At 37.3% G+C, this 57,671-nt stretch carries 55 protein-coding genes, 1 pseudogene and 1 other annotated feature (1 of these 57 running past the window's edge); of the genes and pseudogenes, 7 read left to right on the forward strand and 49 right to left on the reverse strand.

Going from position 1 to position 57,671, the window contains the following annotated elements:
• The 9 genes and pseudogenes from EHV10_RS06900 to gdhA all read right to left on the reverse strand — a co-directional run.
• Positions 1-263, reverse strand: a 263-nt coding sequence (locus EHV10_RS06900) for a transposase (RefSeq protein WP_148092614.1), incomplete at its 3' end; no start/stop codon positions are given.
• A gap of 122 nt (positions 264-385) precedes the next feature.
• The gene (locus EHV10_RS06905; protein ID WP_128673293.1) at positions 386-2,101 is read right to left on the reverse strand and encodes an IS1634 family transposase; all 1,716 of its coding nucleotides are present in this window, start codon (positions 2,099-2,101) and stop codon (positions 386-388) included.
• 154 nt (positions 2,102-2,255) lie between these two features.
• Positions 2,256-2,549 (reverse strand): annotated as a pseudogene (locus EHV10_RS15610) (transposase); the annotation flags it as partial.
• A 145-nt stretch (positions 2,550-2,694) separates the two neighbouring features.
• A complete protein-coding gene (gene sufU, locus EHV10_RS06915) occupies positions 2,695-3,120 on the reverse strand; it encodes a Fe-S cluster assembly sulfur transfer protein SufU (RefSeq protein ID WP_128674017.1) in 426 nt (141 codons plus the stop codon).
• Positions 3,113-4,330: an aminotransferase class V-fold PLP-dependent enzyme gene (locus tag EHV10_RS06920; RefSeq protein ID WP_128674018.1), complete on the reverse strand. Its 1,218-nt coding sequence runs from the start codon at positions 4,328-4,330 to the stop codon at positions 3,113-3,115. Before EHV10_RS06920 ends, sufU begins: the two co-directional genes overlap by 8 nt.
• Positions 4,323-5,378, reverse strand: coding sequence for a SufB/SufD family protein (locus EHV10_RS06925; RefSeq protein ID WP_128674019.1), 1,056 nt, complete (start codon positions 5,376-5,378; stop codon positions 4,323-4,325). Before EHV10_RS06925 ends, EHV10_RS06920 begins: the two co-directional genes overlap by 8 nt.
• Positions 5,378-6,784: a Fe-S cluster assembly protein SufB gene (gene sufB, locus EHV10_RS06930; protein WP_128674020.1), complete on the reverse strand. Its 1,407-nt coding sequence runs from the start codon at positions 6,782-6,784 to the stop codon at positions 5,378-5,380. Before sufB ends, EHV10_RS06925 begins: the two co-directional genes overlap by 1 nt.
• The gene (gene sufC, locus EHV10_RS06935) at positions 6,784-7,542 is read right to left on the reverse strand and encodes a Fe-S cluster assembly ATPase SufC (RefSeq protein WP_007593681.1); all 759 of its coding nucleotides are present in this window, start codon (positions 7,540-7,542) and stop codon (positions 6,784-6,786) included. The genes sufB and sufC overlap by 1 nt, the downstream gene beginning before the upstream one ends.
• A 175-nt stretch (positions 7,543-7,717) precedes the next feature.
• Positions 7,718-9,052, reverse strand: a complete 1,335-nt coding sequence (gene gdhA, locus EHV10_RS06940) for an NADP-specific glutamate dehydrogenase (RefSeq protein ID WP_007593683.1) — start codon at positions 9,050-9,052, stop codon at positions 7,718-7,720.
• A 317-nt stretch (positions 9,053-9,369) separates the two neighbouring features.
• Here gdhA and EHV10_RS06945 point away from each other — a divergent pair, with 317 nt between their 5' ends.
• The gene (locus EHV10_RS06945; protein WP_128673369.1) at positions 9,370-10,758 is read left to right on the forward strand and encodes an ISNCY family transposase; all 1,389 of its coding nucleotides are present in this window, start codon (positions 9,370-9,372) and stop codon (positions 10,756-10,758) included.
• A 70-nt stretch (positions 10,759-10,828) separates the two neighbouring features.
• Here the strand turns inward: EHV10_RS06945 and recO are convergent, their stop codons facing one another.
• The 12 genes from recO to EHV10_RS07005 form a co-directional block, all read right to left on the reverse strand.
• Positions 10,829-11,473, reverse strand: coding sequence for a DNA repair protein RecO (recO, locus tag EHV10_RS06950; protein ID WP_007593684.1), 645 nt, complete (start codon positions 11,471-11,473; stop codon positions 10,829-10,831).
• A 1-nt stretch (position 11,474) separates the two neighbouring features.
• The gene (gene era / locus EHV10_RS06955) at positions 11,475-12,371 is read right to left on the reverse strand and encodes a GTPase Era (RefSeq protein WP_128674021.1); all 897 of its coding nucleotides are present in this window, start codon (positions 12,369-12,371) and stop codon (positions 11,475-11,477) included.
• Positions 12,372-12,382: 11 nt separating this feature from the next.
• Complete coding sequence (locus EHV10_RS06960; protein ID WP_128674022.1) at positions 12,383-15,355, reverse strand: insulinase family protein; 2,973 nt, start codon at positions 15,353-15,355, stop codon at positions 12,383-12,385.
• Positions 15,356-15,376: 21 nt separating this feature from the next.
• Positions 15,377-16,183: a YdcF family protein gene (locus tag EHV10_RS06965; protein WP_128674023.1), complete on the reverse strand. Its 807-nt coding sequence runs from the start codon at positions 16,181-16,183 to the stop codon at positions 15,377-15,379.
• Positions 16,184-16,197: 14 nt separating this feature from the next.
• Positions 16,198-17,433, reverse strand: a complete 1,236-nt coding sequence (locus tag EHV10_RS06970) for a peptidase U32 family protein (RefSeq protein WP_128674024.1) — start codon at positions 17,431-17,433, stop codon at positions 16,198-16,200.
• A gap of 1 nt (position 17,434) precedes the next feature.
• A complete protein-coding gene (locus tag EHV10_RS06975; protein ID WP_128674025.1) occupies positions 17,435-18,082 on the reverse strand; it encodes an O-methyltransferase in 648 nt (215 codons plus the stop codon).
• Complete coding sequence (locus tag EHV10_RS06980; RefSeq protein WP_009662996.1) at positions 18,066-18,467, reverse strand: endolytic transglycosylase MltG; 402 nt, start codon at positions 18,465-18,467, stop codon at positions 18,066-18,068. The genes EHV10_RS06975 and EHV10_RS06980 overlap by 17 nt, the downstream gene beginning before the upstream one ends.
• A 3-nt stretch (positions 18,468-18,470) precedes the next feature.
• On the reverse strand, positions 18,471-20,600 hold the full coding sequence (locus EHV10_RS06985) for a ribonuclease J (RefSeq protein WP_279221814.1): 2,130 nt from the start codon (positions 20,598-20,600) through the stop codon (positions 18,471-18,473).
• A 61-nt stretch (positions 20,601-20,661) separates the two neighbouring features.
• Positions 20,662-20,931, reverse strand: a complete 270-nt coding sequence (locus EHV10_RS06990) for a DUF1292 domain-containing protein (RefSeq protein ID WP_128674026.1) — start codon at positions 20,929-20,931, stop codon at positions 20,662-20,664.
• Positions 20,921-21,337 carry a Holliday junction resolvase RuvX gene (gene ruvX / locus EHV10_RS06995; protein WP_207667144.1) on the reverse strand — a complete coding sequence of 139 codons (417 nt, stop codon included), beginning with the start codon at positions 21,335-21,337 and terminating at the stop codon, positions 20,921-20,923. The genes EHV10_RS06990 and ruvX overlap by 11 nt, the downstream gene beginning before the upstream one ends.
• Before the next feature lie 169 nt (positions 21,338-21,506).
• Positions 21,507-21,764, reverse strand: a complete 258-nt coding sequence (locus EHV10_RS07000; protein ID WP_128674028.1) for an IreB family regulatory phosphoprotein — start codon at positions 21,762-21,764, stop codon at positions 21,507-21,509.
• Between the two features lie 96 nt (positions 21,765-21,860).
• Complete coding sequence (locus EHV10_RS07005; protein WP_128674029.1) at positions 21,861-23,234, reverse strand: MiaB/RimO family radical SAM methylthiotransferase; 1,374 nt, start codon at positions 23,232-23,234, stop codon at positions 21,861-21,863.
• 134 nt (positions 23,235-23,368) lie between these two features.
• On the opposite strand from EHV10_RS07005, the gene EHV10_RS07010 reads away from it, so the two are divergent.
• A complete protein-coding gene (locus EHV10_RS07010) occupies positions 23,369-23,602 on the forward strand; it encodes an HPr family phosphocarrier protein (RefSeq protein WP_007593716.1) in 234 nt (77 codons plus the stop codon).
• Positions 23,603-23,647: 45 nt separating this feature from the next.
• Here the strand turns inward: EHV10_RS07010 and thiI are convergent, their stop codons facing one another.
• The 8 genes from thiI to EHV10_RS07050 all read right to left on the reverse strand — a co-directional run bounded on the left by thiI (position 23,648) and on the right by EHV10_RS07050 (position 31,330).
• Complete coding sequence (thiI, locus tag EHV10_RS07015) at positions 23,648-24,832, reverse strand: tRNA uracil 4-sulfurtransferase ThiI (RefSeq protein ID WP_128674030.1); 1,185 nt, start codon at positions 24,830-24,832, stop codon at positions 23,648-23,650.
• Positions 24,832-25,986, reverse strand: coding sequence for a cysteine desulfurase family protein (locus EHV10_RS07020; protein WP_128674031.1), 1,155 nt, complete (start codon positions 25,984-25,986; stop codon positions 24,832-24,834). The genes thiI and EHV10_RS07020 overlap by 1 nt, the downstream gene beginning before the upstream one ends.
• The gene (locus EHV10_RS07025; protein WP_128674032.1) at positions 25,987-26,724 is read right to left on the reverse strand and encodes a 16S rRNA (uracil(1498)-N(3))-methyltransferase; all 738 of its coding nucleotides are present in this window, start codon (positions 26,722-26,724) and stop codon (positions 25,987-25,989) included.
• Positions 26,725-27,690 carry a 50S ribosomal protein L11 methyltransferase gene (prmA, locus tag EHV10_RS07030; RefSeq protein WP_128674033.1) on the reverse strand — a complete coding sequence of 322 codons (966 nt, stop codon included), beginning with the start codon at positions 27,688-27,690 and terminating at the stop codon, positions 26,725-26,727.
• Positions 27,691-28,021: 331 nt separating this feature from the next.
• The gene (gene rpmF / locus EHV10_RS07035; protein ID WP_007593730.1) at positions 28,022-28,201 is read right to left on the reverse strand and encodes a 50S ribosomal protein L32; all 180 of its coding nucleotides are present in this window, start codon (positions 28,199-28,201) and stop codon (positions 28,022-28,024) included.
• Between the two features lie 69 nt (positions 28,202-28,270).
• Positions 28,271-29,473: an acetate/propionate family kinase gene (locus EHV10_RS07040; protein ID WP_128674034.1), complete on the reverse strand. Its 1,203-nt coding sequence runs from the start codon at positions 29,471-29,473 to the stop codon at positions 28,271-28,273.
• A gap of 22 nt (positions 29,474-29,495) precedes the next feature.
• Positions 29,496-30,497 carry a phosphate acetyltransferase gene (pta, locus tag EHV10_RS07045; RefSeq protein WP_128674035.1) on the reverse strand — a complete coding sequence of 334 codons (1,002 nt, stop codon included), beginning with the start codon at positions 30,495-30,497 and terminating at the stop codon, positions 29,496-29,498.
• Positions 30,498-30,679: 182 nt separating this feature from the next.
• A complete protein-coding gene (locus EHV10_RS07050; protein ID WP_128674036.1) occupies positions 30,680-31,330 on the reverse strand; it encodes a YesL family protein in 651 nt (216 codons plus the stop codon).
• Positions 31,331-31,575: 245 nt separating this feature from the next.
• Here EHV10_RS07050 and EHV10_RS07055 point away from each other — a divergent pair, with 245 nt between their 5' ends.
• The 3 genes from EHV10_RS07055 to EHV10_RS07065 are packed head-to-tail and all read left to right on the forward strand — an operon-like array spanning position 31,576 to position 33,852.
• Entirely contained in the window at positions 31,576-32,196 is a 621-nt protein-coding gene (locus tag EHV10_RS07055; RefSeq protein ID WP_243116094.1) for a GntR family transcriptional regulator, read from the forward strand.
• A 10-nt stretch (positions 32,197-32,206) separates the two neighbouring features.
• Positions 32,207-33,049: a 5-dehydro-4-deoxy-D-glucuronate isomerase gene (gene kduI / locus EHV10_RS07060; protein WP_128674038.1), complete on the forward strand. Its 843-nt coding sequence runs from the start codon at positions 32,207-32,209 to the stop codon at positions 33,047-33,049.
• A complete protein-coding gene (locus EHV10_RS07065) occupies positions 33,049-33,852 on the forward strand; it encodes a gluconate 5-dehydrogenase (protein WP_128674039.1) in 804 nt (267 codons plus the stop codon). The genes kduI and EHV10_RS07065 overlap by 1 nt, the downstream gene beginning before the upstream one ends.
• A gap of 648 nt (positions 33,853-34,500) precedes the next feature.
• On the opposite strand, the gene EHV10_RS07075 is transcribed toward EHV10_RS07065, so the two are convergent.
• From EHV10_RS07075 to EHV10_RS07100, 7 genes are all read right to left on the reverse strand, one after another.
• Complete coding sequence (locus EHV10_RS07075) at positions 34,501-36,693, reverse strand: DUF6449 domain-containing protein (RefSeq protein WP_330508495.1); 2,193 nt, start codon at positions 36,691-36,693, stop codon at positions 34,501-34,503.
• Positions 36,662-37,561: an ABC transporter ATP-binding protein gene (locus tag EHV10_RS07080; protein ID WP_128674041.1), complete on the reverse strand. Its 900-nt coding sequence runs from the start codon at positions 37,559-37,561 to the stop codon at positions 36,662-36,664. The genes EHV10_RS07075 and EHV10_RS07080 overlap by 32 nt, the downstream gene beginning before the upstream one ends.
• Complete coding sequence (locus tag EHV10_RS07085; protein WP_007593748.1) at positions 37,558-37,938, reverse strand: GntR family transcriptional regulator; 381 nt, start codon at positions 37,936-37,938, stop codon at positions 37,558-37,560. The genes EHV10_RS07080 and EHV10_RS07085 overlap by 4 nt, the downstream gene beginning before the upstream one ends.
• Before the next feature lie 79 nt (positions 37,939-38,017).
• Positions 38,018-38,158, reverse strand: coding sequence for a hypothetical protein (locus tag EHV10_RS14625; RefSeq protein WP_167456728.1), 141 nt, complete (start codon positions 38,156-38,158; stop codon positions 38,018-38,020).
• A gap of 93 nt (positions 38,159-38,251) precedes the next feature.
• Positions 38,252-38,455: a hypothetical protein gene (locus EHV10_RS07090; protein ID WP_128674042.1), complete on the reverse strand. Its 204-nt coding sequence runs from the start codon at positions 38,453-38,455 to the stop codon at positions 38,252-38,254.
• Positions 38,456-38,505: 50 nt separating this feature from the next.
• Positions 38,506-38,940, reverse strand: a complete 435-nt coding sequence (locus EHV10_RS07095; protein WP_128674043.1) for a hypothetical protein — start codon at positions 38,938-38,940, stop codon at positions 38,506-38,508.
• Positions 38,927-39,133, reverse strand: a complete 207-nt coding sequence (locus tag EHV10_RS07100) for a hypothetical protein (protein ID WP_128674044.1) — start codon at positions 39,131-39,133, stop codon at positions 38,927-38,929. The genes EHV10_RS07095 and EHV10_RS07100 overlap by 14 nt, the downstream gene beginning before the upstream one ends.
• 251 nt (positions 39,134-39,384) lie before the next feature.
• Between EHV10_RS07100 and typA the strand changes: the two genes are divergently transcribed.
• Entirely contained in the window at positions 39,385-41,220 is a 1,836-nt protein-coding gene (typA, locus tag EHV10_RS07105) for a translational GTPase TypA (protein ID WP_128674045.1), read from the forward strand.
• Positions 41,221-41,387: 167 nt separating this feature from the next.
• Positions 41,388-44,381, forward strand: a complete 2,994-nt coding sequence (locus EHV10_RS07110) for a transglycosylase domain-containing protein (protein ID WP_128674046.1) — start codon at positions 41,388-41,390, stop codon at positions 44,379-44,381.
• Positions 44,382-44,426: 45 nt separating this feature from the next.
• Here EHV10_RS07110 and EHV10_RS07115 read toward each other — a convergent pair whose 3' ends face one another.
• The 13 genes from EHV10_RS07115 to rfbG form a co-directional block, all read right to left on the reverse strand.
• A complete protein-coding gene (locus tag EHV10_RS07115) occupies positions 44,427-45,218 on the reverse strand; it encodes an ABC transporter ATP-binding protein (RefSeq protein WP_128674047.1) in 792 nt (263 codons plus the stop codon).
• Complete coding sequence (locus EHV10_RS07120) at positions 45,205-46,104, reverse strand: ABC transporter permease (protein ID WP_128674048.1); 900 nt, start codon at positions 46,102-46,104, stop codon at positions 45,205-45,207. Before EHV10_RS07120 ends, EHV10_RS07115 begins: the two co-directional genes overlap by 14 nt.
• Before the next feature lie 8 nt (positions 46,105-46,112).
• A complete protein-coding gene (locus tag EHV10_RS07125; protein ID WP_128674049.1) occupies positions 46,113-47,180 on the reverse strand; it encodes an ABC transporter substrate-binding protein in 1,068 nt (355 codons plus the stop codon).
• 79 nt (positions 47,181-47,259) lie between these two features.
• Positions 47,260-47,486, reverse strand: a binding site (T-box leader).
• 48 nt (positions 47,487-47,534) lie between these two features.
• Complete coding sequence (locus EHV10_RS07130) at positions 47,535-48,884, reverse strand: MATE family efflux transporter (protein ID WP_128674050.1); 1,350 nt, start codon at positions 48,882-48,884, stop codon at positions 47,535-47,537.
• A gap of 3 nt (positions 48,885-48,887) precedes the next feature.
• Positions 48,888-50,165: an O-antigen polymerase gene (locus EHV10_RS07135; protein ID WP_128674051.1), complete on the reverse strand. Its 1,278-nt coding sequence runs from the start codon at positions 50,163-50,165 to the stop codon at positions 48,888-48,890.
• Entirely contained in the window at positions 50,159-51,883 is a 1,725-nt protein-coding gene (gene ptsP / locus EHV10_RS07140; protein ID WP_128674052.1) for a phosphoenolpyruvate--protein phosphotransferase, read from the reverse strand. Before ptsP ends, EHV10_RS07135 begins: the two co-directional genes overlap by 7 nt.
• A gap of 18 nt (positions 51,884-51,901) precedes the next feature.
• Positions 51,902-52,171 (reverse strand): HPr family phosphocarrier protein, encoded by a 270-nt coding sequence (locus EHV10_RS07145; protein WP_128674053.1) that lies wholly within the window; start codon positions 52,169-52,171, stop codon positions 51,902-51,904.
• A gap of 15 nt (positions 52,172-52,186) precedes the next feature.
• Positions 52,187-53,488, reverse strand: a complete 1,302-nt coding sequence (locus EHV10_RS07150) for a CdaR family protein (RefSeq protein WP_128674054.1) — start codon at positions 53,486-53,488, stop codon at positions 52,187-52,189.
• Positions 53,472-54,344 (reverse strand): diadenylate cyclase CdaA, encoded by an 873-nt coding sequence (gene cdaA / locus EHV10_RS07155; protein ID WP_128674055.1) that lies wholly within the window; start codon positions 54,342-54,344, stop codon positions 53,472-53,474. Before cdaA ends, EHV10_RS07150 begins: the two co-directional genes overlap by 17 nt.
• Entirely contained in the window at positions 54,341-55,306 is a 966-nt protein-coding gene (locus tag EHV10_RS07160) for an ABC transporter permease (RefSeq protein ID WP_128674056.1), read from the reverse strand. Before EHV10_RS07160 ends, cdaA begins: the two co-directional genes overlap by 4 nt.
• A gap of 1 nt (position 55,307) precedes the next feature.
• Positions 55,308-55,715 (reverse strand): hypothetical protein, encoded by a 408-nt coding sequence (locus EHV10_RS07165; RefSeq protein WP_128674057.1) that lies wholly within the window; start codon positions 55,713-55,715, stop codon positions 55,308-55,310.
• Between the two features lie 154 nt (positions 55,716-55,869).
• Positions 55,870-57,207, reverse strand: a complete 1,338-nt coding sequence (gene rfbH / locus EHV10_RS07170; RefSeq protein ID WP_128674058.1) for a lipopolysaccharide biosynthesis protein RfbH — start codon at positions 57,205-57,207, stop codon at positions 55,870-55,872.
• A 26-nt stretch (positions 57,208-57,233) separates the two neighbouring features.
• A protein-coding gene (gene rfbG / locus EHV10_RS07175; RefSeq protein WP_128674059.1) for a CDP-glucose 4,6-dehydratase crosses the window boundary here: on the reverse strand, positions 57,234-57,671 show its 3' portion. 621 nt of this gene lie beyond the right edge of the window; 438 of the gene's 1,059 nt are visible here — the last part of the coding sequence; the start codon falls outside the window, past its right edge; its stop codon occupies positions 57,234-57,236.

Below are 57,671 nucleotides of genomic sequence, written 5' to 3' on the forward strand. Positions count from 1 at the left end.
AAGACCCGAGTAAGCCAGATAAAAGCAATATCTCTTTCACATAAATCCACAATACGATTAATAGAGCGTATTCCTCGCATATTTGCATAAGTAATAACTGCATACATCATGATCGGGTTGTACCCTGTTCTTCCCTTGTCCGAACAATTGGCTAACAGTCCGGAAAAATCTAAATCCTCCATAACTTTTTTTAGGGTATAGACTGGATCGTCATTGGGCAAACTCAATTCATATAAGCTAAAGTTGATTTTCTGTTGACCTATTTCAAAAAAGTCGTTATAATCCTGTCTTTGACAGTTTTAAAAGTTAAAGTGCCCTTGAAACCCAGTGTTTTACCGGCTTTCAGGGTATTTTTATTTCGTTTTGAAACTGAAAAAATAGTATTTTATTTTCCTTTACTTTGTTTTTGTATTGTCCTCATTTGACTTTTTGTTATAAATTCAAAATCTGTATTAAAATGACAAATCTCATGTAGTTTATCTGTGAGCTCTGTTCGTTTATATAGAGGTATGAAACCTTGCTCTTTTATATATGCAAAATTAAAATCTTTTAAGGTCTTTAGAATCTCTTCGCATGTATACTTGTGTTCTAAAAATTTTTCAAGATATCTGTAAATAATCAAGGCTAAAAAGCAGGTTAAGAAGTGAGAAGTAATTCTATCAGTTCTTTGTAAAAATATCGGCCGTGCTTCAAACTCAGTTTTCATAATTCTAAAGCATTCTTCTATTTGCCAACGCTTTTCACTTATACTTAGTATTTCACTTACATTATCGTCAAGTAGGTCTGTTGAGATGGCATACATACCATCATACTTTGCCTCCTCATCTATTTTTTCTGTATTAAGAAAGTTATGTACATTTGCTTTTTCACCATCATCAGTTACCGAAATACTACCAAGAAATCTGGCTGGATCATTAGGATTTCTTCTTTCTTTTTTGATACTGCCTTTTTCAAGCATTAACTTAGCTCTTTCAACTTGTTTCTCTCTAATAGCTTTTTGGTATTTGGCATATTTTGGTGAGTATGTGATTATAAGTCTTTGAGATAAATCTTTCGGTGTATAGGGAGCATCTTTGTAATATATAGTCTCATCATCCTTTGAGATTTCAGCCAGATCTACCACTTTATCATCAGATAAACGTTTAAATCCTTTAGTATCTAAAGCCCATTCCCTATCCTGTGCATTAAGCTTTTTTATTGATTGAGTAACTACAAAAGCTCTTTCACCCATATGATTGTACTTTCTTATTTTTTCCGAACCAAGTCCGGCATCACTACAGTAAATAAACTTTTGACAATCAAACTCTTTTAAAATTTTTTCTTCAAGTGGTTTAATAGAGGTTTGTTCATTTGCATTTCCCGGAAATAGAGAAAAAGCAAGTGGAATGCCGTCACCATCCATAAACATACCCATTTGTATTATAGGGTTTGGTCTGTGTTCCTTGCTTTTGCCATATCTCTTAATGCCATCTTCATCCTCAATCTCAAAATAATAGTTAGTACAATCATAAAAAAGAAGCTTATCATTGCGTTTTCCGACTAAATGACTATTTCTATAAGTTTCAGATTGTATAAGGTCACATTCTTTACCGAGTACATTTAAAGAGCGATATACATCATGTAATTGGTAAGATGGTGGCTCTAAAAAATCCATAGAACAAGAGTAACTTGAGCGTTTACTGGAAGGTTCGAGTATTCTGGAGTAAATCAAATCGGATAATATCGAGTTGATATCAAACTTGAAGTTATACTTATCCCTTATCTTTCTACAAACTTTATGTAAGCCAAGTTTATAATAAAAGTACTGCAAAAACAGGTAACCTCCACGATAGAAGACTTGTTGCTGTGGCTGTAGTCGTTTGCTTGAGTTAAAAGAAAAATTTACTATTTTATCTTCTTTGTACTTCTGTGTTTCAAGTTTTGCCTCGGCACGAGCCCATTTCATGACGTCATCTCTAGTGGGTCCATGCTCTTTTAATAAATCAGCGAGAGTACCAAGTTTGCGTACATTTACAGAGGTGCTAACCCCTTTGTCATTTATAAAGCTTTTGGAAATATAGAAGGACTCTGCATTTTTTGATTTTGATGTAGTAACTTTCATAGATAACCTCCACACCTTATTATAGCATAAAATACTAGAAAATACTATATATTAAAACGAACATTTTGACAAAAATTTCAAGCGAGAAGTGTAGGCTATATGCGGGTTACAGGACTTTTTTTATGCCTATTTAGGTAAACAAACTGTCAAAGACCCGAGTAAGCCAGATAAAAGCAATATCTCTTTCACATAAATCCACAATACGATTAATAGAGCGTATTCCTCGCATATTTGCATAAGTAATAACTGCATACATCATGATCGGGTTGTACCCTGTTCTTCCCTTGTCCGAACAATTGGCTAACAGTCCGGAAAAATCTAAATCCTCCATAACTTTTTTTAGGGTATAGACTGGATCGTCATTGGGCAAACTCAATTCATATAAGCTAAAGTTGATTTTCTGTTGACCTATTTCAAAAAAGTCGTTATAATAATTAACTGTGAGCATAGTTACATTATAACATGTAACGGAGAAAGATGGTTGTCGTTAGCCATCTTTTTTTATGTAAAACTTAGGGAGGAGTGACTCATTTTGAGTTACTCCTCCCTATTTTATGACTGCCATTTCCCGACAGCCCCTTTTTGTATATTTATTATTTCAACAACTCTTCCATTGTATGCCAGCCAAGTACTGCACATTTTACTCTTGCGGGCATATGTGAAATATCTCTGAGGGCTCCGGCCTCATCAAGTTCCTCTATCTCTTCTTCAGTTGCCTCTCCCTTTATCATACGGAAGAACATATCTGAAAGTCTGATAGCTTCATCCTTTTCAAGACCTATTACCATATCAAGCATTATATCTGCTGAAGCCTGTGATATGGCACATCCGTCTCCTACGAAAGCACCGTCTTCTATGATGCCTTCATCATTTACTTTAAGTTTTAAAGTGATATGATCGCCACAGCTTGGATTGACACCGTCCAGTATAAGATTGGCATCTGTAAGATCATGTTTATGATACGGTCTTAAATTATGCTCTGTCAGAATTTCATTATAAAAGGCTCTGTTATCACTCATCGTATCCCATCTCCTTTCTTATATCTAAAAGAGCGGCTGCCAGTGCATCTATCTCTTCCTTTGTATTATAGAAAGAAAGGCTTGCTCTTGTGGTTGAATTTATCTTAAGATGCTGCAACAGCGGCTGTGCACAGTGATGTCCTGCTCTTACCGCAATACCTTTTGAATCAAGTATTGTCGATACATCATGCGGATGCACTCCCTCCAGTATAAAGTTAATTATACCGCTGTGCTTAGCAGGATCTTTTGAACCAAGTATTCTGACATACTTGTTCTTTGAAAGAACTTCCATAGCATATTCGCTAAGTTCTCTCTCGATACTCTCTATCTTCTCATAGCCTATGCTCTCGATATAGTCGATAGCTGCCGCAAGTCCTACCGCACCTTCCGCATTTACAGTACCTGCCTCAAACTTATGTGGCAATGGGGCAAATGTGGCTTTTTCTCTGGTAACATACTCTATCATTTCTCCACCGCTGAGGAATGGAGGCATGGCATCAAGTAATGCCTTCTTACCATAGAGCACACCGATACCCATTGGTCCGCAAAGCTTATGGCCTGAGAATGCAAAGAAGTCCGCATCCAGTTCTCTTACATCTATTTTCTTATGAGGTATACTCTGTGCACCGTCAACCACTACTACAGCTCCCACACTATGAGCTTTTTCAATGATATACTCTATAGGTGTAGGTATTCCAAGTACATTTGATATCTGTGTACAAGCCACCAACTTTGTATTTTCATTTATTTTAGAATCTATCTCAGCCTTAGTAATCTCACCGTCTTCTTCACAATCAAGGAATACAAGTTTAGCTCCTGTAGCTCTTGCCACCATCTGCCATGGAAGCATATTTGAATGATGCTCAAGTATACTTACAACTATCTCATCACCGGCCTTTATATTGTTTAATCCGTAGCTGTATGCCACAAGATTTAAGCTCTCTGATGCATTTCTGGTAAAAATTATCTCTTCACTTCCTGCTGCACCTATAAACTTCGCCACTTTGCTTCTGGCATTCTCATAGTCCTCGGTAGCTTCCACACTGAGTTTATACACTCCTCTTAAAGGATTTGCATTGTGATGCTTATAAAAATCATTCATCGCATCCAGTACCGCCTGTGGTCTTTGTGATGTAGCCGCATTGTCCATATATATTACATCATCGGATGCTAAAAGCGGAAAATCATTTCTGTATATACTCTTACTCATCTTCACTGCCTCCAAGATAAAGATTTACTTTCTCTTCAAGTGCCTCATTCTCCAGCTTCTTGCTGATAGCATCTATTCTTGCTCTAGCCACCATCTTTGTAACACTTTCCTTGTCCATACCTCTTGAAGTGAGATAGAAAAGCATTTCCTCATCAAGGTTTCCTATGGAAGCGCCATGTGTTCCCACTACATCTTCCTCGGCACAGAGTATTACAGGTATACTCTGATTGTGGATATTCTGACCTAAGAGAAGTACATCCTCACTCTCTTCTCCTGTAGCGTCTTTCGCACCTCTCTTAAAGTCAATAGTACCTCTTAGAAGCTTCTTTGAATTGTCATTAAGTACTCCTGAGGCTATCATCTTGCAATTACTTGACTTTCCTATATGATCTGCCACATAGTTAAGATCTATCTGCTCCTCGGCCTTTCCATAGTAGCCAAGGTCTGATATAAATTCACTCCTTTTACCTACAAGGCTTGCCCTTGCACCTGCAAATATCTTCTCTCCGCCAAGTAAGAGCTGTACAAGCTCAAATGAAGCATCTTTTTCAACATTTGCACCAATATCATTGAGTGAAATATCTCTGTCTGACTGAAGTCCTACCTGATACAACTTTACCTTTGCATCTTTCTCTGCAAAAACAAATGTCTGTACCGCCAAAGCACCGCTATTTTCCTCATTTGAAGAGTAATCCATCCATACATTGACTTCACTGCCTTCAGCCGCATAGATATAAACTCTTACCTTTGCAAGGCTTTCCTTATCTCTGCATATATTTATATGACTGTTTGACTTTACACCTGCAAGAGTATTTATAATAATATCTTCACTTTCAGAGTCACAAAGCTCTGTCATATTTGCTCCCATTCCTGTAGGAAGAGCCTTCATAGCTTCAATAGTCTCTTTTGAAAGTTCATTATTTGCATTCTCATTTAAAACTTTTATATTTGCACTGCCTGTTTCACTTGGTATAGAAATAGCAGTCTCATTCATCTTTAGCCATCTCCAGGTAAGAACCGGTATTCTGTTTAAAGTAATATCTCTCATTAACCAATACTTCCTTTCATTTCTAATTGAATGAGATTGTTCATCTCTACCGCATACTCAAGCGGCAATTCTTTTGATACATTGTCGGCAAAACCGCTTACGATCATTGCCTTTGCATCCTCTTCGCTGATACCTCTGTTCATAAGATAGAATACGGCATCATCACTGATTCTTCCAATTCTTGCCTCATGTCCTACATCGGCATCCGCACATCTGATATCCATAGCAGGGACTGTATCCGAGCGTGATATATCATCAAGCATCAAAGACTCACAGGATACTGCAGCCTTTGCATTCTTTGCTTTTTCAGATACTACCACAGCATTTCTGAATGTAGATATACCGCCACCCTTTGAAATCGACTTTGTATTTATAAATGAAGATGTATCAGGTGCCGCATGTACTACCTTTGAACCTGTATCAAGATTTTGTCCTGCACCTGCGAATGTAATTCCTGTGAACTCCATTCTTGCACCTCTACCCTTTAAAATACTCATAGGATAAAGATATGATACATGTGAACCGAATGAACCTGAAACCCATTCAATTCTTCCACCCTCTTCCACAACAGCTCTCTTTGTGTTGAGATTGTACATATTCTTTGACCAGTTCTCTATAGTTGAATATCTGAGTCTTGCATTCTTTCCTACATAAAGCTCCACACATCCTGCGTGAAGGTTTGCCACATTATATTTTGGTGCTGAACATCCTTCGATAAAGTGAAGATCCGCACCCTCATCTACTATAATAAGTGTATGCTCAAACTGTCCTGCACCCTTTGCATTAAGTCTGAAATATGACTGCAATGGAATATCAAGATGAACACCCTTCGGTACATATACAAATGAACCGCCTGACCATACCGCACCATGAAGCGCCGCAAACTTGTGGTCATTTGGCTTTACAAGCTTCATGAAATGCTTTTGAATCATCTCGGCATACTCACCATGCATTGCACTCTCAAGATCTGTATATACAACACCCATCTGTGAAACTTCATCTCTTACATTGTGGTATACAAGTTCCGAGTCATACTGTGCACCTACACCTGCCAAAGATTTTCTTTCAGCCTGTGGTATACCGAGTTTTTCAAAGGTATCTTTGATATCCTCAGGAACCTCTGACCACTTTGTCTTCATATGTGTATTAGGTCTTACATAAGTAACAATATTGTCGATATCAAGACCGTCTATAGACGGACCCCATGGCGGAACTTCCATCTGATTATATATTTGTAATGCCTGCAATCTGAAATTTTGCATCCATGCAGGATCGTTCTTCTCTTTTGAAATCTGAGACACTAACTCAGGTGTAAGACCTGCAGCTATCTTGAAGTTGTCCTTATCTTCATTTCTGAAGTCATACATACTTCTGTTAATGTCTTCTACATATGTCTTTTCCTTCATTATTTGCTCTCCTGAATATACTTTTCAAATCCATGCTCATTGATTTCATCAACCAAAGAAGCATCTCCTGTCTTTATGATTTTTCCGTCTACCATAATATGTGTATAGTCAACCTTTAATGACTCAAGTATTCTTGTACTGTGAGTAATTATAAGAAGAGCACCGTCTTTTTTCTTCTGATATTCTTTGATACCGGCTGAAACTGTTCTTACAGCATCTACATCAAGTCCTGAATCTGTCTCATCAAGTATTGCAAGTTTCGGTGAAAGCATAAGAAGCTGTAAAATCTCAGCCTTTTTCTTCTCACCGCCTGAAAAGCCTACATTCAAAGCTCTGTTGGCATACTCACTGTCCATATTTAAGACTTCCATATTCTTTGCAAGGTCTTTTTTAAACTGCATCATCTTTACTCTCTTGCCGCTTACAGACTCCACAGCATTTCTGATAAAGCTGCTGAGTGGAAGTCCCGGTACCTCAAGAGGGTTCTGGAATGATAAGAACATTCCCGCCTTTGCACGCTTGTCTGCCGACTCATCAATTATATTCTTACCGTCAAATATAATTTCACCGCTGTTTGCAACATATCTCGGATTTCCCATAAGAGCGTAGCCTAAAGTAGACTTACCTGCTCCGTTCGGTCCCATAAGTACATGTGTTTCGCCTTTTTTAATTTCTATATTTACTCCATGAAGAATTTCCTTTAAATTCTCATCATCTTCTATGGAAACTGTTAAATTATTTACATTTAATAATGACATTGATTTTTCCTTTCACCTCTCCCTTGAGCTTAGGGGTAATCTATAATAGAAAACCAGTATTCTATTAATATATTGGAATTTTAAAGCTTAATTCCCAGTAAGTCAATAGGAATTAAAAAAAAGCCCTTAAAAAAGGGCTTTTAAATGCTTATGTATTTAATTTTGTACAATATTTTTATACAATTCCCTGTGAAATCATTGCGTTTGCAACCTTCTCGAATCCGGCAATATTGGCACCTGCTACATAGTTGCCTTCCTGACCGTATCTCTTAGCCGCATCGTCAACCTTTGTAAAGATATCCTTCATGATACCTTTAAGCTTCTCATCAACTTCCTCAAATGTCCATGAAAGTCTCATAGCGTTCTGACTCTGCTCAAGACCTGAAACAGATACACCTCCTGCATTTGAAGCCTTACCAGGCATAAAGAGTACTCCATTGTCCTGAAGATACTTTGTTGCCTCAAGAGTTGTAGGCATGTTTGCACCCTCTGCCACTGCAAAGCAACCATTAGCTACAAGTGCCTTCGCTCCGTCAAGATCAAGCTCGTTTTGAGTAGCACATGGAAGATAAATATCACATTTGATATTCCAAATCCCCTTACCTTCTGTATACTTGGCAGAAGATACTCTGTTTGCATACTCTGATATTCTCTGTCTCTTAACTTCCTTGATATCCTTGACAATATCTACCTGTATACCGTTCTCATCATATACATAACCGTTTGAATCACAGAGTGCAACAACCTTTGCTCCAAGCTGCTGTGCCTTTTGTATTGCATAGATTGCAACATTTCCTGAACCTGTAACTACAACTGTCTTTCCCTTAAGTTCCTTGTTGTTTGCCTTAAGCATCTCATCAAGAATGTATACAAGACCGTAGCCTGTAGCCTCTGTTCGTGCTAAAGAACCTCCGAAAGGAATTCCCTTTCCTGTAAGAACACCTTCAAACAATGTTGTAAGTCTCTTGTACTGACCGAAAAGGTAACCGATCTCTCTACCGCCTACACCGATATCACCTGCCGGTACATCTGTGTCTTTTCCGATATGCTTATAAAGCTCGTTCATAAAGCTTTGGCAGAATGCCATTACTTCTCTGTCTGATTTTCCCTTAGGATCAAAGTTTGAACCGCCTTTTCCTCCACCCATAGGAAGACCTGTAAGTGAGTTTTTAAGTACCTGCTCAAATCCGAGGAATTTAAGTATTGACTGGTTTACTGTAGGATGGAAACGAAGTCCTCCCTTGTAAGCACCTATTGCATTGTTGAACTGTACACGATATCCCTTGTTTACCTGTACATTTCCTTTGTCATCCACCCATGGAACTCTGAATGAAATAATTCTCTCAGGCTCTACAAGTCTCTCTAAGATGCCGTTCTTTCTGTAAAGCTCCTCATTTGCATCAACAACAAGCTTTAATGACTCCAAAACTTCCTTAACAGCCTGATGGAACTCCGGCTCATTCGGGTTTGCAGCTACAACCTTCTCTAAAATCTCTTCTACATATGACATAATTCTTACCTCCTAGGCTTTGTCGGTACTTTGAATACTCAAAATACTCTTGACGTTCAACTCTTAAATAAACGGTTGAATCATAAATATATAAAAAGGCAAAGACTCCCTATATAGGCGTCTTTGCCGAACACAAGTCATTTTAGCAGAATTTCTTCAAATGTCAAGAAAAATTATAAAATATCTTCCAGATATATAAGCCATAAATGATAAAGTCCTGGTATACCACAAATAAAAATGTCCCACTTATGGTAGAATAGTATTTTGTATATTCTAACACTAGGAGGGACTGACTTATCAGAAAGGTTATTTTATCAATGAATGAACAAAGAAAATATGAGGTTATTAAAGGGCTGGTAGATCACTCGGATACAGCTAATAAGGATAGAGCTGCTCTTATCCTAGGATGCACCAAGAGGCATATAAACCGTATGATACAAGGTTATATTAAAGATGGTAAGGCATTCTTTATCCATGGTAACAGAGGTAAGAAGCCTGCCACCACTATACGTCCTGATGTCAGAAGTCAGGTTATTGATCTATACAGAACTAAATACTACGAGGCTAACTTTGAACACTATACGGAGCTTCTTAAAAAGCATGAGGGTATAAGCATCTCTTCTTCCTCTGTAATGAGTATTTTGGAGTCAGAGTACATTCTATCTCCAAAGGCTACAAAAGCTAAACGTAGACGCATTAAGCAGGCTCTCAGAGCCAAGAAGCAAGCTGCAACATCAAAAAAAGAATTATCACAGATACAAGCTAACTTAGTAGCAGTTGAAGATGCTCACAGTCGTCGTCCAAGATGTGCTTATTTCGGTGAATTGCTTCAAATGGATGCTACCCCTTATGAATGGGTGCCCGGACAGATATGGCATCTACATTTGGCCATTGATGATGCCTCAGGTGTTGTTACGGGTGCATGGTTTGATACTCAAGAGACTCTTAACGGCTACTACCATGTGTTTGAACAGATTCTTACTGATTATGGTATTCCCTATAAGTTTCTTACTGATAAACGAACTGTATTTACATACAAGAAAAAAGGTGCCTTATCTGACGACAAAGACACCTATACACAGTTCGCTTACGCCTGCAAGCAACTTGGTATACAACTTGAATCAAGCAGCGTACCACAGGCTAAAGGACGCATAGAACGATTGAATCAAACCTTACAGTCACGCCTGCCTATTGAGTTTAGACTCGCAGGCGTAACCGACATCAATAATGCCAATGAATTCCTTTACCACTACATAAAAGAATTCAATGAGAAGTTCTCACTTCCATGTAATGGTATCAAATCTGTCTTTGAAAAGCAACCGTCTAAAGAAAAAATAAATCTTACTTTGGCGGTTTTAACCGAGAGAACTGTTGATGCCGGACATGCGATTCAATTCGAGAAGAAATTTTATAAGATGGTAGATAATAAAGGAATGCAGACCCATTACCGAAAAGGTACCAAGGTTATGCTTATCAAAGCATTTGATAGGTCTCTGTTTGCGTGCGTAAATGACAAAGATATTTACGCTCTGGAAGAAATACCGCCCCATGAGCATAAATCTAAGGACTTGGATTCTGATTACAAACAACCCGAGCCTAGAAAACCTTATATTCCACCAATGAACCATCCTTGGAGATTAGGTGCCTTTTATAAATTCGTACACTCACAGCCACACAGAATTGAAGAAGACATAAAAAGTGCATGATAAAAGCCCCTTTTATGGGGCTTATAAATTAATTTTTTTGGGACATAATCATTTATGCTTGACAGAAAAATTATAAAATATCTTCCAGAATATCAAGAGAATGAAAATGTCTGTCTATATATTTTCTTATCATGATATCCATATATTTTTCTATCTCTGTAAGTGCCTCCTCTGTGATTACAAAGGTGAAAAGTTTCTCAGGCTTTGAATATATTATATACTCCCAAGTATATAAGGCGGTTTTATCCTTAAGTCCCGGAGTCAAATCATACTCGCCGTTTATTGTCATAAGCTTAAGCTCGAAAATTCTTCTTACAAGTCTGTTGGGTATAGATTTTTTGGTTAAAGCCAGCAATGTATAATATATAAGCTTTAAGCTCTCTATATCCACCAAAGCTTCCTTTGTGTAATAATCAAGCATTTCAAGAAAATACGTGCCGTAGCAGGTACTCTCAATATCCGCACTTACCTCTTCAAAATAGTTTGCAATATCCGCATTTACTATATTATAGGAATCTCTGCCCTCATACAGCTTAAACTTTCCATATGCAAATATTCTTGCAAAGCCCATCATCTGATTGTTGATACGCCTTGCACCTTTTGCAAAAGCATATATTTTGCCTCTTTCTTTTGTAAAGATAGTCACACGCCTGTCAAAATCACCGATTGGCATTGATTTGATTACAATGCCCGTCAATTCCACAAAATCTCTCACATTATAAATCCTTTGGATTGTAACCGAAATTCTTCATTTGCACATCGGAATCTCTCCACTTAGGTCTGACCTTTACCCAAAGCTTCAGATTCACTCTGCTCTCAAGGAGACCTTCTATATCTTTTCTGGCTGCAGTACCGATTCTCTTTAACATACTGCCGCCCTTTCCTATGATAATTCCCTTATGTGAGTCTTTTTCACATACTATAGCGGCCTCAATATCCACCATATCTCCAGAGTCTCTGTAGTTAAAGGTATCTATCTCCACAGCTATACCGTGAGGTATCTCCTCCTGCAAGAATCTAAGTGCCTTTTCTCTTATAAGCTCTGCCGCTATTTGCTTTATAGGCTGGTCTGTGACCGTATCCTCGTCATAATACATAGGACCTTCTGAAAGATATTTAAATATAATATCAAGAAGCTTATCCGTATTTGTTCCCTTAAGTGCTGATACCGGCACCACTTCGGCAAACTTCATTCTTGATGAGTACTTGGCAATTACCTCAAGCATGTCTTCCTTTTGCTTCAGAGAATCCATCTTATTGATAGCAAGTATTACAGGTATATTTACACTTGATAAAATCTCAAAGATATGCTCATCACCCTCACCTATAAATGTACTCGGTTCTACAAGCCAAAGCACCATATCCACATCTCTTAAAGTTCTTGTAGATACCTTTACCATATATTCTCCAAGCTTATTTTTAGCTTTATGTATACCCGGAGTGTCAAGGAATACTATCTGTCCTCTTTCATCTGTAAATACTGTCTGTATTCTGTTTCTTGTAGTCTGCGGCTTATTTGATGTTATAGCTATCTTTTGTCCTATCAGCGTATTCATCAATGTTGATTTTCCTACATTCGGTCTCCCTATAAGGGCAACAAATCCTGATTTCATATATTCTCCTATCAATCCTTATAAAGATGCTTTACCTCTTTAAAGAGCTCCTTATCCTTTTCTATCAAGTCCTCATTTCCAATAGCACAAATAAGTTTATCTGAAAGTACTGCCTCTATAAGCGGCACCAAAGCTCTGATATCTTCCTCACTTGTATTTAGAACTTCTTCTCTTTCCTTTACCAGATCCTCATGTCTTACTTTTGAGTAATATGCACTGAGCCCCTTTAATCCTTCTCTTGAAGGTGTCAAAGGTGTATCAAGTTCACTGATTGCACCTATTACAGACTTGGTCATCTCTCTGTCATTTGCCGTAAAGTTTTTCACATAGTCCACTATTCCCTCATATACCTTACTTGTATTTGATACATTAGGATCTCTGTATGAAACAAAACCTGAGTTTCCGCTTCTTCCAAAGATTGCGCTACATCCGTATGCGCCGCCCTTTACTCTGATATTGTTCCACAGATAGTCATAACTTAAAAGTACCTTCAGTACTCTTAAAACTCCTGTATATTTAAATCCGTGATTTACAAAATTTCCGAATCTTGCAACATAGTTTACCATTGAAGGTGTTACAAATCCCTCATTTTTGATTTCTGTTTTTAATACGGCCTTTTGTGGCTTTGTGCCTTCTTTGAAAAGACTGTCTGTAAGACTTTCTATTCCGTTAAATGCATTCTTATATCCCTTTTCATCACATATGGTATGTATCAAAATATTATCAGCACTGAAAGTAATCTTCAAAAGTCTTGAGAGGTTTTCATAAACTCTGTCAAAGTCTTTTTCTATATCTATATTTTCAAGGAAGTTAAGATAAGCAATACCTTTTGTCAAATCGTTAAACAGAAGTTCCTTTGATATATAAGAGCCTGCTCTGGTAAGCGCAGTCATATGACCGGATGATACCAATCTGTCCTTACCTGCCTTTACCTCTGCAATTATATCCTTAACTCTCTTCTTATCCTCAAGCTTTGACATTGTGAGTACTTCGGCCACATTGGAATAGAGCCAGGATTCTTTGCCATACAATATTTTTGCATTTACACTGAATGCAAAGGTAAAATCTATAGGGTTTGCATCGGTTGCAAATGCCTCAATAACATATCCGACTCCACCTGAATTTAAATTTACATTTGTTGAAAGTGCCGCATAGCTTTGCTTCTTTGTATCTATATAGCCCAATATTTCCTTTAAAAGTGCCAGATACTTAAGTTCTTCTTCATTTGCAAAGTCAATATTGAAGATAAACTTCATATAATTGATTCCTGCAGTAAATACATTTGAGTGAATTACAGGTATATCTTTTCCCGAAGCCTTTATACTCTTTTCTTCATACTCAGGCATCTTCACTTCTCTGCTTATATCATCTCTGCTAAGTAAAGGAATCTTTAAAAGGTCCTCTTCACTTGAAAGCTCAGACTGATACTTCTTAAGTGCCAAAGTATCATCATATATCTTCTTTATCTCTTCTTTTGACAATGTATCTTTGAATGCTTTAAGCTTTGCCTTAAGGTTCGCATCCTTCTTTGATGTAAGACCTTTTTTAGGTGTCATGGTGACTATAGCCGTATTCTTGTTATCAAGAAGATAATTCCGTATAAGATTTTCAAAATAATTATTATCTATCTCTTCTCTGAGAGTTTTGAAAATATTTTCAAATCTTAAATGTATTGTAGGGTCCGCATCGTAAAGCCATGAATCAAAGCTTGAAAGTCCGTACATAAGCCCCTTAGGATATGAACCGTAGTCGGCCTCTCTTGCCTTAAATTCAAATACATTTATAGCGGCCTTTATGGTCTCTTTATCAATTCCTTCATCTGCAAGCTTTCTTAAAGTACCCTCTATAACAGCCAAAAACTCAGGCTTTCTGTCAATATTTGTATTCTTTGAAGTTACGGTGAAATATGGCATAGAGATTCCGTTTGCATATCCGCCGAATACATCCTCTCCTATGCCCGCATCAATAAGTGCGTCGGTAAGATATGCCCCCGGTGCATCTATAAGTACATACTCAAGTATATGAAATCCCATAGAAACGACCGGATCAAGTTCTCCTCCCACCAATGTATTCCATGAAAGATATGTGGCATTTTCCTCACCCTGAGCCTCTGTAATAGGATATTCAAAGTTTGCTTCCTTTACACTTTCAAACTCCTTTACTTCCTCTATCTTAGAATCCACCTCTCTGTATTCAAATTTATCAAGGTATTCTCTGTCTATCCACTCAAGCTTTTTTGCCATATCCATATCCCCGTAGAGATAAATGTATGAATTTGACGGATGGTAATACTTTGAATGCATGTCAAGGAAATTCTCATATGTCAGTGTAGGAATAAAGTCGGGATCACCACCGGATTCCTCACCGTAAGAATGTCCTTCAAACAACACCTTTGTTATTGACCTTTCCAGTACACTGTCGGCAGATGAAAAAGCACCCTTCATCTCATTGTATACTACGCCGTTTAAAATAATTTCTCCGTTTTCATCAGGATTACCCTTCTCATCCACTACTTCATAATGCCAACCTTCCTGCTTAAATATCTTCTCCTCATTGTATACATTAGGATAAAATACCGCATCCAGATAAACTTCCATAAGATTGTCAAAGTCCTTATCATTGCAGGATGCAACCGGATAAACCGTCTTATCAGGATATGTAATTGCATTTAAAAATGTGTTCAATGAACCCTTTACAAGTTCTACAAAGGGATCCTTTGCTGGGAACTTTTTAGAACCGCAAAGTACGGAATGCTCCAAAATATGTGCAACTCCTGTAGAATCTTTTGAAGGTGTTCTGAATCCTATGGTAAACACCTTATTGTCATCATCTGAAAGTAAGGTAAATACTCTTGCCTTTGTCTTTTTATGTTCAAGAACAACCGCTTTTGCACTGATTTCTTCGATATCCGATATATCTTTGATCTCATATGCCGACAATTCTTTTATATGTTTTAACTCTTCATCAATATTATAATTTTTCAATATCTGCCTCCTTAGTAAAATTTAAATGTATCCTAAAAACTTGTATTTCAAAATTGCAAATGTCTCTCTCACCAACATATGTAAATAAAGAATATTACCGGACTTTGCACTTATAGGCGAAACTTGTGTATATCCAAGCTTTTTGGCCACCTGCATAGCTCTGAATATATGAAAATCATTTGTCAAAATACCTATGGTCTCCGGTCTTGCTTCCACAACTTCCACCGGACCGATATCGTTTCTGATTATAAAATCCGTATTTATCTTCATCTCTTCATTGTACTTATCCATGAGGGCTTTTGAATATATAAGATTTTCTCTTGTATTATGTGACTCAACTTCTACAAGAATATTATCTCTGTCAATGCCTCTTTCTATAAGATAATCCGCCATTTCAAGTGATTCAATTTTTCCGTTTTTTTGCATTCCGCCGCTTATAACAATAATTGTATCGGGATTTTCATTTATATAATCTATAGCTTTTTCAAGTCTGTATATGCAGTCACTTTCTTTCTTATCAAAATCTGTCTTGGCACCAAGTATGACTAAAAAATCCAATGATTTTTTATCATCTTTGGGCACCGAAAGTCTTATTACAACTACCGTTATAACAAAAATAAGAATTCCAAGAGTCGCCAAAGTACAGACAGATACCACAGACCACAATGGAATTCTCTTATTTAGATAAAGTTTGATAAGTTTACCCAGGGCAAAAAATACAAATGCAAATACATACCATATGTAATTTTGCAATTCCAAAAAGCCTGCCATAAAAATAACTACAGTCCCGTATATCCCGCATAATATTCCAAGTATAAATAAAAGCATTATACCTCCACTACTTATCTTTCGGGATTATAAATTCGTAATATATCTCCTTCTTCAGCTACCTGTTTATCAAATGTCACTTTCAAAAGTTGCATAGGGTGTGGAGCACTCTCCATCTTCTCATCCTTCTCATCTTCAATGGACTCAACACATAAAGATATATTTTCACCGTTCTTTTTCATAATCTCCATGTTGTCTCCCACAAAGAATCTGTTTTTCTGGTTAAATACCGCTCTACCCTTTTCATCCACCTCATTTACGGTTCCTATATAAATATAATTTTTTACATAGGTATTGCTGTCGTAAATCTGTGTGTCACTGTCCGGCTTTCCGAAGAAAAATCCGGTGGTAAACTCTCTGTAAGTACATTTTCCTATCTCTGATTTATACCATTCAAGGTTTTCTTTAAAGGTCTCAGGCGATTTTAAATAATCGTCTATAGCCTTTCTGTATGTTCTTGCCACAGTTGCAACATAGAGTGCGGTCTTCATTCTGCCCTCTATCTTAAAGCTGTCTATACCGGCCTCTATAAGTTCCGGAATATATTCAATCATACAGAGATCTTTTGAATTGAAGATATATGTTCCTCTCTCGTTTTCATAAACCGGCATATACTCTCCCGGTCTTTTTTCCTCCACTACGGAATATTTCCATCTGCAGGAATGAGTACATTCTCCACGGTTTGCATCTTTACCTGTAAAGAAATTGCTGAGTAAGCATCTGCCGGAATATGACATACACATAGCTCCATGTACAAATGTCTCTATCTCCATCTCCTCAGGTATATTGTCTCTGATCTTTTTTATCTCCTCAAGTGAAAGCTCTCTGGCCGTAACAACTCTTGTGGCTCCAAGCTTCCACCAAAAAAGGTAGGTGGCATAGTTTGTATTATTTGCCTGTGTTGATATATGTATTTCCACCTCAGGCCAGACTTCCTTTGCCACTGTAAATATTCCCGGGTCCGATATTATAAGAGCGTCAGGTCCTATTTCTTTTAATTCCTCAAAATAACCTCTTGCCGCATCCAAATCATCATTATGTCCAAGAATATTGGCCGTCACATAGACCTTTTTGCCTCTTTCATGTGCATATTCTATTCCGGCCTTCATATCCTCTTTTGTAAAATTCTTTGCCTTTGCTCTCAGGCTGAAAAACTCACCGCCTATATATACCGCATCGGCACCGTAATCTATTGCAACCTTAAGGTTTTCAAGATTACCTGCCGGTATTAAAAGTTCTAAATCTCTCAATTTACCTCCTACTTCTGCTAAGTAAAACTCCATCTCCTATTGAAAATATCCATGACTCCAAATCTTCATCATGTAAAAGAAGATAAATATAATCTCTCATTCTCTTATGTATGGTCTTATCTCTTTTTCTTATTGCAAAGGAAGACTCTAACAAGTCTCCCTCCTGCAAACAATTATCCGAAAAAATTATTCCCTTATCCTTCAAAAGAGCTTTCACCGTCGGCAACCAGGTAATATACTGTGCTTTGGCCGCATCCATGAAAATAAAATCAAATTTTTTATTTTCATTTACAAGCCTTTCCAGTATTTCTCCGGCATCGCCCTCAATGATTTTCGCCCTGTCTTCCAGATTCGCATACTTAATATTTTTTTTAGCTTCTTCCACTCTCTCAGGCATTTTTTCAACAGTTACTATATCCGCACCGGAGTTTTCCAGCATAACTATAGCGGAATACCCGACAGCACAACCTATCTCCAAAATCGACTTGGGATTTTGCATCTTCAAAACAAATTTCAAAAGATTTTCAGTATCTCTTTTTATTATCGGAATATAGTTTTCCTTTGCAACAGACCTTATTTCCTCTACAGTCTGTGAATTGACGGGAGAAATAATATCCAAATATTCCAAAACCTTAAGATTTGTTATCATTTACATTATTCTCCAAAACTCCGTCGTCAATCATCTCAAGCATCTGTCTTGTTGTCTGTGATGTGTTAAATGTATAATCCCCTGCATGCATTCTGATTTCAAAAAACTTTGCCTGTATCTTAAAGGAAAACTTATTTTCTATGACTCCCTTGTCATACAGTATATCGGCAAGTTCATCAAAATTCATACCTTCCGTTATATTCACCTGAACATTGTTGCCCGGTGGTGAATCCACACTTGAAGCATAAAATACACTATGTCCGAAATTATAGGCAAATGGTATGCCCGCTATCAATCCCAGTATCATAATATACATGATTAATCTTCCGAAAAAAGAAGCAACTCTTCTCTTTGTTTTCCTTTTTGATGTAGTTTCTTTGCTCATTTATTAATGTATCTCCATTATTATTGGCAATATTACAGGATTTCTCTTCATCCTCTTCCACAAAAACTCGCTTAAAGAATCTCTTACAACATTCTTTATCTTTGACCAGTCTGTGATTCTGGCATGAAGACAATCTGCCACAGCCTCTCTGACAACTGCGCTTGCCTCGTTCATCAAATCTGTAGACTCTCTTACATATACAAAGCCCCTTGAAACTATGTCGGGACCTGATAAAAGTCTGTTTGTTCCATGCTCAAGACTCATTGCCACTATTATTATACCATTTTGTGACAAGCTTTGCCTATCACGAAGCACAATATTTCCTACATCACCTACACCGAGTCCGTCTACGAAGACTCCTCCGGCCTCTACATGACCTGTTATCTTACATGAATCCTCACTAAGTTCTACCACATCACCGCTTGACATGATAAGTACATTCTCGCTTGGTATTCCCACAGCCTCTGCAAGTCCTTTTCCTGCCATAAGATGTCTGTATTCACCGTGCACAGGCAGTGCAAACTTAGGCTTTAAGAGTGAATACATAAGCTTTATCTCTTCCTGACATGCGTGACCCGACACATGAGTATCCTGGAAGATAACCTCTGCACCCTTCATTGAAAGCTCATTTATAACCTTTGATACGGCCTTTTCATTTCCCGGAATAGGGGTTGAACTCATTATAATAACATCTTCCGGTACAATCTCCACTTTTCTGTGGATTGATGAAGCCATTCTTGAAAGAGCAGCCATGGACTCACCCTGGCTTCCTGTAGTAATAATTACAGTCTTTTCAAGCGGATAGTCCTTCAGATGGTCTATATCTATAAGCGTTCCTTCAGGAATATCAATATATCCGAGTTCGGCGGCGGTTCCGATAACATTTACCATGCTTCGTCCTTCCACCACCACTTTTCTGTCATACTTATATGCCGTATTTATTATCTGCTGCACTCTGTCCACATTTGATGCAAAGGTGGCAACTATTATTCTGCTGTCTCTATGCTCGGCAAATATCAAATCAAAAGTCTTTCCGACCGTTCTCTCAGACATGGTAAATCCCGGTCTTGTAGCATTTGTAGAATCTGAAAGCATAGCAAGACAACCTGCCTTACCGATTTCAGCCATTCTTCCAAGATCTGCCGGATCTCCGAATACCGGCGTATAGTCCACCTTAAAGTCTCCGGTGTGGAATATTGTACCTGCCGGTGTAAATATGGCAAGAGATGCCGCATCAGCAATAGAGTGATTTGTCTTTACAAACTCCACCTTAAAGTCACCAAGACTTACAGTATCACCGTATTTAACTATATGAAGTTTTGCGGTATCATCAATTTGATGCTCTTTAAGTTTCTTTTCAATCAAAGCACAGGTCAGCCTTGTACCGTATACCGGTACATTAAGCTGCTTTAATATATAAGGCAGGGCACCGATATGATCCTCATGACCGTGAGTTATGCAAAATCCCTTTACTTTAAGATAGTTGTCCTTTAAATATGTGATATCCGGAATTACAAGATCTATTCCAAGCATATCATCACTTGGGAATGCAAGTCCGCAATCCACTACCATAATACTGTCATCATATTCAAAAGCAGTGATATTCATACCTATCTGTTCAAGTCCTCCAAGCGGTATGATTTTCACCTTTTTATTTGACTTTTTAGCAGCTCTGCCTCTTCTCTTTTTATTTGTATTTTCCATCAAAATACTTGATACCTGCTCGGCCAAAGAAGGTACATTCTTATCTGCAGGTCCTACATATCTTGCTTTATTTTTCTTTGTATCCGGATTCTGACTCTCATTAAAGACTACATCCTCCTTGGCACTTTCTATAGGCTTTACTTTTTTACTTGCAGTCTTTTTTGTCTGCTTTTTTTCAGCAGGTTTATTTTCTTCAGAATCTTTTGAACCGTTTTCAGACTTTTTATCTTTTTCAGAACTCTTTTTTTGTCCCGTAGTCTTTTTTGTTCCCTGTTCATGCTTTAATCTTGCATTTACAGTCCTTTCCTTCTTAACTTTCTTTTCCGGTGAACTCTCACCCATCTCATTTGCACTTGCTTCACTTAACTCCTTGCTTTCCTGCATAATTCTTTGCATATTAAGCAACGGATTCTTCTCATTCTCGTTCAAATTTTATTCCTTTCTAACTTATATTTATATATTCACATAATGTTTACCGAATAAAGGTAAATCATTTTATAATTTCAACATCATCATCCATCATATTTTGAAAGATTTCAAATACCGCATCCAGTTCCTTATCATCCTCTACAAAAATATAATTGGCCTCTTCATCGTCCTTTTCTGAAATATCTTTCATAATGTAGCAGTCTCCGCTTTCATCATCCGGACTGTCTGTAACCAGTATATAGCTTACACCGTTTAACTTGGTTTCATCTATAATTGTAAAATCGATATTTTCTCCGTCTTCCGTAACAAAATGTATACTGTTATTGTCCATTTTCTTTCTCCATATATTCTTTCAAAATTATACTTGCCGCCACCTGATCTATAAACTGTTTTCTATCCTGCTTTTTTACACCTGATTCATCAAGTATTTCATCCGCTTCTTTTGTTGTAAGTCTTTCATCCTGCATGATAATGGGCACATCAACTCTTGACTTTAACTTCTCTACAAATTCCAAAGTAAGAGCCACTCTTTCTCCGCTTCTTCCGTCCATATTCACCGGCAAACCTACTACTATTTTCTTTATATCTTTCTCTTTAACAATCTCCGCTATTCTTGCCAGAGATCTTCTGAGTTTATTTTCCGCATTTCGTTCTATGGTTTCAAACGGCTGTGCTGTAAGTCCCAATGCGTCACTTATAGCCACACCTATAGTCTTTGAACCATAATCAAGTCCCATGATTCTTTCTTTCAAATTTACCTCTAAACTTTCAATATATAAAAAGAAGTCTACCGCCAAAGCAAACTTCTTCATACATCTTATCTCATACTTTTAAATATGTTTTGTTGTATGACCCAGCCCCAGAAGGTCCATCACGCGGCTTGATGAGATTTTATCTCAAAAAAGTTCAGCTAAGATTTTTTTCAATATAGCTCTTTAATAACTCTTCGACTATCTCATCACGCTCTACTTTCATGATAAGACTTCTTGCACTGTTATGACTCGTGATATATGTCGGATCTCCTGACATCACATAGCCAACAATCTGATTCAACGGATTATATCCTTTTTCTGTCAAAGCTTCATAAACAAGCTTTAACACTTCAGTCACATCCATTTTATTTTCTTGTACTGCCCTAAAATATTGTGTATTTTGAACATCCATACCGTCACGCTTCCTTTTCTAATAATATTGATTTTATACGATTACAGCTTATATTGCAATATTATTTTTTCTTATTAAAAAATAAAGAATTAATATCTATGATTTCTCAAGCAATAAAATATCGTCTGTAAGGAAATCAACTATCCTACCGCTTACTACATCATTAGTCTTTAAATCACTATTTAAAACGGCAACCTTCACATATTCCTTTGTATAACCTGTAAAATATTCTATTCCGTCTTTTATGAAAATCTCCTCACAAAGCAGCTCATCTTCTTTTCCGATCCTTGAAGCTCTAAACTCCTTTTGATTTTTAAGATTGATTTCATTTAAAATATTTGCTCTCTGTACTTTTTCATTTCCGTCCACCTGCGGCATATTTGCCGCCTTTGTACCTTCTCTTATGGAGTAAGGGAAGATATGTGTCTCATAAAATTTCACCTTTTCTACAAAAGCTCTGCTCTCTTCAAAATCTTTCTTTGTTTCTCCCGGAAATCCCACAATAATATCTGTGGTAATAGCAGGTGAATCAAAATATTTTCTTATAAGCTTCACTCCCTCATAAAACTCATCGGCAGTGTACTTTCTGTTCATACTTTTTAGAGTCTTATCACAACCGCTTTGTAAGCTTAAATGAAAATGAGGACAAAACTTATCTATTTTGCTGAGACTTTTAATAAAGTTTTCCTGTATAATCCTCGGCTCCAAAGAACCTATTCGTACTCTCTCTATTCCCTCTATATTTGCAATATTTTCTATCAAACACAGAAGCTCATTCTTGGTAACGAATTCCTCATCACTTTCTTCGGTCTGTGTGAGTTTTTCCATTCTCTTATTATAGGACTCATCCAAAAAGTCCACACCGTAGGACGACAGATGTATACCTGTAAGCACTATTTCCTTATATCCCGAAGCAGACAAGTTTTTCACCTCATCAATTATATTTTCCATCTTCCTGCTTCTTACCCTACCTCTGGTAAAAGGGATAATACAGTATGAACAAAACTGATTACATCCGTCCTGAACTTTTATAAAAGCTCTGGTATGATCGTTTATTTTGCTTATATTAAATTCCTCATACTCAGTCTCTTTATTTATATCAATGATGAATTTATTCTTTATTTTATCCTGTAAATATTCGTTTATAATATTTACAATATCATTCTTATTATTATTTCCTACTATTATATCAATACTAAGATCTTCGTCTATCTTGTCTTTTGCAGACTCCACATAGCATCCTGCCGCCACAACTATAGCATCCTCATTCATCTTTCTGGCTCTGTGAAGCATTTGTCTGGATTTTCTGTCTGCAATATTTGTAACGGAGCAGGTATTTATTATATAAACATCCGCTCGTTTTGTGAATTCGACACATTTATAGCCTGCAGACTCCATAAGCTGCTGCATCGCCTCTGTCTCATATGTATTTACTTTGCAGCCAAGTGTATGAAACGCAACAGTTTTCATAAAAAACCTTTCTAACTTATCAAATATCATTGACTTTACTTAAAAATTTATATAGGATATACATAGATTTAAATGTGCAAATACCTGAAAGTATCTGTTGCATTTATCACAATATTTTTTTCATGGAGGATTATATGAAAACAGTTCAAATTTCCCTTAATTCTATTGACAAAGTAAAGTCATTTGTAAACGAATTAGCTAAGTACGATGTAGACTTTGACTTGGTTTCAGGAAGATATGTTATAGATGCAAAATCAATAATGGGTATCTTCAGCTTGGATCTGTCAAAGCCGATCGATCTTAACATTCACGCAGAGGATAATGTAGAGCAGATACTTGAGGCACTCTCTCCATATATCATCAAATAATTTATTTTTTAATTCCGGCAGGATTAACTGCCGGAATCTTTTATTTCAGGCTTTCACCAAGATTCTTTCCTTTGTTTCCATGGCCTTTTCCATAAGCTCATCTATGATTCCTTCAAGCTTTTCTTCAGACCTTTCTATATTTTCCAAAACAGGCTTGGTCACCGGATGCTTTGCCACAAATATAGTACAACAGTCTTCATATGGCTGTATGGATGTCTCATAAGTACCTATTTTTTCTGAGATTTCTACTATTTCCTGCTTATCAAAGCCTATAAGAGGTCTGAAAACAGGTAAAGTGGCCGCCGCATCTGTAGTAAGCAAGGACTGTATTGTCTGAGAAGCTACCTGCCCTATACTCTCACCTGTAATAAGTGCCTGATCGCCGTTTTCCACAGCGATTCTTTCAGCTATCTTCATCATATATCTTCTCATAATGATAGTAAGCTCATCATGTGGACAATGCTCATATATTGCAAGCTGTATGTCTGTAAAGTTTATTATATGTAAATTTAGAGGACCGCTATATTTTGAAACCAGCTCCGCAAGCTCTATAACCTTTCTCTTGGCTCTCTCCGAGGTATAAGGCGGTGCATGGAAATATACAGCCTCCACTCTTACTCCTCTTTTTGCAATCATATATCCCGCAACAGGTGAATCTATACCGCCTGAAAGTAAAAGCATGGCGCTTCCGTTTGTACCTATAGGCATTCCGCCCGGTCCCGGTATTTCAACAGAATATATATTGATATATGTTCTGATCTCAACCTTTATAAGTACATCAGGCTTTCTTACATTTACCTTCATTTCAGGAAATGCATTTAAAATCACCTCTCCAAGTTCCGCATTAATGCTCTCAGACGTTCCCGGAAAACTCTTGTCGGCTCTTCTTGTATCTACCTTGAAAGTAAAGTTCTTGTAAGGATATACCGCATCCACATATTCTACTACCTTTACTTTAAGGTTTTCATAATCCTTTGATTCTATTCTGACCATCGGACAAATACCGACTATTCCGAATACCTTGCTGAGTCTGTCAATCGCTTCCTCATAGTCATAATCGCCATCCATATCCACATAGATTCTTCCAAGCTCCTTGGAAACATTAAACTTTCCTTCTACTTCTTTTAAGGCGGTTCTTATCTGTTTCATAAGAGCATCCTCAAACATATATCTGTTTTTACCCTTTACGCCTATCTCACCGTATTTAATTAAAAATGATTTGTACTTCATTATTTCCTCACAAATTTTCTAAGAAGCGGCAAAAGTTCCTTTAAGTTCTTTATAAAATAATCAGCCTCTTCCTTATTGTTAAGCTCCGATAAAGAGATTCTTATAGTAGCGTCCAAAAGATCCTCTCTTACACCTATAGCCTTTAATGTACCTGATATACCCGGATGATTTGACGAACATGCCGAACCGCTTGAAACACAGATTCCTCTATCTTCCAGAGCGTGCAATAAAACTTCCGCACGAATATCTTCAAATGAAACACTTATAATCTGAGGCGCAAAATTTTCACCTCTGCCTGTATTTAAAACCGCACCTTCTGTCTTTTCAAGTTCATCCATCAGATAGTATTTCAAATCCGATATCTTATTTATTCTCTCATCAAAATTGTCATAGGCTTCTTTTGCGGCAACTCCCATTCCGGCAATTCCGGTGGTGTTTAGCGTTCCGCTTCTCATGCCTCTTTGATGCCCGCCTCCAAAAATTATAGGATTTATCTTTACATTGCTGTCAACGTATAAAAATCCCACACCCTTTGGCCCGTGAAACTTATGGCCTGATGCTGAAAGCATATCAATCCCCTGTGATTTCGGATTTATTCTAAGCTTCGTGTAGGCCTGTATGGCATCTACATGAAATAATATATCCTTATTTTCAGCTTTTATTATCTTCGAAATTTCTTCTACAGGTTCTATGGCTCCTATTTCATTATTTACATACATTACGGACACCAAGACAGTGTCATCTCTGAGTGTTGATTTTAATAATTCAAGGTCCACCTGTCCTTCACTGTTTACAGGAAGCACTGAAAGTTCAAATCCCTGTTCAGTCAAAAATTCAGCAGGTCTGTATACCGCAGGATGCTCGATTCCCGATATTATTATATGTTTTCCGTATCTTTTCCTGCTCATGGCACCACCTATAAGCGCCATATTATTGGATTCCGTGCCGCCTGAAGTAAAGATAATTTCGCCTTTTTTTACCTTTAAAGTCTTTGCTATAATATCCGCCGCATCTTTTACATAGCTCTCAGCTTCTACACTTTTTATATGCTTACCGCTTGTGTTGGCATAATCGTCCCTCATGGTCTTTAGCATTATTTCTATGGCCTTTTCGCTTACCTTTGTAGAGGCTGAATTGTCAAAATATACGTCCATCTATTCATCTTCCAATCTGATCATTATATTACTGAGCAATGCAAGTCCGGCTGTTTCTGTTCTTAATATTCTTTTACCGAGTGTAATGACTTCAAAGCCGGAGTTTTTTATTCTCTCAACTTCAGCCTCTTCAAACCCTCCCTCAGGCCCGATAAATACAGCGATATCCTTTGTTTTATCCATACTGTCCAGTATTTTTCTGGTCTTATCTATTCCGTCTGCATTCTCATAGGGTATTAATTTTACACCAAAATCCTTCACAATTTCAAGTGCATTATCTATAGACATAGGCCCTGATACTTTCGGTATAATACTTCTTTTTGACTGTTTTGCGGCACTCTCGGCAATAGCATTCCATCTGTTTACTTTAGTATCGGCTTTCTTTTCATCTATCTTTACAACAACCCTTTTTGTCTTTACCGGTATTATCTCACTTACCCCGAGTTCAACCGCCTTTTGTATTATCATCTCAAGTTTATCAGACTTCGGAATTCCCTGAAGCAAGGTAATATTTACAGGTAATTCTCTTTGTTCCATACTCTCAAGCACTTTAAGGTTCACCCTGTCAGTCTCTATATCAACTATCTTACAAAGATAATCCCAATCTCCTTTGACACTGATAAGAAGCTCCTCTCCAGGCTTCATTCTCAGGACATTGACTATATGATTGACATCACCGCCTTCTATATACGCATTTTCTCCGTTTATCTGCTCTTCAGATACAAAAAAATGATACATTTATTCCCTCTTTTTTGCTACTATACTTACCCATTCTCCAAGATGATTTATTTCAAGGATTTCAAAATCCTTGCTCTTTTTAAATGCAAGCACTACCTCAGCTTCCTTTGTATCTATTATTCCCGATGTAATAAATATTCCGCCTTTTCTCATATGCTTTGCTACAGTCTTTATCAGCTCTATTATAACAGGAGCCAGAATATTGGCTGTCACTATATCAAACTTTTCATAGCCTGCCAGCTCCATTATATTTTCATCTGTAATAATATCTCCGCATACCGCCACAAAGTCAGTCATTCCTATTTCATTGCTGATCATATTTTCCAAAACCGCATCTATAGCCATATCATCAAGATCGGTTCCGAATACACATTCAGCTCCAAGCTTAAGTGCAGCAATTCCAAGGATTCCGCTTCCTGTACCTACATCAAGTACCTTGGCTTCAGGCTTTGTCTTTAGATACTTTTCAAGTGCCAATATACACAGCTTTGTAGTCTCATGTGCTCCTGTACCGAATGCCGTTCCCGGGTCTATCTGTATCAGAGTCTTATATTTTGCATCCTCAGGTATATCTTCCCAGGTAGGCTTTATAAGAATATCTCCAACATAAAAAGGCTTAAAATACTGTTTCCAGCTGTTTATCCAGTCTTTATCCTCAGTCTCCGACTTTATAAGCACACCGTCGCCTATATCACAAAAATCTTTAAGCTCTTCCAATGTGGCTTTAATATCTTCCAAAAGCTTTGTATTGTCTGCCTCAGAATCCAGATAGAAACTTACCTTTGCAATTCCCTCATCCTTCGGCAACTCCGGTAAAATATCTATAAACATTCCCTTTGTTTCTTCTGCAGTTAAAGGTATATTATCTTCTATTTCAATACCTTCCACACCTATATCTCCAAGTGATGCGCTCAAAATATCCACCGCATCGGTATTTGTAATAAGAGTATACTTCTCCCACTTCATATAATTACTCCCTAATATAAGTAGAATTTTGATTTTCCAATCCTAAACGCAGCTATGCTTAAAAGCTTCGCAGGATTTTACGCAGCCTGCGGAACTCGTTTGTTCGCCTGGAAAACAGCGAACTGCACTCAAACAAGTCCTCGGCAGCTGAATCCTGTCTCGCTTTTGCGCACAGCTAAACGCTACAAGGATTGTAAAATCAAAGCATCTACTAAATTATTTTCCATTTTATGTACTTTTATCATATATATATATATAGAATAGAATAACAGGGTCACCACGAAGTGGCAACCCTGTTATTCCAATCAGTAAAACTTATAGATACTGACTATTAGTCTACTGTTACTATTTCACGCTTGTTATATGAACCACATGCCTTACAAACTCTATGAGGAAGCATTAACTCTCCGCACTTTGGACATTTTACAAGACTTGTAGCTGACATCTTCCAGTTAGCTCTTCTCTTATCTCTTCTACCACGAGATGTTTTATTCTTTGGACAAATTGACATTCTTTCACCTCCTTATCTCGAGTCACAAAACTTTAATAATTATAATAGCAAAGGTTTTACTTGTCAATATTATTTTTTAGCCAGTCTGTAAGTATCTCTTGCTATAGCCAACTCCTCATTTGTAGGCATCAACATAATCTTAACCTTTGAATCCGGTGTTGAAATCATAGTTCTCTTGCCACGAACATTGTTTGCTTCTTCATCAACCTTTGCGCCGATGAATCCCAAAGCATTTCCTACTATCTGTCTTGTAATCTTATCATTCTCACCGACGCCTGCAGTAAAGCAAAGAGCATCAACTCCACCCATAGCAGCTACATAAGCACCTACATACTTTATAATTCTGTATCTGAATGCCTCAAGTGCAACTTTTGCAAGATTGTTTCCGTCAGCCTCAGCATTCTCGATATCTCTGAAGTCTGATGATACTCCGCCGCTCATTCCGAGAACACCTGATTTCTTGTTAAGTATATCCAGCACCTCATCTACACTCTTGTTCTCTTTATTGCAAATATACTGTACTATGGCAGGATCGATATCTCCCGATCTTGTACCCATTATAAGTCCCTCAAGCGGTGTAAGACCCATTGATGAATCTATGCACTTACCGCCTACAGATGCTGAAATTGAAGCACCGTTTCCAAGGTGACATACGATAACTCTTGCTGTATCTTTGTCAAGACCTGCAAACTTGATAGCCTCCTGTGATACATACATATGGCTTGTACCGTGGAATCCGTATCTTCTGATATGATAGTTCTCATAGTACTCGTTTGGAATTGCATACTTATATGCTTTCTCAGGCATGCTCATACCGAATGATGTATCAAATGCCGCTACATTTGGAACACCCGGCATAGCCTTTTCTACAGCTTCAATACCCATAAGGTTTGCAGGATTGTGAAGCGGTGCAAGATCTGAATACTTCTCAATATCCTTCTTAACCTCATCTGTTATAACTACAGATTCAGGATATTTTACTCCACCCTGTACAACTCTGTGTCCGATAGCATAAATCTCGCTTGCATCCTTTATTACACCATGGTCCTTGTCTGTAAGAGCTTCAAGTACCAAAGCAATAGCCTCTGTATGATTCTTTACATCCTTTTCAATCTTGAACTTTTCTCTTCCTTCAGGCTCATGTGTAAGCTTTGATCCCGGAATTGCAATTCTCTCAAACAATCCCTTTGCCAATACCTCTTCGTTCTCCATATTAATAAGCTGATACTTTAATGATGAACTTCCGCAATTTATAACCAATACATTTTTCATAATGAACTACACCTCTTTTTTATTATTTGTCTTCACCGGCAGCCTGAATTGCTGTGATTGCCACTACACCTACTATATCTTCATAAGAACATCCTCTTGAAAGATCGTTTACAGGCTTTGCGATACCCTGACACATAGGTCCGTAAGCATTTGCCTTTGCAAGTCTTTGAACAAGCTTATATCCGATATTTGCCGCATCAAGATCAGGGAATACAAGTACATTTGCATGTCCTGCAACCTTTGAACCCGGTGCCTTGCTCGCTCCTACTTCAGGAACCAAAGCGGCATCAAGCTGAAGCTCTCCGTCAAGGCAAAGATCAGGCGCAAGTTCTTTTGCGATTCTTGTAGCTTCAACAACCTTTGTTACATCGTCATGCTTTGCACTACCCTTTGATGAGTGGCTAAGCATTGCAACTCTGGGCTCTTTTCCTACAAGGAACTTGAAGCTCTCTGCTGATGAAAGTGCAATAGCTGCAAGCTTTTCAGGGTCCGGATTTTGCTCTATAGAGCAGTCTGCAAATACAAATACACCGTTCTCACCGAATTCGCAGTTTGGAACTTCCATTACAAAGAATCCTGAAACCAGCTTTGCACCCGGCTTAGTTTTTATTATCTGTAATGCAGGTCTTAGTGTATTAGCTGTTGAATGACAGGCACCGCTTACAAGTCCGTCTGCATCTCCCGCCTTGAGCATAAGACATCCGTAAGTAGTATAGTCGCTTAACATTTGCTTTCTTGCATCTTCATGAGTAAGTCCCTTTGACTTTCGAAGCTCTACGAAGAGATCCTCATATTCTTTAGTTTTCTCATAAGTATTTGGATCGATTATTGCAGCTCCTGTGATATCACAACCCTTAGAATACTCTTCCACTTCCTGTGGAGTACCTATTATTATCAGGTTTGCCAAACCATCCTTAAGAATTACCTCTGCAGCCTGATAGATTCTCTTATCCATTGACTCAGGTAAGATTATGGTTTTCTTATTCTCTTTTGCTCTTTTTTTCAGTTGATCCATCATTGACATATGATATATCCCTTTCCATTCTTACAGCATATAGCTAAATTTCTATCCTGTGCTTATTTGCACATAAAAAGCTCCTAAGAGCTCATATATGTAATAGTATAGTAAAAAAAAAGCAACAATACAAGCACTATGACAGGTTAATAAAATAACAAAGTGTCTAAAAATAAGTACAATCTTTTTTCTTATTCATTATTCTCATCAATATATTTATCAAATATTATGTTAAACTGGCTTGCCTGGAATAGTGAAATTCCCGAACCCAAAACAAAAATAAGCATTGACATAATTCCCGGCATTCTCATGATTAATATATATACGGCCGTAAGTATCAAAACACTTCCTGCAAGTATTATTATTGTTCTTATGAGATGCTTTACAGACATAAAAAGTGCCAGTTTAAATGTCTGCTTTATCGGATTGATAAATTTTGCCTGTATCGGAAATATGTATGTAAATATAAACAGCCAAAGCAAAATCAAAAAGCAGGTGATAGTAAATATAATCATTTTTAACACCGTATTTTCTATAGGTGAATAGAAGCTGAAAAATCTGATATCAAAAAAAAGAATTCCTCCGACAAACGCCATTATCAACCATATAATTGTTGACTGCAAAAGATTGTCCTTAAAGCTGTGAAAAAACATCGACAGCACTCCTCCGCTGTCACGATCTCTTGCTATCTTCATTGTGCAGTAATACATTGCAGTAGTTGATGCACCAAATGTCACTATAGGAATTGAACATAATACCCAAAGCAAATTCAAGATAAACAAATCCCATATTCTTCCTACAAATCTCCATATAGGATTGTCATAATTAAAAAGTCCGCCCATATATTTCTCCTTATCAAAATCATTTTAAGTTTTTATTTTAACTTTTTTGGATACAAGTTGTTTTTAATCTTGGATACAAGTTTTTGATTGACTTATTAAAATCCCTGTTATATTATGGTCTTATAAGTCAGTTAATCATAGCACAAAATATTACTTGCATACAAGATTAATTTCTATATGAAGGGGGGCGTGTAAATATTTCTACCGCACAATATATATATTCGGAAATAGAAAACGACATATTGATGCTCAAGCTTAAACCCGGGCAGCTTATAAGCGAAAACAGTCTTTGCACCAGATACAATGTTTCAAGAACACCGATACGTTCTGTGCTCTCAAGGCTTGCAGGCTCAGGACTTGTCGATATAGTGCCAAAGAGCGGTTCAAGAGTATCCATGATCAATATGGAAATTGTCAAGCAGATTATATATGAAAGATTTGCCCTTGAATGCATGGTTATGAAAGATTATATAGCTATAGCAACAGAGGGAGATATCAAAAAACTTGAAAAGACCGTAACGCAATTGACTAAAAGCTATAAAAATACCAAATACTTTAAACCGGATAAATTTAAAGCTATAGATTTATCAATGCATGAATTATGGTATAAGAAAACCGGGCACACTTATCTGTGGGAGCAGATAAGAAAATCCGAATCCAATTACACAAGATTTTGCATGCTGGATATGCTGGAATGTAAAAATTATGAGCATGTAATAATTGAGCACAGACAGATGTATGAAGTAATCAAAAACAGAGATACCTCTAAAATAGAGGAAATAGTTAAAAAGCATCTTTACGGCGGCATTGAGAGAATCAATGCAGCTTTCAGTAATAAATTTGATGAAATGTTTATAGCATATTAAAGGAGGATTTATGGACATTCGTTATTCAGCAAACCAAAGAGACTTTAAATTTTACACTACAGATGAGATAAGAGATGAATTTCTTATTCAAGACCTTTACAGGGAAGACGAGGTAGTTGCCGTATATTCACATGTGGACAGAATGGTGACATTAGGATGTATGCCTGTAAATGAGACCGTTTCCATAGATAAGGGAATTGATGTGTGGTCAAACTTCGGCACAAAGTATTTCCTTGAAAGAAGGGAAATCGGTATTTTCAATATAGGTGGCAAGGGCGAAATAGTAGCGGATGATGAAGTCTTTACACTTGACTATAAAGATTGCCTCTACATTACAAAGGGTACAAAGAATGTTACATTCAGAAGTTTGGACAAAAGTAATCCTGCAAAGTTTTATATGGTAAGTGCTCCTGCACATATTTCATATAAGACCACTTTCATATCAATCAAAGATGCGGCAAAGAAACCTCTGGGTGACAATAAGACTGCAAATAAGAGAGTTATCAACCAGTTTATACATCCTGATGTACTTCAAACCGCACAACTTTCCATGGGTATGACAGTTCTTGATGAAGGTAATGTATGGAATACAATGCCTGCACATACTCATGAAAGAAGAATGGAAGTATATATGTACTTTGAAGTTCCAAAGGACAATGTTATCTTCCATCTTATGGGCGAGCCTAATGAAACAAGACATATTGTAATGCACAATGAAGAAGCGGTTATTTCACCTTCATGGAGTATACATTCTGCTGCAGGTACATCAAACTATACCTTTATCTGGGCAATGGGTGGCGAAAATCAGGCATTTGATGATATGGATGTTATAAAGAATGAGGATTTGAGATAATGGAAAATGTTTTAAACAGCTTCAGACTTGACGGTAAAACAGCGCTTGTTACAGGTGCATCTCATGGCATAGGCTTTGCAATGGCAAAGGCACTTTCCGATGCAGGTGCGAAGGTAATATTTAACAGCAGTTCAGAGGACGGGCTAAAAAAAGGTCTTGAAGCATATAGAAGAGAAAATATTGATGCAAAAGGTTATGTATGTGATGTAACCAATGAGGACGACGTAAAAAAGATGGTAGCCGATATTGAAAATAATATCGGTGAAATAGATATTTTGGTAAACAATGCAGGAATTATAAAAAGAATTCCAATGACCGATATGAGTGTGGATGAGTTTAAATCGGTTATAGATGTGGATCTTATAGCACCTTTTATTATGGCAAAGGCTGTTTTACCGGGTATGGTAAAGAGAAGAAGCGGCAAGATCATAAATATCTGCTCAATGATGAGTGAGCTAGGAAGAGAAACTGTAAGCGCCTATGCTGCTGCAAAGGGCGGTTTAAAGATGCTCACAAAAAATATTGCTTCCGAATACGGACAGTACAATATTCAATGTAACGGAATCGGTCCGGGATATATTGCCACCTCACAGACTGCACCTCTTCGTGAAAAGCAGCCTGACGGAAGCAAACATCCTTTTGATTCTTTCATACTTGCAAAGACACCTGCAAACAGATGGGGAGCCCCTGTTGACCTTGCAGGCCCTGTAGTATTCCTCTCATCCTCTGCATCCGACTTTGTAAACGGACATATACTTTATGTAGACGGCGGAATACTTGCATATATAGGAAAACAACCTTAAAACATGGTGAGGGGCTGCCAATAACGACAGTCCCCTTATTATTTAAATTAATTATAGATTATATTAAATAAAACCGGCATATTTTATAAGTATAATAATTTGTAACACTATACTTATAATCCCAATAATCATTCTAAAAATCAATGTATTTTTACTTAAATCTTTCCCTAAAATAATCGATTTTATTGAATCATACGCTACGCAAACAGAATACAAACCAAGTGCTAGCATGGTAATCTTCTCCCTAATATTTGTTGTATCTACAAAAAATATAGCTATATAGAAAATAAAGATTATGACCCATAGTATACTTATTGATATATTAAGCCTTTTATCCATACATTTAATAATCCTTTCCAGCTGTTATAGACTTGGTTATTCTCCAAACTTGTCAATATCCCCTTCCTTGACCATGATGCATTCAGCTTTATAAGCTTAGATTTTGACGAATCCATATAAAATTTCCTACAGTACGATTACACAACTTGTCCCTAAAAATAGATACTTTTAGAATTCCACCTGTGAAAACGCATTCATTAAACTTTTAAGAATATACTCTTTCTTTACTTATATGTACATTGTATCATATATTTCATTAGTGTTATACTATTTCTATACACTTTTATGATTTTTTGTTGTTTTATTTTATTATTTCTTTAAAATCTCAGGTATATTTCCCTTTTTAAACCCATACGAATTGTAGCCTCTGTAGTCCGAATCTTCCGGATTGCCGGAACGAATAATTACTGTATAATCTCGATCCTCATTCAGATTTTCCTTATAAGGACTGTCACAAACAACCAGTTTATCCAAGATCTCTTCTATATCCTTTTTATCTGTAAAAGTCTTTGGTGTAGTCTCACTTGAATAAGGCTCAACTTCTTCGTTATTGTCATCTAAAGTAGTATTTTCCCAATCATTATAAGACACATCTATACTTTCCACATACTGTGCAGGAAATATATAGGTGATCTCCACTCCCATTTCCTTTAATAAATCCAAGGTCTCATTAAACTCCGGATATATCGGATAAAAACCTACAGATTCGAGTGAACTTGCATATATATTCTCCCATTTTGAGTATGTAGCACTTGTACTGTCACTTGTATAATTAAATCCGGCATACTTTCTTAAAGCACCTTCCATAAAATCATCATTAAATCTTATGGATGCAAAAGGATAACTTTTTAATTTTGTTTCATAATCAAGATTCATTAGCTCTTTTTTATAGGTTTCCACAAACTTTTTCTTCATCTCATCGTCATGAAACACTATATGAGTATCATTATCCATTATACCGTTAAAGTCCACACTTACTATATTCTCAGGATTTTGTGAAAGTATAGGATAGTTGCTTTTTTTGTAGCTTTCATCAGCATAAACACTTGAAAGGCCCAAAGTACTTTGATCTAAATCCAAATAATAAACTCTGCCTACAGTTCTCCCGTTTTTAAGCTTATATGAAATCAAAACTCTATCAAAATCTCCCTGCGGTTCCAAATCATATTTTGCGGCTTCTATGCCCTGCCTGGCCAACTCCAGTACTGCATCTTTATTTTGGATGTCCATTTTCTTTATCTGATCGGCTTCTATCTTACTGTCACTTGCATAATCCACATCAACAAATGATTCATCATAATATGCGTCCGAAATTTCAACTTTATTATAATACTGTTCAGAATTGCTTTCCAAAAGATCGGATATCACTGCTGTACTCTTTATCTGTGAAGCACTCGGAATATAGCTGTCATATCCGAATATATCAAACTGAAAAGCTGCCGTTATAAATATTGAAATTATTATAAGCACAAGTAATTCAATCTTTTTTGCAAAAATCTTTTTAAAGTCCTGATTGTATATTATTTCCATTACACAATGAGTGATAACACCGCTCACTATAAGTCCGAAAAGTCCCCAGACGATGCTGTGATTCATTACTTCATATCCCAAAAGATACATAAGTATACTCATAAAGATAACCATCATCGCCTTTATAGGCAGCTTTATCACATTAAAGCTGACACTTTTACCTGCCGCCTCTGAGGCTCTTTTCTTATATAGGAAAAGATTTATAAAAAGGAATGCTATGCTTGCAAGTATTACTATAATAATTCTTGTAAGCCATTTAAGTTCAAATATATTAAACATCAGCATAAAGCTTGACATATTCGGCAGGACATTTTCAATAATAAATCCCGATGTGTAGTAAGTATCAAAGAACGTACTTTGATATCCCTTAAGCACCAATGAAATTAAAGGAAAATAAAAGCTGAAAAATCCACAGGCCAATATTCCTATAAGCATATTTCCTGTAAGCATTATTGAAAACACTGTCAAAAAGTAGCTTAAAATAAACAATAATGTCCACTCCGCTATAGCCCATATTGCCGCTATAACTACACCTATTTTTCCTGTGTTTGCAAGCGCCAAAAGGCTTGCAGATATTTCACATATAATAAAAGGTATAACAACTATCAATATGCCGTTTATTATCTTAATAAAATAAAGCACCTCTCTTTTCACCGGCAAACTGTGATACATATCCACCTTCTTTTTAGAATACAGATATGAAAATCCCGACATAGCCATAACCAAAGACAATACTATAAATATAATTCCAAAAAAAGGATTTGAAATGCCTATATATGACATAAAGTTAATTGCCAAATCATCCGAGTAATTGTATGTGCTGTTGTTATATATATTAAAACTTATCATCATAGCGGTTGCCACGATAAGCGAAAAGAAAAATATAAGAATACTTATTGCCAAAGTCCAAACTCTTGTTTTAAAGTCCTCTTTCATCAATTTAAAAAATAAGCTTTTTGATGTCATATCCATACACCTCCGTTTCACTTATAAATATCTCTTCAAGGCTCAGTCCCATCATCTCATAGAATACAGGGGCAAAGGACTCCATTTTCTCTCTTATATCCTCCTCACTTCCCTTTATGGTGATTGTGTGCACTCTGCCGCTGTTTTTCATCTGCATAATATCAAGCTCTTTAAGTCTTTCCATATCGAAGTCTTTTTCAAATACACATTGCACCTTATGGATATTCAACTTCATATCGGATACATCCTTTGATAAAAGTATTCCACCCTTATGCAAAAGTCCCACATGATCGCATATATCTTCAAGCTCTCTGAGATTGTGTGAGGCTATTATAGGTGTAAGTCCTCTCTCATCCATCTCCTTTGCAAAAAGACTCTTTACCGCCTGTCTCATTACAGGATCAAGTCCGTCAAATGTCTCGTCGCAGAGCAGATATCTGGTGTTTGCAGCCACTCCTATTGCAATGCAGAGTTGCTTTTTCATACCCTTTGAAAAAGTATTTACCTTTCTATTGATATCCAGATCAAGAGCCTTTAAAATATCTTGACATTTCTTAACATCAAAGTTTCTGTATACAGACGTATAAAACTTTATTATCTCTTTCGGTGTGGTATTTGAAAAGAAAAACTGGTCATCTGAAATATAGAAAAACTTTTCTTTTGCCGTTATATTTTCAAATACATTTTCATCATCTATAAGTATCTCACCGCTGTCAGGTTTCAGTATTCCGGCAAGTACTTTTAAAAATGTACTCTTTCCCGCACCGTTGGTACCTATAAGTCCGAATACGTCTCCGTCTCTTATACTTGCATTGATATTGGCAAGCGCCTTTATATTGTCAAAACTCTTGCTTAAATTCTTTGCTTCTATCATGCTCCCTCCTTCGCTTTATGTTCCGGATAAAACTCTTCCACTTTTTTACAAAATTCTTCCTTACTTATTATCTTTCTTGATTTGTCTACAAGTTCTTCAAGTTCTTTATATATGATGCTTTTCTTGTTTTCCTTTATAACATCCATATCGGCCACAAAACTTCCTACACCTTTTACGCTGTATACATAGCCTTGGCGCTCCAACTCGATATATGCCTTTTGTATAGTATTGGGATTTATCGAGAGGTCTACTGCAAGACTTCGTACAGACGGAAGCTTATCTCCGGGCTCAAGCGCCCCGATAAGCATAAGATCCGAAAGCCTGTCCACCACCTGTTCGTAGATGGCTCTCTTATCTCTTGAGTCAATTACAATCATAGATTTCTCCTTTTAACTGTATTATCTATCATAGTACAGTTAATATAGCACCTTTTTTATATTTTTTCAATATCAAGTTCTAAGCTTTAGTATCTATCTTAGGTTTATTCAATGTTTTCTTTCTAGTCCATATTTTTTTAGAAAAATATGACGTTCTGCCTTTGATATCCAAATACTCTAAAACAAATTTCTTCTTGAATTCAAAACCATGTTTTTCCATAAAAAATACCGACCCCCTAATCGTTAGATTTTGGTCTAACTTTTAGGGGTCGGTACCAATCGTTAAAGCAACAGCCGTTTTATAAATTCAAAATCATTTGTTTTTTCCTGACACTTCCAAAAATAATACTGCAATTCCACAAACACCTGCAAGAATGAAACTAATCACTCCAAAACACACATCCATAATATTATTCATATCCATATAATAGATATGTGCAGATACTGTTACAAAAGCTACAATTATAAAAAACAAATATATAACTACCATTATATTGGAATTTATCTTCTTATCCATACTTAACTTACCATTATCATATACTAAAAGCCAATTCTATGAAAAATCTTTTACCTACTATGATACCCATTATCAAATCCCAATGCAACCGCAGCTCTTATAGTTGGTAAAAGAGGACTACATGCAGCAAACAACGCTCCTTGCCCTACTTTATATGGTATTTTATGGTTCTTGCAAAATATACCTATAGCATATCCTGCGCCATAAGTAGCTCCATGTTCTGCAATAATTAAAGTTATTATTCGAGTTAATCCTGATAAATCTGTAGGTGCAATAACTGCACCCTCACTATTGTAGTAGTTGTTGTACTCACTATCCAACTCACTGTAAATAATATCTACTTCGTTGTAATCCAAAACACTATTCACACTGTTTTTATATGTATCCATTTCACCCACTGCTACTGATGCATACGATAAACCTGCTGTATTAAATAACATAGTTGCTGATAACACAATCGCCATAACAAATTTAATCTTCTTCATTTTTTTTATCTCTCCTTTTTGAAAATTCAAAAACTACCTCTACAATAAATGCAATGCCACAAACAATATTCAGCACAACACCAAAGACCGCCGTAGTGCTCACCACCATCATTTCATTATAAAAGAATACTGCCGAATATAGAAAGCCTATGGCAAAACAAAAACACATTAAAACTTTAAAAACATTTTTCATAAACTTCAATCCTTAAATATACTCAGGTACCTGTAAATATTAGGTTACTTTAATAATACTATATAAATAAAATAATACAATTCTTTTATTTTTATCTATTATGTGGTATACTGGTAAGGTAGGATTATTATAATTAAAAATATATAAATACTAACAAAGCGAGCCCTTATACTAAATTTATACTATGATATAGCAAAAAAAACAAAAAAATGTTATAATAGATATTTGTAAATTTTTATGAGGAAGAATATATGATAACAAAAAGAGAAGATATAAGAAATATTGCCATTATCGCCCATGTAGACCACGGTAAAACTACATTGGTAGATCAACTCTTAAAACAAAGCGGTGTTTTCAGGGCAAATCAGGAAGTGGTTGAAAGAGTAATGGACTCAAATGATATAGAGAGAGAAAGAGGAATCACCATTCTGTCAAAAAATACGGCAGTACACTATGGTGATACCAAGATAAATATCATAGATACACCGGGACATGCTGACTTCGGCGGAGAAGTAGAGCGTGTTCTTAAGATGGTAAATGGTGTTGTTTTGGTAGTAGATGCCTATGAAGGCGCTATGCCTCAGACAAAGTTCGTTCTAAGAAAAGCTCTTGAGCTTGACCTTGAAGTACTTTGCCTTATCAATAAATGTGACAGAGAAGAAGCAAGACCTGAGGAAGTTGTTGATGAGATTCTGGAACTTTTACTTGATCTTGATGCAAATGAGCATCAGCTTGACTGTCCTTTCCTATTTGCCAGTGCAAGAGGCGGCTGGGCAAGATACAATGTAAATGATACCAATGAGGATATGAAGCCTTTATTTGAGACTATAATCAAGCATATACCTGCACCTACAGGTGATGAAGATGCGGACCCTCAGGTACTTATCAGTACAATCGACTACAATGAATATGTAGGTAGAATCGGTGTAGGTAAAGTCGATAACGGTGTTATCAAGGTAAATCAGGAAGTTGCTTTGGTAAACCACCACGACCCTGATAAGATGAAAAAAGTAAAAATAGGTAAGCTTTATGAATATGAAGGTCTAAACAGAGTTGAAGTTAATGAAGCAAGAATAGGTTCAATAGTGGCCATCTCAGGTATTCCCGATATTCATATAGGAGATACTCTGACATCGATTGAAAATCCTGAGGCGATTCCGTTCCAAAAGATTTCAGAGCCTACAATCTCTATGAACTTTATGGTAAATGACTCTCCTCTTGCAGGTAGAGAAGGAAAGTATATTACTTCAAGACATTTACGTGAAAGACTGTTTAGAGAGTTAAATACCGATGTCAGCCTTAGAGTTGAGGAAACAGAGTCTCCTGATTGTTTTAAAGTATCAGGTAGAGGTGAGCTTCATCTTTCAGTGCTTATAGAAAATATGAGAAGAGAAGGTTTTGAGTTTGCTGTAAGTAAGGCCGAAGTTATTTATCACTATGATGAGAGAAACCAAAAACAGGAGCCTATGGAGCTTGCATTCGTAGATGTTCCTGACGAGTTCTCAGGTGCCGTTATTCAAAAGCTTACATCACGAAAGGGTGAACTTCAGGGAATGAGTCCGACACATGGCGGATATACAAGACTCCAATTCCTTATTCCTTCCCGAGGTCTTATAGGCTACAGAGGTGAGTTTATGACCGACACCAAGGGAAACGGTATTCTCAATACAGAGTTTGACGGTTATGCTCCATATAAGGGTGATATGTTCTATAGAAAGACCGGTTCTCTTATCGCTTTTGAGAGCGGCGAGTCTATTACCTACGGCCTTTTCAATGCACAGGAGCGCGGTACTTTATTTATAGGTCCCGGAGAAAAGGTATATGCAGGTATGGTTATCGGTAAGAACGGTAAGGCTGAGGATGTTGAAATCAATGTATGTAAGACAAAGAAACTTACAAATACAAGATCATCCAGTGCGGATGAGGCGCTCAGACTTGTTACACCGAAAGTCATGAGCCTTGAGGAATCACTTGAATTTATAGATACCGATGAGCTTTTAGAGGTAACTCCTGAAAATCTTCGTATCAGAAAGAAAATCCTCGATCCGACACTTAGAAAACGTTCTATGATAAAGTCGAAGCAATAATATATAAAGGTATCCGCTTTTGGATGCCTTTTTTTATTAATAATAGCTTATAAAAAATAAAGATTATTTAAAGCTGATAGCCTATATTAAATTAATGATGTATAATTCGGTATAAGGGCAAATGCTCCGGATTATTTATGTAAATTTATTTTGAAAAGGAAAAAGTGATGAATAAAGAGAATGAAAATAAAACTCCCGAGAAAAGCTCCAAGTCACCCGGATCAAGAAAAAAGAAATATATAAACAAATTTATATTTCAGGCTGTAAAGACATTTTTTCTTGCACTGCTTGTAGTGACCGTTCTTGGAGGTGCCATGGCGGTAGGCATGATAAAGGGTATTATAGACAATGCCCCTGATGTGGACGTTGACAGTATTGTTCCTTTAGGATATGCCACCACAGTATACAATGCATCCGGTCAGGTTACCGATACCTTGGTAATGGCCGGTTCAAACCGTGAAGAGGTAACTTATGACGAACTTCCGAAAGTTCTTATTGATGCATTCGTGGCAATAGAGGACTCCCGATTTTGGAAGCATAACGGAATAGATACCAGAGCTATACTCAGAGCGGTCAGCGGTGTAATAACCGGAAACAGTTCATCAGGTGGCGGCTCTACCATAACACAGCAGCTTATAAAGAATAATGTGTTCAACGGCGGTAGAGAAAGAAGTTTCGGAGAAAAGGTAGAAAGAAAATTCCAGGAAATGTATCTTGCCGTAAAGCTTGAAAAACAGATGGATAAAAAGTTGATACTTACAAATTATCTGAATACCATCAACCTTGGAAGCAACTCACTGGGAGTAAAAGTTGCCGCAAGAAGGTACTTCGGAAAGGAAGTATCCGACTTGACTCTTTCCGAAGCCACTGTAATAGCCGGTATAACAAAGGGGCCTACCAAGTACAACCCTATTACCGGTCAGGAGGCAAATTCCGAAAGAAGAAAAATAATACTTCAATATATGTATGAGCAGGGCTATATCACAAAGGAACAGCAGGAGGAGGCTCTTGCAGATGATGTGTATTCAAGAATCCAAAATATAAATACGCTTGCAAAGGAAAAAAATAATCACTACAGCTATTTTACAGATGCTTTGATTTCACAGGTTACATCCGCATTTATAAATGAACTGGGATATACCGAAACTCAGGCACATAATCTTTTGTACAGCGGAGGTCTCTCAATATATACCACTCAGGATCCTTCACTTCAGCAGATTGTGGACAGCGAAGTCAACAATCCTGAAAACTATCCTGATACAAAGTATGCACTTGAATACAGACTTACAGTCACAGACAGTGAAAAGAACACACATAATTATTCCGAAAAGGATATTAACAAATACCATTCAGATGTACTTCATGACGGTTTTAACGGACTTTATACTACTGAAGACGCCGCAAAAGCTGATGCTGAAAGCTATAAAGCTACAGTTGTTAAAGATGGCGATACGGTCGTAGGTGAAAGTGTAAAAACTGTTTTGGAACCTCAGGTTTCCTTTGTTCTTATGGATCAAAAAACCGGTGCCGTAAAAGCTATAAACGGAGGTAGAGGCGAAAAGACATCTTCACTTTCTTTAAACAGAGCTACAAACACTACCAGACAGCCGGGCTCGACTTTTAAAGTTGTGTCTTCATTTGCACCTGCACTTGATACCAGCGGTGATACTTTGGCTACAACCTATTATGATGCCGAATATACAATAGGAGAAAAAACTTTCCAAAACTGGTATGACAAGCAGGGATATATGGGATGGTCAAGTATTCGTGACGGTATCATATATTCTATGAATATAGTTGCATTGAAAACACTTATGGAAACTGTAACACCGAGAGTAGGCGTACAGTATGCCAAGGACTTCGGTATTACCACCCTTACCGATCAGGACTACAATGCATCCCTCGCACTCGGAGGTCTTACAAAGGGTGTTACAAACCTTGAACTTACAGGTGCCTTTGCAACAATAGCAAATCAAGGTGTGTATACAAAGCCGGTCTTCTTTACAAAGATTGTAGACCACAACGGAAAGACATTGATTGATAATACTACTCCACAGACTCACAGAGTTATAAAGGACTCAACCGCATTCCTTCTTACAGATGCTATGGCTGCATCTACAGAAAACAACAGAAAGTTTGCAAGCAGCGGAATAAATATAAATTCCACATCTACCAGAGCTCATCTCGATAATATGAGTGTAGCAGGTAAATCAGGTACAACTTCTAAGAATGTGGACGTATGGTTTGTAGGATTTACACCATATTATACAGCAGGAGTATGGGCAGGATGTGATGAAAATCAGACTCTCTCAGACACCGGAGGTACAAGCTTCCACAAGGATATATGGCGAAAGATAATGACTAAAGTTTCAGAAGGTTCCGAGGATATAGGATTCCCCGTTCCTGATTCCGTTGAAACCGCAGTAGTATGCAGAAAGTCGGGAAAACTTCCTATACCCGGAGTTTGTGACCACGACCCTCGTGGCGATTCTACATATACCGAATATTTTGCCAAAGGAACGGTACCTACAGATGTATGCGATCACCATACTACAGTGACTGTATGTAGTGAAAGCGGTCTGTTGCCTACTGCGAACTGCCCAAATACAGTTACAAAGGTTGCACTTATAGTTCCAAGCGGACAGTCAAATACCGATGATTCACAGTATGCGGTACCTACGGCCACATGTACCATCCATGCCGGACCAAGTCAAATAATTGACCCTAATGCACCTACCGCAAATGACGGAGACGACGCCGGAGTCGGCGTGTCACCAAGGGCAAGTGTAAATCATCCGGTTGTAAATCCGAAACAAAATAATGTAACTGTCGGTGTAGCACCGAACGGTGATGTTATCGGAGCGACACCGGGAAGTAATTCATCCGGCCAATCACCTAATACAATTGTTGCACCGACCAAGGCAAACTCAAACAGTTCAAAACCTAAGAGGCAGCCTTCAGAAATAAAAATTCCTGAAACTACCACGGCCTCACCTATAAAAACAGGCCCCTCTTCAAAAGAACCTGAGGATTCTGACGTATTACACGGTCCCGGAGTTACTCCGACCACTGAAGCACCACGTTCAGGCCCCGGTGCTCATATGTCCACCGAAGGCCCCGGAGGCCAAGGTTCTCCGGTACTTATAGGACCCGGACAATAATATTCAAACAAAAAATGAGCTCTACGATTTGTAGAGCTCACTTTTTTATTCACCTAAAATCATCTTGTCGGTCAATACGGCATCCGTTCCTGAATACAATTCCATTATATCTGAAACCGTCATATTCTTTCTCATATCGCCTTCAAGAACTTTTAAAATACTTCCGTTATTCATAACTATAGTTTTATTTCCGAAATGCAAGGCATCTTTGATATTATGTGTAATCATCAAAGTTGTAATATTATTTTCAGTTACTATCCTGTCGGTTATTTCCATTATCTTCTTACTGGCCTTGGGATCAAGAGCCGCAGTATGCTCATCAAGCAGCAAAAGTTCAGGAGTTTCCATGGTAGCCATTAAAAGCGTCAGCGCCTGTCTTTGTCCGCCGCTGAGTCCTCCGACTTCATTTTTCAGTCTGTGCTCAAGACCCAGTCCAAGTTTAGTGCATACAGATTTGAAATACTCCCTGTCACTTCTTCTTACTCCAAGCCCGAATCTCACCTTTTTACCACGGCTGTATGCCAGTCCCATATTTTCTTCTATTGTCATATGAGGTGCTGTACCCTTTAAAGGATCCTGATACAATCTGCCTATGAATCTTGCTCTTTTATGCTCCTTCATATATGTGATATCAAGGCCGTTATTATATATTCTTCCGCTCTCCACTTCTATATTGCCTGCTATCGCATTTAACATAGTGGATTTTCCTGCACCGTTACTGCCTATTACAGTTACAAAATCTCCGTCATTTAATTTAAGATTCAAATCACGTAAAGCTTTTTTCTCGTTTACGGTATCCTTATTAAATATTACATTAACATCTTTAATTTCCAGCATGTATCTTTCTCCATCTTGCAATTGTAGGCTTTATCAAAGGTATGCTTATTGCGATAACAACTATTACCGCTGAGAAGAGTTTTAAATATATGGCAGGAAGCCCAAATCCGAATGCCACCGCAAGCATTATACGATATATTATCGCACCTACTACCACCGCAATCAGATGTCTGAGTATCCCTCTCTTTCCTATAACCGTTTCTCCGATTATGATACTTGCAAGCCCAAGTACCAGCATTCCCGTTCCGACTCCATGTGTAGCTGTCATATTGTACTGTGCATATATTGCGCCTGAGAAAGCTACAATAAGATTACAAAGTGCAAACCCCAGTATTTTCATAGCATCTGTATTTATACTTGAACTTCTGACCATCGCCTCATTATCACCGGTAGCTCTAAGAGAAAGTCCTACCTGTGTCATTAAAAATAACTTTAATGCGGCTACCAAAACAACAACAATTATAAACAGCAAAATTAACTTTCCTATATCGGTTGTACCTATAAAAAACTTTCCTTCAAAAGGAGTAAATACAGTCTTTTCACCGTAAAAGAAAACACTTGGCTTATCACCCATTACAAAGAGATTTATGGAATACAGACCTGTCATTGTAAGTATTCCTGCCAATATAGCATGAATTTTCAATTTTGTATGAAGTATACCTGTGACAATACCTGCAATCATTCCGCCTAAGGCCCCCATCAAAAGTCCCATAGCAGGATTTTTAGCTACTGACCATATAGCACTGTAAGCCAGACCTGTAACAAAACTTCCGTCCACCGTCAGATCTGGCAGGTCCAAAATTCTGAAAGCTATAAATAATCCCAATGATAATATTGCAAATATCAGTCCAAGTTCAATACTGCCAAGTAATGTTGATAATGTCATTTTTACTCCTACTTATTTGATTTAATCTCGACAAATTTCTTGTCTGTTTTGATGCTCTCAGGTATCTCTATACCGAGTGCGGCAGCTGTATCTGTATTTACATAGATAAATAAATCATCCTTAAATACTTTTACAGGGATTTCATTTACAGATTTGCCCTTAAGTATTTCATCCACCATCTTAGCTGTTTCTTTTCCAAGATCTGTATAGTCAATACCCACTGTAGCAAGACCGCCGTCCATTACCATAGAGTCGGCACCTACATATATAGGCTTTTTAGCCTTTATCGCCTCTGCAGTAAGTATAGGCATAGCCTCCGCAACCGTATTGTCGTTTGATACAAATATCATATCCACCTTTTCAAAAAGTGATGCGGCTGCTGTTTGAAGATCGGCACTTGTCGAAATACTTACCGTTTCAAGCTCAAGATTTTTCTCTTTTACATAGTTTTCAAGCAATCCGAGATTAGTTACGGAATTGTCCTCTCCCGGATTGTATATGAAACCTACCTTCTTTACATCAGGAGTAATCTGAAGTGCCAGATCCATTATTTTATCAATCTGTACGGCATCACTTGTACCTGTCATTCCCTTGTCAGGCGCATTCATATCTGTAAGTATTCCTGCACCTATAGGATCTGTAACTGCAGAGAAAACTACAGGTGTTGTCTTTGTTAAACTCATAGCCCCCTGTGCTACAGGTGTAGCGATACCTACTACAACATCCTGCTTATCACCCTCAAATCCCTGAACTATACTTGTGATATTTGACATATCTCCCTGTGCATTTTGGAATGTTATCTTAACATTCTCGCCGTCCACATATCCTAAGTTCTTTAACTCATCTTTAAATGAATTATATATTATATCAAGTGATTTATGCTCAACCAGCTGAATTACTCCGATTTTTTTCATCTCCGTGCTGTCTTTAGACTCTGCTTTTGAACTCTCGGCAGCGCCGCTTTCTGCTGCGGTAGTTTCTGTATCAGAGCTCTTAGCCGTATCCGCTTTTGGTGTACATCCTGCCATCAAAGCCGCACCTATTGCAATAATTCCAAGTTTCTTTATTAAATTCATTTTCTCCTCCTTAAGGCATTCGATATAGAGATATATTTACCGAGAGTGATCTTTGCATAAAAAACGCAGGCTCTCTTATCCAAAGGACAAGCAAAGCCTGCGGTACCACCTTCATTAGTAAAAATACTCTCTCTAAAAAAATGCTGACACATTTTCTGCCCGGTAACGGGAGCACCCGTCTTAGCTACTTGTTTCCTTTCACCTCGCCCTCATGGGTCCATATTAAAATCGTCATCCCTATCGGTTCTCAGCACCTCCGACTCTCTGTGAGTAACTAATTTCTTTTCTCCCAATCAACGGTTTTATTAATTTATACTGTAAAAACATAAAATTGTCAACATTTACTACTAAAATTTATGCATTTATTTTCCTGAAAAAAATCACTATCAGCGGCATTACTATAACAAATGAAATAATATCCGCCACCGGCTGTGCAAGCTGTATTCCGTATATTCCCAAAAATTTCGGCAATATAAGCACCATCGGAACAAATGTAATGCCGCTTCTTAAAAACGAAGCTATTGATGAAGCCAGATTTTCTCCCGCTCCCTGAAACATCATACTGGCGGCAAGTGTAATAGGTGATAAGAATAAAACCACACATTGTGCTCTTAAGGCAAAAGTTCCAACCTTTATAACATCTGAATCATCTCTGAATAAACCTATTATATGTCCTGAAAATATAAGTGAAACAATACTTAAAATTCCTATTATTATCATACTGAGTCCACAGCAAAATACAAAAGCCCTCTTCACACGCTTAAATTTCTTTGCCCCGTAGTTAAAAGCTGATACAGGTTGAAATCCCTGTGAAATTCCAAGTGCAACGGCAAATATAAAATTACATACTCTGCCGACAATACTCATAGCCGCAATAGCCGCATCACCATAAGGCATGGACATATAGTTTAAAACCATAGTTGAAACACTCATCATCCCCTGTCTTATCAGACTAGGAAATCCTGTCTCCAATATATTTACAATATCCCTTACATCTCTTGATACTGCTGAAAGTCTAAGCCTTGAAACGGTTCTTTCTCCACCGAACATTGCAAGCAATACAAAAAAGCTTATAACCTGTGAGATTGCCGTGGATATACCTGCCCCCAAAGTGCCCATGTTAAATACAAATATAAATATCGGATCTCCGATAATATTTAAGATACCGCCAAGAGTAAGCCCTACCATCGCAAGCGCGGCTTTACCCTCATATCTTAGGACATTATTCAGCACACAGCTTCCTGTCATAAAAGGAGCCGAAAGAAGTATACAGATACCGTAGCTTTTTGCATAAGGCATTATCGTATCTGTACTTCCCATCAGCCTAAGCAAAGGCTCCATAAATAATATGCCGAAAATCATTATAAGCACACCCAAAACCAGTGACATAAAAAATCCGGTTGATGCAAACTTTATGGCTTCATTGCCCTGCTTATTTCCAAGCTTTCTGGATATATTTGAGCCACAACCATGACCGCACATAAATCCGAGCGCCTGATTTATCGTCATCAAAGAAAATACTATACCTATGGCCGCAGAAGCACTTGTACCAAGCTTTCCGACAAAAAAGGTATCCGCCATATTGTAAATATTCGTAACAAGCATACTTATGATAGTTGGAATGCTGAGCCTTAAAATCAGTTTTTCTACAGGAGTCTCCGTCATTTCCCTGTACTGCCTGTCCAGCGCATTCATATTTTCCATAAGCTACCTACCTTTCTGCTCACATATAAAAAATATTGACAATGTCACTATAAAATAAAACCATGTGGCAGGATTTGAAAACCATGTGGTAAAAAATGAAAGCGCCAGATAAATAAATACTTGTGCATATATAATATAGAATGTTGCATGTCTTGTGCTTCTTATCATTTTCTCAAAGAAATATCCTATGCATCCAAGCGCTGTGGAAAATACGGCAACTCCGACTATTCCGAAGTCATAAAAGGCATCATAAAATAATGTTACCGTTGTAAGCTCGGTTTTGTTTACAAAAATAGGGAAGTCCACTATCTTCGGATATATAAACTTAATTCCCGTAAGTGCCCAAAGAGGAAACAGCCCCTTTAATCCGAAGCTGTGTTTCGGTAATTCCTTTATCAAAGTATCCAGATTGTCATAATTATTTGCAATATAAATATATGGCTGACTTATAAAAATAGGCAGATTATATTTCATTTCAAATATACCGTTAAGGTACTCCACATTATGGCTTCTTGCCACAGAAAGCAATAAATACACCGGAACGATAAATACTATAACGCTCACAAAATATACCGGCCTTATCCTTTCCCTATTTAATATAAGTAAGGTTACAAAGGCAAGAAGCACAGCAAACATAAACTGAAATCTCGATACACAAAGTATCGGTATCGCCATAGCAATAATATTGGCTAAAACCAAAAATATTATCTTTATAATTCCAAGCCTACTCTCTTCATTCAAGTAGACAATACTGAAAGCCGGCACTAAAATACAGCTTACGGTAAAGTAATGTACGCCTGAAATATGAAAATAAGAGTATGCATGAGGAACTCCTTTTTCAAAAAGAGGAATAAACCCGAGTACAATGGCCTCAATATTAAAAGCTGTCAAAGATGTAAGTGCAAGTATAATGATACATGCATACATCATATCCTCATTGCTTCTTTCAAGCACTCTCTCTTCGTTTAAATAAGGATTACCCTTAATCGCCTTCAATATATCAAATACAATATAAAAACATCCGAAGGCCAGAGCTAGACAAATCCATGTGCTGTCTCCCCACGGTTTTGCAAGGTGTGAAAGCTTCATAGCGGCAAGACCCTCTCCTCCAATAAAAGCCAATGCAAAAACACCTCTAAGATTTACCAATGATTTTGAGTATCTGTATTCCTTAATATACAGATATAATGCCGCAAAAATTAGAACAAACCCGGACAGGGCATAATGCTCCATCCGGGATAATACATACGCTAATAAACTGCAAACAGTGTATATTAACATCCAAGCTCCTCTGTCAATTTCTTTAAATACTCTTTAATCTCACCCTCTGTCGACATCTCAAGCACCTTATCCACCTTAACTTTTAACTCCTTGCTGTCACACCCGGAAATTATCTGTCTTGACTTCAGTATACTTGAAGCCGACATTGAAAATTCATCCATACCCCATGATAAAAGTACAGGAATAAGTAAAGGATCCGATGCAGCCTCACCACACATTCCTACCATTATTCCGGCCTTTTTACCTTCTGTAATGATTCTGTTGATACTTCTGAGTACTGCCGGTGAAAATGGAGAATACAAACCTGCAATTTTTACATTTCCTCTGTCTACGGACATTGTATATTGAATCAAATCATTGGTACCTATACTGAAGAAATCCACCTCTTTTGCAAATATATCTGCAAGTAATGATGCAGCTGCGGTCTCAACCATGATACCGACTTCTATATTCTTATTATATGCAATATTCTTTTCATCAAGTTCTTTCTTTATATCACTTATAAGCGCCTTAGCTTCTCTTATTTCATCCATTGAAGTGATTAGCGGCAACATTATCTTGATATTTCCGAAAGCACTTGCACGAAGCAATGCTCTAAGTTGCGGTATATAAATATCATCTTTTCTATCAAGGCAGAGTCTTATGGCACGATATCCAAGGAACGGATTCTCATCCTGTACTATTCCCATATAGGGGATTTCCTTATCACCGCCTATATCAAGAGTTCTGATAATAACGGGCTTTCCTTCCATGGCTGTCGCCACTTCCTTATAGCTTTCAAACTGCTCTTCTTCAGTAGGCATACCGTCTCTGTCCATAAATAAGAACTCGGTTCTGAAAAGTCCGATACCTTCGCCGCCGTTTTCAATTACCTTTTTGGCATCCTCAGGGCTTCCGATATTTCCGGCTATTTCCACCTTCTTACCGTCCTTTGAGATACTTGGTAATCCTCTGTACTTCTTTAACATTTCCTTGTTTGCATCATACTTTTTCTTTTTATTCTCATAATCCGACTTTTCAGCATCTGTAGGCAGTATAATGACCTCTCCGCTCTCACCGTCAAGAAGTATATCCGTGTTGTCACTTATATCCTCAGGAAGATTTGAAAGTCCCACTACTGCAGGTATCTCAAGTGCTCTTGCAAGAATAGCCGAATGTGAGGTCTTTCCACCAAACTGTGTAACTATTCCGAAAACATTATCAGGATTAAGTCCTGCCGTCATAGAAGGTGTCAAATCTTTTGCAACAATAATACTGCCATAGGGAAGTTTCGAAAGATCGGTATTTTCTATACCAAGTATCTTCTTTATAAGCCTTGTTTTAATATCAAGCATATCGGTAGCTCTTTGCTGCATAAGTTCATCATCCATTGAAGCAAATACAGCGGCATACTGATTACATACCTCATCTATTGCATACTCCGCACAAACACTTTCACCTTTTATACGGTTAACTATCTCATCCACAAGCATAGGGTCGGACATAAGCATAATATGTCCAAACAAAATCTCCGCTTCCTTCGCCGAAGCATTCTTTTCTAAAGCCTGAGACATCTCTTCAGTCTCAGCCTTAGTGATATCCAGAACTCTCATGAAGTTATTCACTTCAGATTCAATGTCCGAAACAGCCTTCTTTACAACTTCCACATTTTGTTCTCTGACTACTTTTGCAACTCCGATGCCAATACCCTCGGCAGCTCCTACGCCATGAATTTTCATTATATTATAAACCTCTACTTACTTTAATTCACCAAAACCTGAATTTATCAAATTCTTTAAAGCTTCCAAAGCCTCATTCTCATCCCTGCCGTCACATGTTATCTTAACGGTATCGCCACATTTTACACATGCCGCAAGCACACTCAGAACACTCTTGGCATTTGCTGTAGCATCCTTAAATATAATATTTATTTTAGAATCATATTTCAATGCTTCCTTGCATAGATTACCTGCCGGCCTTAAATGCAAGCCACTTGGGTTTATCACCTTAAGTTCTTCTGAAACCATCCTAAAAAACCTCCCTTAGTTTTCAGCAGCGGAACTGCTCTCTTCACTGCTGCTCTGTTCTACTGTAGTTGTCGTTTCATTTCTTTCATTTGCGGGACTTCCTATCATAACCTCAAAAGGAGTATATGAATCCACACTCAAACCTGTAGGCAATTCAAATGTAAGAGTTCCGTTATTGGCTCCTGCCGTCATCTTACTTACATCAAGAGTAGCCTTGATATCTGAATTTGATACAGCCTCAAGATTTGCGCTAAGACCTGAAACCACAACAGTTATCCTCTCAGGTATAATATTTGTGGAAACTCCGGTTCTTGCTCCCTTTATCTCCAAATCTCCTATTGTCAAAGTCACAGACTTCTTATCAAGGGCCTCTACTTTCAATGTCACCTTAATATTTGTATCACCTACTGCCGATACATTCTCCGGAAGGAAATTCTTCACATCGACATCTACAATCACATCACTTGTCGCTCCCTCAACACTGAGCGCCGTTGCAGGTATTGTGACAGCATCAAGTCCTTCAAGTACTTCAGGTTGTCCACGTACCTGTATAGATTTTGTACTGCTCTCCGCACCTGTAAATATATAACCCTCGGCCACTTCTCCACCTACTTCAAAGTTTAGTGCCAAAGTTCTTCCGTTTAACATTACAATACTGTAATTTACCGTATCAAAGCTCTTGGTTACTCTACTGTCAGATATTATAAAAGCATTTCCGTTGGCATCAAAATACTTCAGCTCGGCTTTTCCGGTTACATTACCGTCCATTCCGTCAACATCAATCTCTACACCGACTTTACTGATTTGTCCGATAACGGATACAGGACCTGTGACTGCTACAGTGCTCTTATCAAGCTTTACCTCACCCACAGAATAACCGTCTGACGGAGTACCGGTAATCTTGGTAGTCATAGTAAATTCTTTTCTTTGCAAATCCTCAATACTTATTCTTACAATACTCGGCTTTGAAGTAACCGCACCTGAAATCAGGTTTTTATTATTTACCACTTCAACCGATATCGGTACCGCACCTGTTATGTCATACATATCTCCAAGATCTATTGAAGCCTTAAAATCGGACGCCGATATCTTGCTCTCATCTCTTGAACGTACTTCATAACTTACAGTTACCGTATTTGCTCCAATTAAAGAATAAGTCTTACCTGCATCGGTAATAACATCGGAATTTAAAACCTCAAGATTAACCGTTTGAGATCTTGTAACAACAGGATTTGAAATATTTATTACAACTATCCATACGAAAAAAGCTATAGCCAAAGAGCTGATTTTCAAAACAATATTATTTGTCTTTTTCATTACCTCTTCCTTTCAACAACTTTGACCATAAAGAGCTCTTCTTCTCCTCCGCTGTATCCTCAAATAAAACGGAGAGCTCCTTTCTCAGTTCCTCACTGTCATTTACCTTTATCAAATTTCCGCCAAGTGCTACTGAAACCCTGCCTGTCTCCTCAGATACTACTATGGTAATGGAATCTGAAACTTCACTTATACCGATTGCTGCTCTATGTCTGGTTCCAAGATCCTTACTGATTCTCATATTCTCCGATAGAGGCAGATAACAGGTTGCCGACACAATTGTATTGCCTCTTATAAGCACCGCACCGTCGTGAAGAGGTGTATTATGTTCAAATATATTTATAAGCAATTGACTTGATACAATACCATTTATCAAAATTCCGGTCTTTTCTATATTTACAAGACTATCTTTTCTCTCTATAACAATCAAAGCTCCTGTTTTCGGTTTTGACATTGTAAAAGCCGCATTAACAAGCTCTTCTATCGTACTCTCACCTACGTCATCTGTAATTGCTTTATTGTCAAAAGCAAAAATCTTCATTAAATTTTTATTTCCCAACTGCTCAAGAGCCTTTCTGAGCTCAGGCGCAAATATTATAATAAGCGCAGTTACCGCAATGGTTGCAATCCTTCCAAGAATCCACAATATAACATCAAAGTGCAATATATATGCAATAATTGTAAATCCCAATATAATAAGTAAACCCTTTAACAATGTCCATGCCCTGGTCTTTGTAATCCATGTCATTATTTCATATACAATATATGCAATAATCAGAATTTCAATTATATTGAGCACATCTATATGTGGAAAATATGAAAGCCCATCACGCATCAGCCTCGTGATTATGTTCATTCACTACCCCCATTATTTTTGTTATTCTTTTTCTTTCCCCTTGTACTAAATGATTGTACCTTCTTATCTGCAGCTGTAATCGTAATCTTAGGAACAGCCTTTACAAAATAATAATAATCATCATCCTCAAACTGAGCATATTCGGACCTGCTGTAATCTACCGAGAAAACAAAGAAATTATACACATATGCAATAATCACAGATATTGCAAGTCCTATTATAAAGTCCAAAAGAGGAGTGGATATATCAAAAATAAAATCTCCGGCAAATATACCGACCAAAATTGTAATAGCACCGGCAGCAATGGCTATCTGCCATGCATAATCCATATTCTGCTTATGCACCATATACACTATAAAGGTGGTAAGAGCAAATACTATTATAAACAAAAGCATTGTTTTATTTGAAAATATACCGTTTATTGCCTGTGAATATCTTTGTGTAATATCTACAGACTGTGTATTTGTCAAAACACCTATATTCTGCCTCGCAAACATACATGTGAAGTATATAAGGACTCCGGCTGTAATAGGAACAATGCTTACCGCACTTCCCATAAGTCCTACTACAAGAGGTATAACATACGGTATCTTCGCGGCAAAGAGTATCGGTACAAGAATCAAAAGAACACTGTCTCTCTTCCCGAATCCATAGTACAAAAATAATGTAAGTATCAGTATAATACCTACCAGTAATGCCAGCTCAAAGGATGCCGTAAACAGATTTATCATTAAAAAAACCGCCACTATTAATACGCCCGCCATATAAGGCAGAAAAGCACCTATCACAGACAATACAATAGGAACCTGAATCACAGAGACTTTATTCTGATAACCCAAATTTATACTTATAAGCATCATAGCTGTAAATAATATTATATATTTAATTCCCTTATCTATTATGGAATGATATTTTGCATAGAAACCTTTCAAGCTGTTTCTGAATACATATAGCTGTAGCATTCTAACCTCCGATATTTGGTGTCTTATCTTTGTTTTCGAACTTTTTTTCAAAATAATTTAGTCTGTCATTGTAGACTTTCAAGTTTCTCTGTGCCTCATCATATTTTTTCGAAAAAAATCTATATGTAATAAGTTCAAACGCAATCAATCCCAATATATATATAACAATGTAAACTACAGAAAACACTCCAACTGTAGTTACACTGGACATCAACTCTTCCAAATTGTAAAGAACGGCCAAAACAATTATAAGAAGAAAGCAAAAGGTATAAACAAAAAAGGACTTAAGCATTTGTTTACCCACATAATCCTCTTTGAAATAATTATCTATCTCAAACATCTGCTCGCCCTTCCTCTTTTTTAATAATGCTAATTCCGTCATCTGCTTTATTTTCTCTTCGTTTAGCATACTTTCTCCCAACACAAAACTTTCTGCGACATTTTCCACTATTATATCATATCTAAGGTTGCATAGCAAATATGGGAGAATAATCGCTTTCCACTCAATCCTACAAAAAAGCTGAAATACCATATAAAAATTATGATATTTCAGCCAAATATTTTTATTTCACACCTTCAATAATAACCTTAGCCATGAAATCAATTTTTTCATCTGTCATTCCCGGATATACACCTACCCAGAATGTATCATTCATAATACGATCTGTATTTGTAAGCTCACCGACAATCCTATACCCTTCTTTAGCCTCTCTCATCTGATCAAAACAAGGATGTTTTGTAAGATTTCCGGCAAAGAGCATTCTTGTCTGGATGCCGTTTGACTCAAGCCTATTTACAAGTTTTGCTCTGTCAACACCCTCTTTACATGTAATAAGGAAACCGAACCAGCTAGGATCTCCGTTCTTTACAGGAACCGGAAGTATAATCTTGTCTTCTACCGGCTTTAGCGCCTCATACAATCTCTTGTAATTCTCTCTTCTTCTTTGAACAAATCCCGGGAATTTCTTTAACTGTGCCACTCCGACTGCCGCCTGAAGATCTGTAGGCTTTAAATTGTATCCAAAATGTGAGTATACATATTTATGATCATATCCCAAAGGTAATTCGCCATATTGACGATCAAATCTATGTCCACACATATTATCTTGCCCTGAATGACAGACACAATCTCTTCCCCAGTCTCTTATTGACTTGATTATCTTACTTAAAAGAGGATTTGAAGTGTATACTGCTCCACCCTCTCCCATTGTCATATGATGTGGAGGATAGAAACTTGATGTTCCTATATCTCCTATTGTACCTGTAAACTTCTTCTCACCGTCTATAATGTATGTACTTCCAAGCGCATCACAGTTATCCTCAATAAGCCATAAATTATGCTTTTTACAAAAAGCCGACACCGCCTCAAGATCGAAAGGATTTCCTAAAGTATGTGCCACCATTACAACTTTTGTCTTTGGTGACAGTGCTTCCTCAAGTTTGGTTACATCTATATTGTACTGCGGTATTGTAACATCTACAAATACAGGTACCGCTCCGTATTGTATAATAGGTGTAACCGTTGTAGGGAAGCCACATGCTACAGTAATGACCTCATCACCTCTTTTTACCTGTCTTTCTCCTAAAAGCGGTGAAGTTAATGTCATAAATGCAAGAAGGTTTGCACTGGAACCTGAGTTTACAAGTGATACATACTTTGCACCGAACTGCTTTCCAAACTCCTTCTCAAACTCATCAAAATATCTTCCGGCTGTAAGCCAAAACTCCAAAGAGGCATCTACAAGATTTACCATCTCCTCAGAGTCATAAACTCTGGAAGCATATGTTATCCTGTCTCCTTCTTTAAATTCTTTTTTTATATTATGGAACTTGTCGTGGTACTCCTTTACCAACTCCAATATCTCTTTACGCGCATCTTCCTGTGTTTTATTTTCGAACATTTCTCCTCCAAATTATATCTATAATCTTATCTCTCTATATAAGACCTTATCTGTTTTTCTGTGATTGCATTCATATCCTCACCATTGCTCCAAGCTTTATACCACTCCACACTAAGGTCAATAGCTCCATGAACATTTAGTCCCGGTTTCCAACCGTATACCGCCTTTAACCTATCACAATTAAGTTTTAAGAAACCTGCCTCATGAGGACCGCTGTCTGATTGAATTTTAAAATCAAACCCTTCTCCCCAAGCTCTTTTAAAACTCTCTACCAAAGTTTTGGCATTTACACAATCACTGTCATCAGGTCCTACATTAAAGTAACCTTCAAACCTTTCTCTGTCCTGTGACTGTCTCATTACTATATCAAGATATATAAACAGCGGCTCAAGTACATGCTGAAAAGGTCTTATTGAATTCGGATTTCTTATTATAACAGGATTATTTGATATTGCAGCTCTTAC

This window comes from Lachnoanaerobaculum gingivalis (assembly GCF_003862475.1).
Classification (GTDB): domain Bacteria; phylum Bacillota; class Clostridia; order Lachnospirales; family Lachnospiraceae; genus Lachnoanaerobaculum; species Lachnoanaerobaculum gingivalis.

Bases quoted from the DNA above. Each gene is read 5' to 3' on its own strand.
- EHV10_RS06905 (WP_128673293.1), bottom strand. From the start codon at position 2,101: ATGAAAGTTACTACATCAAAATCAAAAAATGCAGAGTCCTTCTATATT.
- sufU (WP_128674017.1), bottom strand. From the start codon at position 3,120: ATGAGTGATAACAGAGCCTTTTATAATGAAATTCTGACAGAGCATAAT.
- EHV10_RS06920 (WP_128674018.1), bottom strand. From the start codon at position 4,330: ATGAGTAAGAGTATATACAGAAATGATTTTCCGCTTTTAGCATCCGAT.
- EHV10_RS06925 (WP_128674019.1), bottom strand. From the start codon at position 5,378: ATGAGAGATATTACTTTAAACAGAATACCGGTTCTTACCTGGAGATGG.
- sufB (WP_128674020.1), bottom strand. From the start codon at position 6,784: ATGAAGGAAAAGACATATGTAGAAGACATTAACAGAAGTATGTATGAC.
- sufC (WP_007593681.1), bottom strand. From the start codon at position 7,542: ATGTCATTATTAAATGTAAATAATTTAACAGTTTCCATAGAAGATGAT.
- gdhA (WP_007593683.1), bottom strand. From the start codon at position 9,052: ATGTCATATGTAGAAGAGATTTTAGAGAAGGTTGTAGCTGCAAACCCG.
- EHV10_RS06945 (WP_128673369.1), top strand. From the start codon at position 9,370: ATGAATGAACAAAGAAAATATGAGGTTATTAAAGGGCTGGTAGATCAC.
- era (WP_128674021.1), bottom strand. From the start codon at position 12,371: ATGAAATCAGGATTTGTTGCCCTTATAGGGAGACCGAATGTAGGAAAA.
- EHV10_RS06965 (WP_128674023.1), bottom strand. From the start codon at position 16,183: ATGCTTTTATTTATACTTGGAATATTATGCGGGATATACGGGACTGTA.
- EHV10_RS06975 (WP_128674025.1), bottom strand. From the start codon at position 18,082: ATGATAACAAATCTTAAGGTTTTGGAATATTTGGATATTATTTCTCCC.
- EHV10_RS06980 (WP_009662996.1), bottom strand. From the start codon at position 18,467: ATGAGCAAAGAAACTACATCAAAAAGGAAAACAAAGAGAAGAGTTGCT.
- EHV10_RS06990 (WP_128674026.1), bottom strand. From the start codon at position 20,931: ATGGACAATAACAGTATACATTTTGTTACGGAAGACGGAGAAAATATC.
- ruvX (WP_207667144.1), bottom strand. From the start codon at position 21,337: ATGGGACTTGATTATGGTTCAAAGACTATAGGTGTGGCTATAAGTGAC.
- EHV10_RS07000 (WP_128674028.1), bottom strand. From the start codon at position 21,764: ATGGATGTTCAAAATACACAATATTTTAGGGCAGTACAAGAAAATAAA.
- EHV10_RS07005 (WP_128674029.1), bottom strand. From the start codon at position 23,234: ATGAAAACTGTTGCGTTTCATACACTTGGCTGCAAAGTAAATACATAT.
- EHV10_RS07010 (WP_007593716.1), top strand. From the start codon at position 23,369: ATGAAAACAGTTCAAATTTCCCTTAATTCTATTGACAAAGTAAAGTCA.
- thiI (WP_128674030.1), bottom strand. From the start codon at position 24,832: ATGAAGTACAAATCATTTTTAATTAAATACGGTGAGATAGGCGTAAAG.
- EHV10_RS07020 (WP_128674031.1), bottom strand. From the start codon at position 25,986: ATGGACGTATATTTTGACAATTCAGCCTCTACAAAGGTAAGCGAAAAG.
- EHV10_RS07025 (WP_128674032.1), bottom strand. From the start codon at position 26,724: ATGTATCATTTTTTTGTATCTGAAGAGCAGATAAACGGAGAAAATGCG.
- prmA (WP_128674033.1), bottom strand. From the start codon at position 27,690: ATGAAGTGGGAGAAGTATACTCTTATTACAAATACCGATGCGGTGGAT.
- rpmF (WP_007593730.1), bottom strand. From the start codon at position 28,201: ATGTCAATTTGTCCAAAGAATAAAACATCTCGTGGTAGAAGAGATAAG.
- EHV10_RS07040 (WP_128674034.1), bottom strand. From the start codon at position 29,473: ATGAAAAATGTATTGGTTATAAATTGCGGAAGTTCATCATTAAAGTAT.
- pta (WP_128674035.1), bottom strand. From the start codon at position 30,497: ATGTCAATGATGGATCAACTGAAAAAAAGAGCAAAAGAGAATAAGAAA.
- EHV10_RS07050 (WP_128674036.1), bottom strand. From the start codon at position 31,330: ATGGGCGGACTTTTTAATTATGACAATCCTATATGGAGATTTGTAGGA.
- EHV10_RS07055 (WP_243116094.1), top strand. From the start codon at position 31,576: ATGCTCAAGCTTAAACCCGGGCAGCTTATAAGCGAAAACAGTCTTTGC.
- kduI (WP_128674038.1), top strand. From the start codon at position 32,207: ATGGACATTCGTTATTCAGCAAACCAAAGAGACTTTAAATTTTACACT.
- EHV10_RS07065 (WP_128674039.1), top strand. From the start codon at position 33,049: ATGGAAAATGTTTTAAACAGCTTCAGACTTGACGGTAAAACAGCGCTT.
- EHV10_RS07075 (WP_330508495.1), bottom strand. From the start codon at position 36,693: ATGGATATGACATCAAAAAGCTTATTTTTTAAATTGATGAAAGAGGAC.
- EHV10_RS07080 (WP_128674041.1), bottom strand. From the start codon at position 37,561: ATGATAGAAGCAAAGAATTTAAGCAAGAGTTTTGACAATATAAAGGCG.
- EHV10_RS07085 (WP_007593748.1), bottom strand. From the start codon at position 37,938: ATGATTGTAATTGACTCAAGAGATAAGAGAGCCATCTACGAACAGGTG.
- EHV10_RS14625 (WP_167456728.1), bottom strand. From the start codon at position 38,158: ATGGAAAAACATGGTTTTGAATTCAAGAAGAAATTTGTTTTAGAGTAT.
- EHV10_RS07090 (WP_128674042.1), bottom strand. From the start codon at position 38,455: ATGGATAAGAAGATAAATTCCAATATAATGGTAGTTATATATTTGTTT.
- EHV10_RS07095 (WP_128674043.1), bottom strand. From the start codon at position 38,940: ATGAAGAAGATTAAATTTGTTATGGCGATTGTGTTATCAGCAACTATG.
- EHV10_RS07100 (WP_128674044.1), bottom strand. From the start codon at position 39,133: ATGAAAAATGTTTTTAAAGTTTTAATGTGTTTTTGTTTTGCCATAGGC.
- typA (WP_128674045.1), top strand. From the start codon at position 39,385: ATGATAACAAAAAGAGAAGATATAAGAAATATTGCCATTATCGCCCAT.
- EHV10_RS07110 (WP_128674046.1), top strand. From the start codon at position 41,388: ATGAATAAAGAGAATGAAAATAAAACTCCCGAGAAAAGCTCCAAGTCA.
- EHV10_RS07115 (WP_128674047.1), bottom strand. From the start codon at position 45,218: ATGCTGGAAATTAAAGATGTTAATGTAATATTTAATAAGGATACCGTA.
- EHV10_RS07120 (WP_128674048.1), bottom strand. From the start codon at position 46,104: ATGACATTATCAACATTACTTGGCAGTATTGAACTTGGACTGATATTT.
- EHV10_RS07125 (WP_128674049.1), bottom strand. From the start codon at position 47,180: ATGAATTTAATAAAGAAACTTGGAATTATTGCAATAGGTGCGGCTTTG.
- EHV10_RS07130 (WP_128674050.1), bottom strand. From the start codon at position 48,884: ATGGAAAATATGAATGCGCTGGACAGGCAGTACAGGGAAATGACGGAG.
- EHV10_RS07135 (WP_128674051.1), bottom strand. From the start codon at position 50,165: ATGTTAATATACACTGTTTGCAGTTTATTAGCGTATGTATTATCCCGG.
- ptsP (WP_128674052.1), bottom strand. From the start codon at position 51,883: ATGAAAATTCATGGCGTAGGAGCTGCCGAGGGTATTGGCATCGGAGTT.
- EHV10_RS07145 (WP_128674053.1), bottom strand. From the start codon at position 52,171: ATGGTTTCAGAAGAACTTAAGGTGATAAACCCAAGTGGCTTGCATTTA.
- EHV10_RS07150 (WP_128674054.1), bottom strand. From the start codon at position 53,488: ATGAAAAAGACAAATAATATTGTTTTGAAAATCAGCTCTTTGGCTATA.
- cdaA (WP_128674055.1), bottom strand. From the start codon at position 54,344: ATGAACATAATCACGAGGCTGATGCGTGATGGGCTTTCATATTTTCCA.
- EHV10_RS07160 (WP_128674056.1), bottom strand. From the start codon at position 55,306: ATGCTACAGCTATATGTATTCAGAAACAGCTTGAAAGGTTTCTATGCA.
- EHV10_RS07165 (WP_128674057.1), bottom strand. From the start codon at position 55,715: ATGCTAAACGAAGAGAAAATAAAGCAGATGACGGAATTAGCATTATTA.
- rfbH (WP_128674058.1), bottom strand. From the start codon at position 57,207: ATGTTCGAAAATAAAACACAGGAAGATGCGCGTAAAGAGATATTGGAG.